We start from the raw sequence: 56687 nt of genomic DNA, 5'->3' as shown, positions 1-56687 counted from the left end.
TCGCGCTGCTGATCGCGCCCTGTGGCAACTGGGCGCTGAAGTCTTCGTAGATCTCGCCGGGATGCAGGCGTTCGGCGACATTGCCGGCGAAGCGCAGCTTGGCGCCGGTGGCGGAGATATCCAGCAGTTGTCCGCTCAGCGGCGCGCGGAGTTTCTCCCCGGCGATTTCCGCGGCGATCGGCTGGCTCTGCTTGATGCTGGCGCGGTAGGCGTTGCGGCGCTGGTGGTAGAGCACTTCGGCGGGAAGGGCGGCCCAGTAGCAGGGGACGCCGTCGTGTTCGCCGAACTGCACCGGGCGCTCGCATTCCCAGGCGATACGCACGCCTTCGTGGAAGGCTTCGACGCGAAACGCCTCGCCGTTCTGCAGGAAACGTTCGCCGGTGTTGGGGATGAGTTCGTCCAGCGCGACCATCCCGCGGTCGCGGTCGATGTCCACCAGGAAGCTCTGGAAGCGCTGGTTGCGATCGGCAAAGGTGATCAGCAGGGAGTCGCGGCTATCCTGCAGCAGGCGCAGGTTGGCCTGGATTTCCACGGGGGCCTTGAGCACCTTCGGGGGTTGCGGCCCCGCTTCTTCGACGAACGGGTTGGGCACCTTCAATGCTCTCCTGGGGCACGAATGCCTCAATGATAGCACTGTGCCTTGATACGTGTGCTGGTCGGGTTCAGGCCTGGCTGAGCGGGCGTTGCCGGCTGCTCGAGGCGGTGCCGCCGCGGCTGTCGTACAGGCTAGGGGCGTCCTGGCCGCGGAGGATGTTCAGCAGGCTGCCGGTGGAAGCCTGGTTGGCGCGGATGATCCGCCCGTTGCGCAGGTTGGCCTGCTGGCAACGCTCCAGCAGTTCGCCCAGTTCGTCGCCGCGCGCCAGCAGCTCGGCGCCATCCGCGCGCTCGCGGGCGTAGCGGGCAAGGCCTTCGCGGTCGAGGGAAACGCCGGCTTCGCGGAGGATTTCCGCGCGGGCCCGGCCATTTCGCTCCAGTTGCTGCATCAGTGGCTGCTTGGCCCCGAGAAGCTGTTGCAGGACCGGCAGCTCGCGCCGTTCCAGGGCCTGGAATTCTTCGTCGACCAACTGCAGGAGTTGGCTGGCGTGGCCGATATCCTCGGCGAACAGATCGAGCAGGGTAGGGGAGTCAGGCATCTCGGGCTCGGGAGTTCATTCGGCGTCCAATGTCCTCCAGCGCGTCCTTCGAGGTCAGCGCTGGGATTCGAAGTCGAGCAGCTTGCTGGCAACACGCTCGCTGTCGACCTGATAAGTGCCATCGGCGATCGCTTGCTTGATCCGGGCAACCTTATCGTTGTCGACCACCGGCAGGGTCTGCAGCTGGTCCGTGACTTTCTGCATGTTCTGGGCGGTTTCGCTGATCTGCACCGACTCGCCGCTCTTCGGAGCGGAAGTCGCGGCCGGGCCTGCCTTGTCGGCGCCAGTGGCGTCGGGACGCCCCGCGGCGGTGCTGCCGGTACGGCCGGTGGTGGCTGGCGTGCTGCCGGGATTCAGCCGGTTGAAGTCGATGACCATGGTTGTAAACCTCGAAGGTATTGGACGCTTGCCTAGCTTTTCGGCGAAGGCTTGAAAAACTTTAGGACTTATTTTCGTGCGTCGTTTCCCAGTTTAGAGAAACCCGCCGGGGTAGCGCCAGCGCTACCGGCCACGGCTTTCCCTCTACATATTCACCTCGACCGTGCCGGGCTCTATCACGCGGGCCTTGATCACCCGCTGCGAGCGCAGGTTGCGCACGCGGATCTGCTGGCCCGGGGCGCCATCGGACAGCGCCTCGCCGGGCATCTTGACGTTGATGGTGGCGGTGCGCGCGAGAATCACCACCTGGTCGCCCTTGCGCACGGCCTCGGCCTGCTCGAGGAAGACCGGCGCCAGCACCTGGTCGTTGACCACCGGTCGGCGCAGCTTCTGCCCGACGACGCGGGCCGGATCGGTCAGGTAGCCCTGGGTCAGCAGGCCGACGTCGCGCTCGACCAGGGCGATGTCGGCATCCTCCAGCACGTGCGCGCGCTTGAGAGGCTGCACTGCGACCACCACCTGGCGGAACAGCTTCACCTGCGCCGGCATGAAGATGGTCCAGGGCGCACTGCCTTCGCAACCGATGCGTACGGTGACCCTGCCGATCGGTTGTGCCGGACTTTCCTGGCTGAGCGTCAAGTCCCTGTCGCATTCGGCCAGGCGCAAGCGCGGGTCGACGCGATTGACCTGAATCTGGTAGCGCCCGTCGAGTCCGCTATTCTGCAGATATTCTTCTACCTTGAATTCAAGAAACCCCTGGGTGGAGCCGATAAGTACCTCGGGAGCGGTAAAACCCTGGGCCTGGCTGTTGTTAGCCGCGCACAGGTAGCCGAGCCCGAGCAAAACGGGTAAAAACCGTAGAGAAGTATGGCTACGGGCCATTATTCGTCGAAAAACTGTCATTGCCTGTTTCATGCAACGGGTTAAGCAATGGTCGTGCCGGAGTCCGGTACGACCGTCTGAGGGGAGCGCCAATGGCCGGTGTTTTGGATTCAGTCAACCAGCGCACGCAGTTGGTCGGACAGAACCGTCTGGAGCTGCTTCTGTTCCGTCTGGACGGTAACCAGCTCTACGGCATCAACGTGTTCAAGGTGAAAGAGGTGTTGCAATGCCCGCGCCTGACGGTGATGCCCAAGTCCAGCCCGGTGGTGCGCGGGGTGGCGAACATCCGCGGAGGCACCATTCCGATCCTTGACCTGGCGCTGGCCACCGGCCGCCGCGGGTTGCAGGACCTGACCAACAGCTTCGCGATCATCACCGAGTACAACACCAAGGTGCAGGGCTTCCTGGTGCGCTCGGTGGAGCGCATCGTCAACATGAACTGGGAAGAGATCCATCCGCCACCCAAGGGCGCCGGCCGCGAGCATTACCTGACCGCGGTGACCCGGGTGGACAAGCAGTTGGTGGAAATCATCGACGTGGAAAAAGTGCTCGCGGAGGTCGCACCGACGTCCGAGGAAGTGTCCCACGGAGTGGTGGACGCCGAGACCCAGAGCCGCGCGGTGACCAAGCGGGTGCTGGTGGTGGACGATTCGTCGGTGGCGCGCAAGCAGGTGACCCGTTGCCTGGAGGCGGTCGGCGTGGAAATGACCGCGCTCAACGACGGGCGCCAGGCCCTGGAGTACCTGCAGAACATGCTCGCCGAGGGACGGCGTCCGGAAGACGAGCTGCTGATGCTGATCTCCGACATCGAAATGCCGGAAATGGACGGTTATACCCTGACGGCGGAAATCCGTAGCGATCCCCGCCTGCAGAAACTGCACATTCTCTTGCATACTTCGTTGTCCGGGGTCTTCAACCAGGCGATGGTGAAGAAGGTCGGTGCGGACGACTTCCTCGCCAAGTTCCGTCCGGACGATCTGGCGGCGCGGGTGGTGGAGCGGATCAAGGCGGTGGACGCGGGCTGAGCGATCGGCCCTCGACAACAATGTGAATACGGGCGACCGGCTGCGTTCCGGTCGCCCAGGGCGAAGAGGCTTATGCGTGTCGGCAGCTAATGCGGATTTCGAGTTGTTCAGGGTCTTCCTCGAGAAGACCTGCGGCATTGTGCTGGGCAGCAACAAGCAGTACCTGGTCTCGAGCCGGCTGAACAAGCTGATGGAGCAGCAGGGCATCAAGAGCCTGGGAGAGCTGGTGCAACGCATCCAGACCCAGCGCGGCGGCCTGCGCGAGATGGTGGTGGACGCGATGACCACCAACGAGACCCTGTGGTTTCGCGATACCTACCCGTTCGAGGTGCTCAAGCAGCGGGTTCTTCCCGAACTGATCAAGGCCAACGGCGGGCAGCGCCTGCGGATCTGGTCGGCGGCCTGTTCGTCCGGCCAGGAGCCGTACTCGCTGTCGATGGCCATCGACGAGTTCGAGAAGACCAACCTGGGGCAGTTGAAGGCGGGCGTGCAGATCGTCGCCACCGACCTGTCGGGGTCGATGCTCACCGCCGCCAAGGCCGGTGAATACGACACCCTGGCGATGGGTCGCGGCCTGTCCCCGGAGCGTCTGCAACGCTATTTCGACGCCAAGGGGCCGGGGCGCTGGGCGGTCAAGCCGGCGATCCGCAGCCGCGTCGAGTTCCGCGCCCTGAACCTGCTGGACAGCTACGCCAGCCTCGGCAAGTTCGACATGGTGTTCTGCCGCAACGTGCTGATCTATTTCTCCGCCGAGGTGAAGCGCGACATCCTGCTGCGCATCCATGGCACGCTCAAGCCTGGCGGCTACCTGTTCCTCGGCGCCTCGGAGGCGTTGAACAACCTGCCCGACCACTACCAGATGGTGCAGTGCAGCCCGGGCATCATCTACCGGGCCAAGTAGCGCAAGGAAGCGGACCCGCGCCAGGTTGCGCCGGGGGTGACCTGGCAGCCTGGCGCGGGTCCGCTTGGGACGGGCAGGTGGGACGAGACTTTCGCCCACTGCCCAGGCTCCGAGCGCCACGCGCGGCGGCGCCGTCGCAGCCCGCTCGGCACAGGACGGCTGGCTCGGAGCGGGGCAGTTTAGGACTGCGCGATCTAGTTGTATTGACAGATATTTCTGATAGTCAGGTGATCTGGCAAGTTGCCGCTTTGCCGGGGAACTGCTTACATGATTCAAGCGTTCCCTCGATCCGCCACGCCTACCAGGAGACTTCCATGGCCATCACTGCGCTGCCCTCGGCCGATGGGCAAGAGTTGACCATCCAGATCCAGGGGCGCTTCGACTTCGGGGCCCATCAGGATTTCCGCGACGCCTACGAGCGCGTCGCGATCACTCCGCGACGCTATGTCGTCGACCTGCGCAACGCCACCTACCTGGACAGCTCGGCCCTCGGCATGCTCCTGCTGCTGCGCGACCACGCCGGCGGCGAGAACGCGCAGATCAGCCTGGCGAACTGCAGCCCGGAAGTGCGCAAGATCCTCGCCATCTCCAACTTCGAGCAGTTGTTCAAGATCAGCTGAGATGAATCCCCCGGCGGCGCGGATCGAGAGCCTGACGATTCTCATCGCCGAGGACAACGCGGCCGACCGCCTGCTGCTGTCGACCATCGTCAGCCGCCAGGGGCACCGCGTGCTGACCGCCGGCAACGGCCTGGAGGCGGTGGCGCTGTTCGAGACCGAGCGGCCGCAACTGGTCCTGATGGACGTGATGATGCCGGTGATGGACGGCTTCGAGGCGGCCCGGCGGATCAAGCAGCAGGCTGGCGAAGAGCTGGTGCCGATCATCTTCCTCACCTCCCTCAGCGAAACCGAGGCACTGGTGCAGAGCCTGGAGGCGGGCGGCGACGATTTCCTCTCCAAGCCGTACAACCGGGTGATCCTCGAAGCCAAGATCAACGCCATGGGACGCCTGCACCTGCTGCAACGAACGGTGCTGGAGCAGCGCGACCTGATCGTCCGGCACAACGAGCACCTGCTCAACGAACAGCGGGTGGCCAAGGCGGTGTTCGACAAGGTGGCCCATTCCGGCTGCCTGAACGCCAGCAACGTGCGCTACCTGCAATCGCCCCTCGCGCTGTTCAACGGCGACCTGCTGCTGGCCGCCTACAAGCCGTCCGGCGGCATGCACGTGCTGCTCGGCGACTTCACCGGCCACGGCCTGCCGGCGGCGATCGGCGCGATGCCGCTGGCCGAGGTGTTCTACGGGATGACCGCCAAGGGCTATCCGATGGCCGACATCCTCCGCGAGATGAACGCCAAGCTGAAGCGCATCCTGCCGGTCGGCGTGTTCTGCTGCGCCACCTTGCTCAACCTGAGCTTCCAGCGCGAACTGGTGGAGGTCTGGAACGGCGGCTTGCCGGACGGCTACCTGCTGCGCGCCGCCAGCGGCGAGCGGGTCGCCCTGGTGTCCCGCCACCTGCCGCTGGGAATCCTCGAGCCGGCGGCGTTCAGCGACCGTTGCGAAACCTATCCGCTGGATATCGAAGATCGGATATTCCTGTTTTCCGACGGGGTCCTCGAGGCCAGCAACAAGGCTGGCGAGATGTTCGGCGAGGCGCGGCTGCTCCAGCTGTTCGAGCACAATCGCCAGCCGTCCGCGCTGTTCGACGAGATCCAGCGCAGCCTGGCGCAGTTCCGCGGCGCGGTGCAGGACGACGTGAGCATGCTCGAAGTGCGGCTGCAGCCGGATAGCGGCCTGCAATGCCCGCCGCTGGCGTTTTCCGATAGCGGCGTGAGCAGTCCGCTGGACTGGTCGGTGAGCTTCGAATTCCGCGCCGAAACCCTCAAGCATTTCAACCCGCTGCCCCATGTGCTGCAACTGCTGCTCGAGGTCCACGACCTGCGCGCGCGTGGCGGTGCGCTGTATACGGTACTCGCCGAACTCTATTCGAACGCCCTGGAACATGGCGTCATCGGCCTCGATTCGACGATGAAGAGCGACGCGGCGGGATTCGCCCGCTATTACCAGGAGCGGGTCAGCCGCCTGCAGGCCTTGCGCGACGGCTACGTGCGGCTGCACCTGGACCTGGCGCCGCATGGCGCGGGGGGGCGTCTGCTGGTGCGGGTCGAGGACAGCGGCGAAGGTTTCGACGTGGAGCGCGCGCTGAATGCCGTGGAGCGTCAGGAACGCCTCTGCGGCAGGGGTTTGCGCCTGATCCGCGAATTGTCCGATCGTTGCCAGTGGTCGGCCGACGGAAAGGTGGTGTCCGTGGAGTTTTTCTGGTCGCCTCAGGCATAATCGCGCTTTCGTCGCGGTGCTCCTAATGGGTAGGGCATCGGAAGTCGACTTCAGGGAGCGATCGAATGTCCGCGCCGCATCTCGATGATCGTGTTCTGGCTTCGTTGCAGGAGGTCATGGAGGACGAATATCCGGTCCTGCTGGATACCTTCGTGCTCGACTCCGAGGAGCGCCTGCGCAGCCTGCATGCCGCCCTCCAGGCCGGCGATGCCCAGGCTTTGCGGCATACCGCACACAGCTTCAAGGGAGGCAGCAGCAACATGGGCGCGGTACTCCTCGCCGGCTACTGCAAGGAGCTGGAAGAAAGCGCCAGGCGCGGTGACCTGCAACGGGCGCCGGCGCTGATCGAACAGATGGAGCGCGAATTCGCCATCGTCCGCATCCTTTTCAAACAGGAACGTCAGCGCTATCGCTGAGGTTTTCGTCCTTTCCGGCGACAAGGTACCGGCCCGATCGAGCCTCCCTGGCGTATAATGCGCCGCTCGATTTGGAGTCCTTCATGCGCGAGCAAGCCCTACGCATCCTCAAAGACGTTTTCGGTTACGACGCCTTCCGTGGCAACCAGGCACGGATCATCGAGCGGGTGGCCGAGGGTGGCGATGCGCTGGTACTGATGCCCACCGGCGGTGGCAAGTCCCTGTGTTTCCAGGTCCCGGCGCTGCTGCGCGAAGGCCTGACGGTGGTGGTGTCGCCGCTGATCGCGCTGATGGAGGACCAGGTCGCCACCCTGGACGAACTCGGCGTGCCGGCGGTGGCGCTGAACTCCACCCTCAACCCCGAGCAGCAGCGGGACATCGCCGAGCGCCTGCAGCGCGGCGAGATCAAGCTGCTCTACCTGGCACCGGAACGGTTGGTCCAGCCGCGCATGCTGGCCTTCCTGCAACGACTGCCGGTCGGCCTGTTCGCCATCGACGAAGCGCACTGCGTGTCGCAATGGGGCCATGACTTCCGTCCCGAATACCTGCAGCTCGGCCAGCTTGCCGAGCTGTTCCCGCAGGTGCCGCGGATCGCCCTGACCGCCACCGCGGACATGCGTACCCGCGAGGAGATGATCCAGCGCCTGCACCTGCAGAACGCCGAGCAGTTCCTCTCCAGCTTCGACCGGCCGAACATCTTCTACCGCATCGTGCCCAAGGAGCAGCCGCGCAAGCAGTTGCTCGGCTTCCTCTCCGAGCGGCGCGGCGATGCCGGCATCGTCTACTGCCTGTCGCGGAAGAAGGTCGAGGAGGTCGCGGAATTCCTCGGCAACCAGGGCTTCCCCGCGCTGCCGTATCACGCCGGACTGTCCAACGAACTGCGTGCCCACCACCAGAAGCGCTTCCTCAACGAGGAAGGCTTGATCATGGTGGCGACCATCGCCTTCGGCATGGGCATCGACAAGCCCAACGTGCGATTCGTCGCCCACCTCGACCTGCCCAAGAGCCTCGAGGCCTATTACCAGGAAACCGGCCGCGCCGGCCGCGACGGCCTGCCGGCCGACGCCTGGATGGCCTACGGCCTGCAGGACGTCCTGCTGCTGCGGCAGATGATGCAGAGTTCCGAGGGCGACGAGCGGCACAAGCGCGTCGAGCGGCACAAGCTGGAAGCCATGCTGGCGCTCTGCGAGGAAACCCGCTGCCGGCGCCAGGCGCTGCTGGCCTATTTCGACGAGGAGATGCCGCAGCCCTGCGGGCATTGCGACAACTGCGTGGACGGCGTGGAAACCTGGGATGCCACCGAATCCGCGCGCCAGGCGCTGTCGGCGATCTACCGCAGCGGCCAGCGCTACGGCGTCGGCCATCTGGTGGATATCCTGCTCGGCCGCGAGACCGAGAAGATCCGCAGTCTCGGCCACCAGCACCTGGCGGTGTTCGGGATCGGCAAGGGGCGCGGCGAAGACGAGTGGCGGACCCTGTTTCGCCAGTTGGTCGCGCGCGGCCTGGCCGACGTCGACCTAGACGGCTTCGGCGGCCTGCGCCTGACCGAGGCCTGTCGTCCGCTGTTGCGTGGCGAGGTGCGGCTGGAGCTGCGCCGCGACCTCAAGCCACAGCGCGCCAAGGGCTCCTCCAGCGGCGGCGCCAGCGCCGCCAGCCAACTGGTGCGCAGCGAAGAGCGGGAAATGTGGGAGGCCCTGCGCGCGCTGCGGCGCAAGCTGGCCGAAGAGCATTCGGTGCCGCCCTATGTGATCTTCCCCGACGCGACCCTGCTGGAAATGCTCCGCAGCCAGCCGCGCTCGCTATCCGACATGGCCCAGGTCAGCGGGGTCGGCGCGCGCAAGCTGGAGCGCTACGGCCAGGCCTTCCTCGATGTCCTCACCGACTCGCCGGCGGCGCCCGCCGCGCCGCCGCAGGACCTGCGCCACGAATTGGCCAGCCTGGCCTGTGCGGGGATGACCCCGGCGCAGATAGCCCGCCAGCTCAATTGCAGCGAGAAGAACGTCTACGCGATGCTCGCCGAGGCCATCGCCGGTCAGCAGGTGAGCCTGGAGCAGGCGCTGGATCTGCCCGAGGAACTCCTCGGCGAAATCCAGGACGCCTTCCTCGAGGAAGACGGCGAACTGCCGCCGGTGGCGGCGCTGGAGGAGCGTTTCGGCAAGCGGGTGCCGAGTGGCGTGCTGCACTGCGTGCGCGCCGCCCTGCAGGTGGAACTGGAGTCGTGATATGGCCATTTGCCGGTATTTTCTGACGCCAATCTTGTGACGTCCTTCGCAAGCGTCTACTGTGACGCCAAGCCCTCCAAGAGAAGAGGTGTGCGTGACACAGAAGGACCGGTTGGACGACTCCCGTTCCAACCTCTATGCGGACCAATTGAACCGCGGTTTCCGCGGCCTGCGTTTCCTTCCCGAACTGGAGCGTGACTACCGGCGCTACATGCTGGAGGACAGCTTCGCGCTGAAACGCATCGCCCTCAGCGTCGGCATGCTCGTCTGGCTGGCGTTCATCGGCATCGACCTGCTGATCCTCGCTGGTCCTCCGCTGTGGGGCGTACTGGCGGTGCGCCTTGGCGTGCTGGTCCTGCTACTGGTCTGCGGCTGCCTGATCATGCTGCGCCGGCACATCCAGCTGATGGTGCCGCTGAGCATCGCCTGCGTCCTCGCCCTTGGCGTCGGTGCGGCGGCGGTGGTCGGCCTGGCGCACCGGGCCGATCCCGGTTATCCCTACGAAGGCCTGCTGCTGGTCAGTTTCGCCGCCTATTTCCTCGCCGGCCTGCGTCTGTCGCAGGCATTGAGCTGCGCGCTGGTCGTGCTGCTCGCCTACCTGGGCTTCGAGTGGTGGGCGGGGGCCCAGGAACCGCTGGGCTACAACCTGTTGTTCCTGCTGTTCGGCAACCTGATCGGCGCGGTCGGCTGCTACCTGCTGGAGTTCAAGTCGCGCGAGCATTTCCTCATCAGCCGTCTGCTGCGGGTGATGGCGGATCACGACAGCCTGACCGGCCTGCACAACCGGCGCAGCTTCAACCAGCACCTGGACCGCCTCTGGCGCCAGGCCCAGCGCGAACAGAAGACCCTGGCGCTGCTGCTTTGCGATGTCGACCATTTCAAGGCCTATAACGACCGCTACGGCCACCAGGCCGGCGATGCGGTCCTGCAGCGTATCGGCGCGGTGTTCGAGGCGAATGCCAGGCGTCCGCTGGACATGGCGGTGCGCCTGGGCGGCGAGGAGTTTGCCCTGTTGCTGTACGGCGCCAACGAGCATGAGGCGAGGCTGCGCGCGGAAGCGCTGCGCGCGCAGGTGCAGGCGCTGCGCATGGAGCACGAGGCGTCGGACACGGCGCGCGAAGTGACCCTGTCGGTCGGCGTGTCCTGCCTGTGGCCGACCCCGGGCAACGACCTGAAGCGCCTCTACGATCTCTACGAGCATGCCGATCGCGCGCTTTACGAAGCCAAGGCGTTCGGCCGCAACCAGGTGGTGGCCTGAGTCCATGGCCGATTTTGTCCCTGTGGCTGGCGCCGCCGGTGACTGCGGGACGAAGCGGCGAATGCTAGGTTCGACAGGAAAAAATGGCAGGCACGGCCGCTCTTCGCAGAGCTGCCGGCCCCGCCGCGAGACGACTTCCGGACGGACCCCATGCAGCGCTTGATCCAGGCCAACGGCCAACCGCACTACGGCATCTTCCCGAGTGCCCCGCAGCACATCAATTACCGCGATTTCGACTTCCGTTCGCCGATGGGCCGGCGCGTGGGGGCCCTGGGCAAATGGCGACGCTTCCATCAGTTCCAGTACTTCGGCCTGATCAGCCCGGAGCTGATCGGCGGCTGCGCCCTGGCCCAGCTGAGCTTGCTTGGCGTCGGCTTCGTCTACCTCTACCAGCCTTCCAGCGGACGCATGCTGGAGCGGCGCTTCAAGCTGCCGCTGGGGTTCGGAACCCGGTTTTCCCAGACCCCGGACGACGGCGTCTGCGAACTGCGCCAGGGGCGCAACCTGCTACGCCTGGAGAACCGTACGGCTCCCCGGGAGAAACGCCTGCTGGTGGAACTCGACGATGGCACCCGCATCGACGCCTGCTTCAGCGAGGAGGCGCCGAGCTTCCAGCCTATGTGCCTGTGTACGCCGACCGCGGTGAACGGCTGGGTCTATGCGCAGAAGGTGGCCGGCGTGCGCTGTCGCGGCGACGTGCGCAGCGCCCTCGGCGACCACGACCTGCAGGCGCTGGACGCCTTCGCCCATTACGACTGGTCGGCGGGCTACATGCGCCCGGAAACCTTCTGGAACTGGGCTTGCCTGTCCGGCGAGGCGGACGGCTTGCGGGTCGGCCTGAACCTGTCGTGCGGGGTCAACGAGACCAGCTTCACCGAGAACTGCTACTGGCTGGACGGCGAACTGCTGAAGGTCGACAGCGTGCGCTTCGACTTCGACCGCGACCAGCCGCTGCGGCCCTGGACCATCCGTTCATACGATGGCCAGGTAGAGCTGCGCTTCGAGGCCCACGGCATGCACCAGGAGCGGCTGAACCTCGGTCTGCTGGCGAGCAACTTCAAGCAGATCTTCGGTTGTTTCAGCGGTGTGCTGCGCCCGCGAGGTCGTGCCGAGGTGAGGATCGAGCGGCTCTGGGGCTTCGTCGAGGACCAGTACGCCAAGTGGTAGACAGGGCCTGGCCTGGGCATATCGTGCGACAATTTGTCATTGTACGGGGGGAAATTGGACGGGCATTATTAGCCGACTAATAATTAGTCAAATGAAATATCGGACCTCCTTTTTCCTATGGCTCAGACAGACAAGCACTATTTCGGCACCTTGCTAGCCCAGACTTCCCGTGCTTGGCGCGCTGAACTCGACCGCCGCCTCAGTCACCTCGGCCTGTCCCAGGCGCGCTGGTTGGTGTTGTTGCATCTGGCGCGCCATCGCGATTCGCCCACCCAGCGCGAGTTGGCCCAATCGGTGGGGGTCGAAGGCCCGACTCTGGCGCGACTGCTCGACGGCCTCGAGTCCCAGGGCCTGGTACGGCGCCTGGCGGTGGCGGAGGACCGGCGGGCCAAGCACATCGTGCTGACGCCCAAGGCCGATGTGCTGATCGCCGATATCGAGGCCATCGCCGCCAGCGTTCGCAACGACGTACTGACCGGCATCGACGAGTCCGAGCAGGCGCTGTGCCAGCAGGTGCTCTTGCGAATCCTGGCGAACCTGGAAAAGCGCTGAGCACTGCGTCACGAAATTCCGCTAGAATCGCCATTTTTATGGCATCACCTCCTGGGCTTTCGTCCGAAAGCCCTCTACAGAGGTTTTCGTCGGTTTTCTGACGAAAAATCTTGACCGTTTCCACGGCATTCCTCTATTCAGTGATGGCAAAAAGCCATGTCTTGCGCCATGTGGTGCGTTCAGCCCTGTACGGGGCGAAATTCGGGCTAACGTGAAATAGATGTAGCAGTCGACCGCTGGCCGGCTGTGTGCTCGAAGTGCGGAGAAAAGAACGGAATGCCCGGTAAAGCCTTGCGTGTCATGTTGTGTGCCTGGTCGTGCCTGTTGGCCGGGCAGGCGAGCGCCCTGGGAGTGGGAGACATCACCCTGCATTCGGCGCTCAACCAGCCGCTGGATGCGGATATCGAACTGCTCGACGTCGGCGATCTCGGCGCGGACGAGATCGAGGTCCGCCTGGCGGGCGCCGACGTCTTCGCCGCGGCCGGGGTGGAACGCTTGCAGTTCCTCAACGAGCTGCGTTTCAGTCTGGTGCTCCAGGGGCGCGGTGGCAATCGCATCCATGTGTCCTCGAGCCGACCGGTGCAGGAGCCCTACCTGAATTTCCTGGTGGAGGTGGCCCGCCCCAACGGCCGCATTGTCCGCGAATTCACCGTACTGCTCGATCCGCTCGGTTATACGCCGCGCATGCTTCCGGCCGCGCGCAGCGGGATCGAGCCGCAGCGGCAATCCTCGACGCCGGCGCCCGCGCCGCGTAGTGCCGCGGTCGTCGTAGACCCGGCACTGCTGGAGCCGGGCGACGACTACCTGACTCGCCCCAGCGACAACCTCTGGGCCATCAGCGGACGCCTGCGTGGTGCCGGCAACGCCGATCGCGCGCAACTCATGGAGGCCCTGTACCAGCTCAATCCGCAGGCCTTCGTCAATGCCGACCGGCACCGGCTCAAGGCCGGCGCGCGCCTGCGCCTGCCGGCCGGCTACCAGCCGGAGCGAGGCGCGCCCGGCGCCGTGAAGGAGGCGGCCGTGGAAGTCCTGCCGCCAGCCGATGCCGCCGTGGTGGAAAACGCTCCGGCGGCTCTCGTCGAGGCGCAGCGCCAGGCGGATGCCGAGGCCGAGGCGCTGGCCCGGCAACGGGAGGAACTGAGCCAGCGGATGGACGATCTGCAACGCCAGTTGCAGGCCTTGCAGGAACAACTGCAGCAGCGCGATCGCCAGGTCGCCGAACTGCAACAACAACTGGCCCGGCGCCAGGCGGTGCGGCCCGCGGCGCCGCCGCCCGCCGCGGCCGCGCCTTCGGTTGCGCAACCGGTTGAAACGCCGACGGACTCGCAGCACTGGCGCTGGATGATCGTCCTGCTGCTGGTCCTCGCCCTGCTCGGCGTATTGCTGTTGCGTCGCCGCCGTGAAGAGACTCCTGTCCCAGCGGTCGAACCGAAGCGCCGGGTTGCCCTGAACCTGCCGCTGCGCCGTGCGCCGCGCCCCCCGGCGGCCGCACCGGCGCCGGCAAAGGTCGAGGAACAGGCCAGGCCGCCGGTCGCCGTTCCCTCCAGCCCGCCGCCGTCTCCTCCGCCTGCCCCGGCCGCCGCTCCGCGCGCCGCCATGGCTGCGGCGGACAAGCTGGACGGCGCCGACATCTATATCGCCTACGGTCGCTACGGACAGGCCCGCGACCTGCTGCGTCAGGTACTCGCCGAGCAGCCGCAGCGCCTGAGCGCGCGGATGAAGCTGTTGCTGGTGCTGGCTGAGCTGGGCGATGCGGCCGGCTTCGACGCGCTGGCCGAGGAAACCCTGGCCACTGGCGGCAACCCGGAGGCCATCGACGAGTTGCGCGGACGCTACCCGGCGCTGCTACAGATGCCGGCGACCGAGACGCCGGCGGCAACAACCAAGGACGACGACTGGAGCGACCTGCCGCTGGCCGAGCCGCCCGCCGCGCAGCAACCGGATGCGACCTCGGGCGCCGACGGCTTCGGCGACCTCAACCTCGATCTCGATCTCGACTGGGGCGCCCTGGAGAATCCCCTGGACAACCCCGACCTGCCGCGCCGCGCCGCTGCCGGCAAGGCGGAACCGGCGGAGGAGGAGCCCCTGGCGTTCGAGAGCAATCTCCATGAACTGCCGGATGTCGCCGAGTACGAACACCTCGAACTCGACCAGCCAGAGCCGGCCACGGTGCCGCCGGAGGAGGCCTCGGCCAGCCTGGACCGGGCCCGCGCCTGCATCGACAGCGGCGATCTCGACCAGGCCAGCCGCATCCTGCGCCTGGTGGTGGCGCACGGCGACCCGTGGCAGAAGGCCGAGGCGCGCGAGTTGCTGGCGCTGATCGCCTGAACTCCGCTCAGAAGTTCTGTCCGAGGTTCAGGTAGAACGCCTTGAAGTTCTCGTCGTTGATCCCGTAGCTGAAGGTCAGCGGCCCCAGCGGCGTATCGAAGCCGATCATCAGGCTGGCGGCGTTGATGTAGCCGCTGTCGTATTCGTTGTCGTTGTTCCAGATGCGTCCGCGCTCGATGCTGCCGCCCAGGTACAGCGGGAAGTCCAGCGGCAGGAAGGAACGTTCGGTGAGGCGCCGGTAATAGACGATCCGTCCCAGGCTGTAGTTCTGCCCGGACAGCGCGTCGCGGCGGAAGCCCGACAGCTCGCGGGCGCCGCCGAGGGTGAAGCTGGAGGTGACCACCTCGGCGTCGTCCAGGGTGCGCCCGTAGCCGCCGCCGAACACCCAGGTGTCGGCGCCGAAGCTGAGCGCCTTGTTCAGCCGCAGGTCCCACTGCCGGTAGCTGTCGTCCGAGCCGAGGGACTTGTCGTAGCGGCGCATGGTCAGGCCGATCTCCTCGCCCTCGTGGGGGAAATTGACGTCGTCGACGGTATCGAACGAGTACTTCAGTTCGTAGTAGCCCTCGGTGAAGTCGATGTCCGGCAGGCTCGGGTCGCCGATGCGCACGTCGGCCTTGCCGTAGGCCTGCACCGCGCCCAGGCGGATTTCGCCGTTGTTGGCGATCTGCCGGCCGACGTTGAGGCCGTAGCCGTAGCGCTCCAGGCGATAGCGCAGCAGCGGGTCGTTGTTCTCGGTGACGTCGACGTTCTGTGCCTCGTGGAATAGGAAGGGCGCGACGAAGTAGCGTGAGCCGACGTCGAGCGGCTGGTAGAACTCGCTGTAGAGTTCCTGGCGGTCGCCGAGCTGGACCCGGGTCAGCCACTCGGCGCCGAGCCGGTTGAGGCCGTTCATGCGGTAGCTGCCGCCGAGGTTGAAGGTGCTTTCGCCGCGCATGTCGTCGGACAGGTTGAGGCCCAGGCGAAGGAAGTCGGTGCCGCCTTTCTTGCCGGTGGCGTGGATCACCAGGGTGTTGAGCTTCTTCTCCTTGACCACCCGGTACTGCACCTGGTCGAAGTAGTCGAGGCCGTAGAGGGTGCTCATGTCGTCCTGCAGGCGGCCGAGGTCGAGGCGCGTGCCGAGCGGCTGGCGGATGTAGTGGCGGATCACCTCGTCGCTGACCTTCGAGTTGTTCTCCACGCGGATCGCGTCGATCACCGGCTTGCGCTGGTTCGGCGTGCGCGCCACGTCGAGCGCTTCGCTGTTGAGGTCCTTCGGCTTGCGCAACTCGGCGAGGCGCGCGGCGAGCACCGTGGTGGCGCGGTAGCCGGCGTCGATCAGTTGCGGCACGCGGCCGAAGTCGGTGGTGCCGTAGCCGGACAGCGGCGGCTGGATCAGCACGTCGCCGGGCTTGAGCGTGGCCAGCTGGGCTTCGGAGTTCTTCCGGGTCATCAGGGTGATCGACTGGTTCATCACGTCGAGCACGGTGCTCAGGTCCTTGCGGTCGCGCAGCGGGTTGCCGATGTCGACCACGATCACCACGTCCACGCCCATGTCGCGCGCCACGTCCACCGGGATGTTGTCGACCATGCCGCCATCCACCAGCAGCCTGCCGTCGATCTCCACCGGGGCGAACACGGCGGGGATCGACATGCTGGCGCGGATCGCCTGGGGCAGGTGGCCCTTGCGGAACACCACTTTCTCGCCGGTTGCGATATCGGTGGAGACGGCGCGGAAGGGGATCGCCAGCTTGTCGAAGTCGCGGTTGTCGCTGGTGTGCACCAGCAGGCTTTCCAGCACCATCGCCAGGTTCTGGCCCTGGATCACCCCCAGCGGCAGGCCGAGGGTGCCGTCGTCGCGGAAGCTGATCTTCTGCTTGACCAGGAAGTCGCGGTCGTCCTGCTTGCGGCGGAACGGCACGTCCTTGCGCGGCGGTGCGTCGGACAGTGCCTGCTGCCAGTCCATCTCCAGGGCGATGCGCTCCAGTTCGGCGGGGGTGTAGCCGGAGGCGTACAGGCCGCCGACCACCGCGCCCATGCTGGTGCCGGCGATGGCGTCGATCTGGATGCCCTGTTCGTCGAGGGCCTTGAGCACGCCGATATGGGCCAGGCCACGGGCGGCACCTCCGGAGAGGACCAGGCCGATCTTCGGCCGGGCCTCCGTGGCTAGGGCGGACAGGGGAAGCAGGAGCAGCAGTACGAGCAGCAGGCGGCGCATGAGAACGATCCGGAGCCGGGTGAAAAGGCGGCTATTATAGGCGCGACCGTTTCCCCTGAGCCGCCGACATGCCCACCGCCAAGCCCGAAATCGTCATCACCTATTGCACCCAGTGCCAGTGGCTACTGCGTGCCGCCTGGCTGGCCCAGGAACTGCTCAGCACCTTCGCCGACGATCTCGGAAAAGTCTGCCTGGAGCCCGGAACCGGTGGCGTCTTCCGTATCACCTGCGACGGCGTGCAGGTCTGGGAACGCAAGGCCGACGGCGGCTTCCCCGAGGCCAAGGCGCTCAAACAGCGGGTTCGCGACCGCATCGACCCGCAACGCGACCTCGGTCACAACGATCGTCCTTCCCGCTGAACCGCTGCCGTCCGCCCATGGCTTGTTGCAGGTCAACGGGCGGCACGGCGCATAGGCATAGCCTGGGGGCATTCATCCTGTCGAAGGGAGTGCCCATGAGCATCATCGTCACCGGCGCCGCCGGCTTCATCGGCAGCAATCTGCTGCAGGCGCTGAACCGGCGCGGCGAGACCGACATCATCGCGGTGGACGATCTCACCGACGGCGAGCAGTTCCGCAACCTGGCGGACGCCGATATCGCCGACTACCTGGACCAGAACGACTTCCTCGAGCGCTACGCCCGCGGCGACTTCGGCACGGTCCGCGCGCTGTTCCACCAGGGCGCCTGCGCCAGCACCCTGGAAAGCAATGGCCGCTACATGATGGAGAACAACTACCGCTACAGTTGCCGCCTGCTGGAAAGCAGCCTGGAACTCGGCGTGCCGTTCCTCTACGCCTCGTCGGCGGCGGTCTACGGCGCCGGCCGGACCTTCCGCGAGGCGCGCCAGTACGAGCGGCCGCTGAACGTCTACGGCTATTCCAAGTTCCTCTTCGACCAGCGTGTGCGGCGGGCGCTGCCGCAGGCGCGCAGCCAGGTGGTCGGCCTGCGTTACTTCAACGTCTACGGGCCGCGCGAGGAACACAAGGGGCGGATGGCCTCGGTGGCCTACCACTGCTACCAGCAATTGCGCCGCGACGGGCGGGTCGAACTGTTCGGCGAACACGGTGGCTTCCCGCCCGGCGGCCACCTGCGCGACTTCGTCGCGGTGGAGGACGTGGCGCGGGTCAACCTGCATTTCTTCGATCATCCGCAGCGTTCGGGAATCTTCAACCTCGGCAGCGGCCAGGCGCGGACCTTCAACGAGGTCGCCCTGGCGGTGATCAATAGCGTCCGCGCCAACGCCGACCAGCCGCCCCTGTCGCTGCAACAGGCCGTGGAAAGCGGCCTGCTCGGCTACCGCGAGTTCCCCGAGTCGCTGCGGGCGCGCTACCAGAGCCATACCTGCGCCGACCTGGAGCTGCTGCGCGAGGCGGGCTACCGCGACGATTTCCAGAGCCTGGAAGAGGGCGTCTCCGGCTACTGCCGCTGGCTGGCGCGCAGTGCCTGAGGGATCCTGCTCAGCGGCCCAGCGCCCCGCCTACCGGGGTGCGGGCGAAGCGCAGCTCCGGCAGCAGGGTCAGCAGCGCCAGCACCCCGAGGGCCGCGCCGACCCAGAGCGCGCCCTGCAGGCCGAATCCGCCGGCGATGCCCAGGCCGCCGATCCAGGAACCGGCCATCACGCCGAGCATGATGCAGGCGGTGTGCACCGAGTTGACCAGCATGTTGTTATGGCCGACCCGTGCGCCGCGGGTCACCAGCGCTGGGTTCATCGACACCCCGGTCAGGCCGATCACCACCAGCGCCGCCACCGCCACCGCCGGAACCTGTCCGAACAGGGCGAAGGCCACCATCGCGGCGATGGCCGCCAGCAGGCCGAAGGCCAGGACCGCGATGGTATGGCGGTCGGCCAGGCGGCCGACGATGTTGTTGCCCACCAGCGTCGCCAGGCCGTAGACCACCAGCAGCAGCGGTACGGTCGAGGCGGAGAAGCCGCTGACCTCGGTGAGGATCGGCACGAAATAGGTGAAGCCGGCGAAGGTGGCGCCGATCAGCAGCAGGCTGGTGGCGTAGACCCACCATAGATGGGCGTTCCTGAACACCTTCAGTTCCTCGCGCAGCGAACCGCTGCCCGCCGACCCCGGGATCGCCGGCATCAGCTGCAACACCAGCAGGCCGACCAGCACCGCCACCAGCGCCACCGCGAAGAAGCTCGCGCGCCAGCCGTACCATTCGCCCAGCCAGGTGGCGACGGGCAGGCCGAGCACGGTGCCGACCATCAGGCCACCGAGCACCAGCGACGACGCGCGGCCGAACTGGTTGCCTTCGACCAGTTCGGCGCAGGCGGTCAGCGCCACGCCGAAGAAGGCCGCGGCGGCGACCGCGGTGACCAGTCGCGCCGCGACCATCACCGCATAGCCCGGCGCCAGGGCGCCGATGACCTGGCCGACCACGAACAGCGCGATCAGGCCGAGCAGGGCGTTCTTGCGCGGCACCCGGAGCAGGGCGGTGGTCAACAACGGGCCGCCGACGGCCATCGCGCCGGCGTAGAAGGTGACCAGGTAGCCGATCGCGGCGAAGGACACGCCGAATTCGGCGGCCAGCGCCGGCATCAGCCCGGCGACCATGTATTCGCTGGTGGTCAGGGCGAAGATCGCGGCACCGAGCACGTAGACAATCAAAGGCATGTTTCCAGCTCCCGAGCGGTTCAGACGACGATGAAGCGAGCCACGGCGAGCTGCCCGTGCCGTGGCCGCGCGATGAATGCACGACGGCGATTCATGCCGCCGACGAACCGAAGCCCTGGTCGGCGCCTTCGGGCAGCACCGTCACGCAGTGGGCGAACAGGTTCGAAGCGCTGCGCACCACGGTCAGCCCGCACTCGGCGAGCAGGGCGTGGAGGCAGGCGCGCGAATACGAGCGCGAGTAGAAGCCGTCGCTGCCGGTGAACACGGTGCCGTCGTCCCGCGCGTGCAGCTCCAGGCCCTGCACCCCGCAACGGCGGTAGTAGCTCTGGCGGACGCGGGTGGCCTCGGCGCTGTCGCCGAACACCGAAACCACCGCCGCCACGCTGCGCTCGGCGAGGGAGTCGAGCAGCCGTTTCGGCTCGCGGAAGTTGCCCAGCAGGTTGAACGGCAGCAGGTAGAGTGCGCGCGAGCCGACCGAGGCACCGCGCCTGGTGTGGTTGAGGATGTCGTCGACCACCGTGTCCGCGCGATCGCTCATGCCCTCGCGCTCGATCCGCGTGCGCAGCGTCTCGATCGCCCGCTGGTCGAGGTCGACGCCGAGATAGCGGGCATTGAGCAGGCGCGCGATTTCCAGCGCCCGGCCGTCGTAGCAGCCTAGCTCGACCAGTGCGTCGCAGCGCAGGTAAGCCATCGCCTCGAAGGTCATCAGGCTTTCCATTTGCAACAACGGCAGCACGTCGTCCGGAAAGTTGGCCAGGGTCATTATCGTCCTCGGTCCGAACTCCAGCTCGTAGAAAGCCGACTCCCGATGCGTCCCGATCGTGAGATCCATGTTCTGACTCACCTCTTCCTCCAGCGAATCTCGCTCTGGTGTTGGTTGATCGAAGGCGATGCGCGTTCCCGTGTCCCGGCACCGCCTTCGCCTGGCAGAGAAGCGACGGAACGCCGGCGTTCGCTGGCCTCAGGCGGCGCGGTGTTTCTCGACCAGTTGGAACAGTTCGTCCACCGTTTCCAGCAGGTCGAGTTCGTCGTCGATCCCGGTGACGCCGAACTCCTTGCGCAACTTCAGCGACAGCTCGCTGACCACCAGCGAATCGAAAGCCAGGTCTTCCATCCTGCTGTCCCGGCTGATTTCCTCCTTCGGCACGCCGCTGGCGACGCTGAGCACGGTGAGGAGATGGTCTTCCATGTCGTTGGGCATTGTTCTTCCCTCTTCAGTCCATTGTCGGAACGATCTTCGGCCAGCGCAGGGCGACCGAACCCCAGGTCAGTCCGGCACCGAAACCGGTGAGGACCATGTTGCCGCCGTCGCGCAGGATGCCTTGGCGCAGGCCGTGGGCCAGGGCCAGGGGAATCGAGGCGGCGACGGTGTTGCCCACCTCGGCGATGTTGCTCACCACTCGCTCGACGGGAAGGTCGAGCTGGTCGGCGACCGCCGCGAGGATGCGTGTGTTGGCCTGGTGCGGGACCAGGTGATGGAGGTCCGAAGCTTGCCAGCCGACCCGGTCGAGCACCCGCCGCACCGAGTCGCTCATCTGCGTCACCGCCTGGCCGAACACTGCCTTGCCGTCCATCCGGAAGTAGTTGGAGGCCTGTCCGGAACTGCGTTCGGCGCGACTGACGGCGGGGGTCATCAGCAGGTCGAACTGGTGGCCGTCGCTGCCGAGGTCGAAGGCCAGCAGCGCGCCTTCTTCCTCGGCATCGCCGGCACGCAGCACCACCGCTCCGGCGCCGTCGCCGAACAGTGCGCGGGTCGAGCGATCGGCGGGGTCGAGGGTATGGCTGAAAGTGTCCACCCCGACCAGCAGAGCGCTGTCCGCCAGCCCGGCGCTGATCAGCGAGCCGACGCTGGCCAGGCCGTAGACGAAGCCGGTGCAGGCGGCGGACAGGTCGAACGCGAGCGCGCCGACCAACCCCAGGCGCGCCGCGACCCTGGGCGCGGTGGCCGGGCAGCAGAAGTCGCCGGTGCTGGTTGCCAGCACCACCGCATCGACTCGCTCCAGCCCCGCCGAGGCGAGCGCGGCGGAGGCCGCCCGCAGGGCCAGGTCGCCGCTGCCGAGGTCGCCGGCGATATGCCGCTGGCGCACGCCGGTGCGGCTGCTGATCCAGGCGTCGGAAGTGTCCAGCTCGGCGGCGAGCATGTCGTTGCTGAGCACGGCCTCGGGCAGGTAGCTGCCCAGGCCGCAGACCACGGCGGCGCGCGGCATGGCTCAGGCTCCCTGGACGATCTTGGCGGCGGCCTCGACCCCGCCCAGGGCCTCGAGGTGCCGCAGCGGATTCCAGAAGTCGCGGTAGAGCAGGATCTGTCCGTCGCGGGTGCGTAGCACCGAGATGTAGTCCTGCGCCAGCTTGCCGCCGGAAACGGTGGCCACGCCGTCGCCATGGAATTCGCCGATGGCCAGGTCGGGGTCGGCGGTCTCGTAGAACTGCACGTCGGTGAAGCGCACGGTCAGGTGCTCGGGAAACAGGCGCATGTGCGCCCAGATGGTTTCGCGGCCCTCGAAGCGGGTCTTCCAGCCCGGTGGGGCGTAGGGGAATTCGAGTACGCCTTCCGGATGGAACAGGTCGCACCAGCCACGGGCATCGCCGTTTTCCAGGAGGCGCAGGCTGTGGACGAGAATTTCCTTGGCATTCATTGGGCGATCCTCTCGATCGGGTTGGCGTGGGAGGCGGTGTTCGCCGGGGCGCTGCATCCGGTGCGCACCGGCACGCTGATCAGGGCGCGGAGGAAGGTGATCGGCAGCCACTGCAGCTCCGCGTGGGGCACCGCCAACTGGAGGTCGGGGAAGCGCGCGAGCAGGCGCTGGATGGCGATCCGCCCCTCCAGCCGGGCCAGCGAGGCGCCGACGCAGTAGTGCACGCCGAAGCCGTAGCCGAGATGGCCATCGGTGTTGCGGGTGAGGTCGAGGCGGTCGGGATCGTCGAAGCGCTCGGCATCGTGGTTGGCGGTCAGGTTGGAGACCAGGATGTATTCGCCGGCGGGAATGGTGACCCCGTCCAGTTCCACGTCTTCCACGGTGAAGCGCAACATCGAGGCGCGCACCGGACTGTCGTGGCGGACCAGTTCTTCCATGGCGTTGGGCAGGAGTTCCGGCTGCGCCCGCAGCAACGCCAGTTGCTCCGGGTTGACCAGCAGGGTGACCAGCGCGTTGCCGATCATGTTCATGGTGGTCTCGAAGCCGCTCATCATCAGCAGGTGGGCCATGGAGACGAGTTCCGCTTCGCTCAACTGGCCGCTCTCGTCGGCGGCCTGCACCAGCCCGCTGTAGACGTCGTCGGCCGGCTGCCGGCGCTTGGCCTCGAGCAGCACGCGCAGGTAGTCGACCTGCGCATCGGCCAGGGCCTGGGCCTCCTCCGGCGACAGCAGTTCCGCCTGGCGCTCCCAGGACTGGCGGGCGTGTTCGCGCTCGGCCTCGGGAATGCCCAGCAGCTCGAAGATCACTGCGATGGTCAGCGGGATCGCGAAGTCGGCCATCAGGTCGGCCTGTTCGCGGCCGGCCATGGCGTCCAGCAATTCCTCGGTGATCCGTTCTATATGCGGTTGCAGGCGCTCCACCTGGCGCGGGGTGAACGCGCGGCCAACCAGCGAGCGCAGGCGGGTATGGTCCGGCGGGTCGAGGTTGAGCATGTGGTGGCTGAGTCCCTCGCCGATCCCCGCGCGCGGGCTGCCGGTACGCTTCGCGTAGAGTTCGGCGGCCTGCCGGGCGTCGCGGCGGACGCCCGGATGGTTGAGGACCTTGCGCGCGTCGCGGTAGCGCGTCACCACCCACACCGGATGCTCGGCGGCGCGATGCGCGGGACGCGGCGCGCCGTCCACCTGCAGGCCGTCGTAGAGCGCGTGCAGTGGCGAGATCAGTTCCTCGCCCAGTCTCAGTTTGCGATCAGGCACGTTGCTCCTCCTTCGCCGCCGGGGCGGCGGTGACGATGGGGCGGAACATCCCGTCGATCACGCTATCGGGCAGCAGCCGCGCCAGCAGGGTGCCGCGGCGCACGTCGGCGCCGACCCGGTAGCGGGTCCGCGGCTTGGCCGCGGTGAGCGCGGCATGCACCGCGGCGGCGACGTCGGCGGGCTTGGTCGCGCTGTTGCGCGCGCCGTCCTCGTTGGCCTGGAGGAAGCGCAGGTAGGTATCGCGATAGAGGTCGGCGACGGCGTCGGGGGCGTCGGCCAGGGCGCGCTCGCCCTCGCTGGCGATCTTGCCCCAGATCGGCGTCCAGATCGCCCCGGGGCTGACCACCGAGACCTGGATGCCCATGGGCGCCAGCTCGCGGCGCAGGGCGTCGCTCACTCCCTCCTTGGCGAACTGCGCGGCGGAGTAGGCGCCCAGGTAGGGAATGGCGACCGAGCCGAGGCCCGAGGTGACGTTCACCAGGCGCGCCGCGCCGCCACGGCGCAGCAGCGGCAGGATTGCCCGGGTCACCGCGAGCTGGCCGATCAGGTTGACTTCCAGCTGGCGCCGCAGCAGGTCGCTGGAGACGCATTCCAGCGGCGCGGAAATGCAGATCCCGGCGTTGTTCACCAGGCCCCAGAGCCCGGTATCGCCGACTTTCTCCGCCACCTGCGCGGCGGCCCGGCCAATGGATTCCTCGTCGGTGACATCGATCAGCAGCGTGCTGATCCGGCCGGACGGGCAGGCGTTCGCCAGGCGCTCGCCATCCTCCTGGCGGCGCACCCCGGCGATCACCTGGAAACCCTGTTCGGCCAGGTGCAGCGCGGTTTCCCGGCCGAGGCCGCTGGAGGCGCCGGTGATCAGTACGTGGCGGCCCTGGGGCGAGAGAGGTTTGCTGGTGAATAACATGTCATTGCTCCTCGAGGGCGGATCGTTGGGGGGCGTGGATCGCCGACAGCAGGGTGCCCAGGCAATCTTCGGCCAGGCGTTCGGCGCGTTCGCCGGGGACCGCTTCGTCGATATAGGTGAAGTTCCAGAACAGCCGGCCATGGCTGGAGTTGATGGCGGCCACGAAGTAGCCGTTCACCGAGATGCCGGTGAGGAACTGCGCGTCGGAGAGGCGCAAGGCGCCGATCCGCTCGGGGAACGGATAGCGACCGATGTTGGAGGAGCACAGGTTGATCGGCCCTTCGGCTTCCATGAAGGCCATGAATGGCCGCGCGTCGGCCATGCAGCGCGGCGCAGCGCTGGCGACCAGGGTGACCAGGTTGAAATGATGGCCCTGGCGACGGCGTTCGCCGAGGTCGTCGGTGAGCGCGCGGGCGACCTCCCAGAACGGTCGGGCGATGTCCAGCACCACCGGTACCGTGGCGACGTAGGTGCCTACTTCGTCGGGGCGCACCGGCGGCTCCAGTTCGTCGCGGAAGTCGATCGGCGAGCCGATGGCGATGTGGCTCGGGCGGCGCTGGTGGTCGTGGCCGGCGGCGATGGCCAGCGCCGCGGTCAGCGCGCCGTGTACCGTGGTGCCGTGTTCGCGGGCGCGTCGTTGCAGCTGTTCCAGCTGCGCGCCGTCCAGCTCCCGGTGCAGCAGGCGGGTACGCCGCGCTTCCAGCGGCACCGGGTTGCTCGGCTCGATCCGGCCCGGGCGGTGGCGGCCGACCAGCGCTTCGTCCCGGGCGGTCTGCTCGGCCAGGCGCGCCGCGCCTTCGTCGCCGGTGAAGCGGCGCGGACGCAGATCCTCCGCCGGCGGCAGGGCGCTGGCGGTCCAGGGTTGCGCGGCGGGGTCGGCGGCCAGGGTCAGCCATTGTTCGGCGAGGGTCAGCACGGTAGTGCCGTCGGCGATGATGTGCGGTACCACGACCAGCAGGTCGTGGGCACCGGCGTCGGTGGTGATCGCCACGGTACGGATCAGTGGCCCGCTGTCCGGATCGATGCGTTCCGGCAATTCGCGCTCGTTGATTTCCCGCAGCCATTGCTCCTCGCCACCACCGCGCACCTCGCGCAGCGGGATGGGCCGCTCGCAGGGCACCCAGCGCGGGTCGAGCCCGGCATCGTGCTCGATCCGCGCGCGCAGCAGCGGATGCCGCGCCTGCAGCGCGTCGAGGCCGCGGCGCAGGTCGTCGATGGACAACTGGCCATGGACCCGCACCCGGGAAATCACGTTTAGCGCGGAGAACTGGTCGCTGAGCCAGTACCAGCGTTCCACCGCGGACAGCGGGCGTCGTATCTCGGCCATCATTCGACTCCTGGGAAGGTCAGTGCCAGTTCGTTCTGCCGGGCGAAGGTTCGCTCCGGAGCGAAGCGGAAGTAGAGATCGCGGGCGACGGTGCGCAGCGGATGCTCCAACTGCTCGATGCGGCTCAGCGCCCGCGAGGTCTCGACCATCGCCCTGGCGCGGTCGCGACGGCGGTTCTCGTAGGCGCGCAGGGCGGCTTGCGGGTCGTCGATGGTGGCCAGGCAGTGGGCCAGCACCGCGGCGTCTTCGATGGCGATGGCGGCGCCCTGGCCGAGGCTGGTCAGCATCGGATGCGCGGCATCGCCGAGCAGGGTCACCGGGCCGTCGCCCCAGCGCTCCAGGAACGGTCGGTCCTGGGCCGGCAGGCTGCTGATGTCGGCCTCCGGGGTCGCCTCGATGACCGCCTGCACTTCGTCGGCCCAGCCGGCGTAGAGGCGCTGGATGCCCGCCTTGCCGCCGCGCCAGTCCTTCGCCTGTTCGGCCGGCATGTTGCGGGTGCCCCACCAATAGACGTTGCCTTCGCCGATGTCGGCGAGACCGAAGCGCTGCCCACGGCCCCAGTAATGGGCGACGTAGCCCGGCGTCACCTTCGGATGGCGGAACGCCGGCGTGGCGCGCCAGATCACGTAGTGCCAGTCGGTGGGACGCTCCGGGCCGGTCATGGTGGCGCGGATCGCCGAGTTGAAGCCGTCGGCGCCGATCAGCACGTCGGCGTGCACTTCGCGGCCGTCGCTGCAGAGCACGGTGACGCCTTCGCCGTCGGCGTGGCGCAGGTAGCCGGTGGCGCTCACGCCCAGTTCGATGCGGCAGTCGCGGGCCTGTTCCAGCAGCGCCTGCTGCAGGCTCGCGCGGTGGATCGCCAGGCTCGGCTGGCCGAGCTGGCGGGCCAGGCCGCCGAAGTCGATGGCGCGGATCGGTCGCCCGCGCCGGGTGAGGAACCGTAGCGAGTCGAAGGCCTGGGCGCGGGTAAGGTCAGGGCGCACGCCGACCCTCTCCAGGGCGGTCAGCGCGTTGGGCATCAGCGACAGCGCCGAGCCGACCGCGCGCAGCTCCCTGGCCCGCTCGTAGAGTTCGACCTCGAAGCCGGCGGCCTTCAGGCAGGCGGCCGCGGCGAGCCCGCCGATGCCGGCGCCGGCGATGACGATCTTCAGGGGGTGTCTGCTCATGGGCGGGTCCGTTCGCTGGAGGTGGAGGGTTCGAGCAACGCGGCGATCTCTGCCGCGACCGTCTCGACATAGGGTTCTTTCATCAGCACCAGGTGGTCGCCGGGTACGTCGATCACATCGAGGCGGCCGCTGGTCCAGTGCTGCCAGCCGTTCTTCGGGTCGCCGTAGTGGGTGCCGGCGGCGTCGTGCATCGGCTTCAGCGCCAGCGGCAGCGGGCCGTCCGCGCGCAGCAGGGTCATGTCCTGGTCGCTGACTTCCGGGCGATAGCCGATGAGTGCCTGCCAGCTCGCCCGGAACAGCTCGTAGAGCCGCTGCACGGTGGCGCGCGGGGTGCCGGCGGGAAGTACGCCGGCCTCGATGGCGCGTTCGACGATGTGGTCGAGTTTCTGCTCCAGGCTCGCGCCTTCAGGCAGCGGCTCGACTTCCTCGTCGCTGCGCTCGAACCAGACCAGTTCCCAGTAGAAGAACAGCAGCAGGGCTTCGTCGCTGGCGCTGCCGGCGTGGTTGCGGTCGACGGTGATGGAGTCGAGCACGATCAGTTGGGCGACTGCCTGCGGGTCGAGCGCGCGCAGTTGCCGGGCCATCTCGTAGGCGACGAAGCCGCCGAACGACCAGCCGCCGAGGTAATAGGGGCCTTCCGGCTGCACACGGCGGATCGCCGCGAGGTAACTGGCGGCGATGTCCTCGAGGACCGCCAGCGGCGTACTGCCCTGGCCGGTGCCGGCCGCCTGCAGGGCATATACCGGCTGGTCCGGCGGCAGTGCGCGGACCAGCGGCAGGTAGCAGAGTACGTGGCCGCCGAGCGGGTGGACGAGGAACAGCGGCGGGCGGCTGCCGCCGGCACGGATCGGTACCAGCGGGTCGAAGGCGCGCACCGCCGAGCGTTCCCGCAGGCGTTCGGCCAGGCCCTCCACGGTCGGCGTCTCGATCAGCGCGGCCATCGGGAGGTCGACGCCATAGCGCTTCTCGATCAGCAGCATGAAGCGCATCGCGCTGAGCGAGGTGCCGCCGAGGTCGAAGAAGCTGTCGCGGATGCCTACCCGGGGACGATCCAGCAACTCGCCGAGGAGTCCGGCCAGGGTGCGCTCGTAGTCGTCGCGCGGGGCCAGGTACTCGATGTTCGACCCGTGCTCCAGCGGCAGCGCGCGCAGGGCGGCGTCGTCGCGCTTGCCGCTGGGAGTGAGGGCGAAGCCGTCGACCCAGGCGAAGTGCGCCGGCACCATGTGTTCCGGCAGTTCGCTGCGCAGCGCTTGCTTCAGTTCGGCGAGATCCACCGCCTCGGGCTCGCCGAGCAGGAAGGCAGCGAGGAATGCATCGTTGCCCTGGCGCTCGCGAGCCACCACCGCCGCGCCGCGCAGGCCCGGCTGGCGCTCGGCCTGGCGCATGATCGCCAGCTCGACCTCGGCCGGCTCGATGCGGAAGCCGCGGACCTTGACCTGGGTATCGGCGCGGCCGAGCCAGACGATCTCGCCGTTGCCGAGGATGCGACCGAGGTCGCCGGTGCGGTAGAGCCTGGCGCCGGGGCGCCAGGGATGTTCGACGAAGCGCTCGGCGGTGAGTTCGGGGGCGCGGTGGTAGCCGCGCGCGAGGCAGTCGCCGCCGAAGTACAGCTCGCCGGTAACGCCGACCGGTACCGGGCGCAGCGCGGCGTCGAGCACCTGCACCTCGACCCCGTCCAGCGGCCGGCCGATCGGCGGCAGGTCCGGGTAGTGCGCCGGGTCGCCGCTCAGCGAGTGGTAGGTGACCTGGTGCGTTTCGGTGGGACCGTACTGGTTCTCCAGCAGCAGCCCGGGCATCGCCGCGCAGAACGCGCGGACGTCTTCGGTGATGCGCAACTGCTCGCCGGAGGACACCACCACGCGCAGGGCGCCGGGGCGCACGCCCAGCGCGTTGGAGGCCTCGGCGAGGCGTTGCAGGGCGACGAAGGGCAACAGCACGCGCTGGACCTGGCGGCGTTCGAGGACATGCAGCAGCGCGGAGGGGTCCATCCGCTCGCGGTTGGAGATGAGTTGCAGTTCGCCGCCGCCGCACAGCGTGGAGAAGATCTCCTGGAAGGCCATGTCGAAGCTCAGCGGCGCGAACTGCAGGGTGCGCAGCCCCGGTACGCCGCTGGCGACGCGCAATTGCCACTGGGTGTAGTTGGCCCACATCCGGTGGCTAAGCTCGACGCCCTTCGGCCGCCCGGTGGAACCGGAGGTGAACAGCAGCATGGCCAGCTCGTCGAGCTGCGGCGCGGCGAAGGTCTCGGGCTCGATGTCGGCGACCAGTTCCTCTACCGGCAGCACCCGTTCCGCCGCGGCGACATGGGCGTGCTCGGGATGCGCGACCACCCGGAACGGCTGTGCGGTCTCCAGGATCAGCGTCAGGCGCTGCGCGGGATAGCTGACGTCCAGCGGCACGCAGACCAGGCCGGCGCGCAGGATGCCCCAGATCGTCGCGATCATCTCCGGCGAACGGTTCAGCGCCACTCCGATCGCATCGCCGCGGCGCGCGCCGGCGCGGACCAGGCGGGTGGCCACGCAGCGCGCCACATGGTCGAGGTCGCGATAGGTCCAGCGTTGCTCCTCGAAGGCCAGCGCGGCGCTGCCTGGCAGCGCCTCGACCTGGCGTTCGAACAGGCTGAAGACGTCGACCAGCGGCTCGGGCTGGGAAGCGGCGTCGCGGCGAGGGGCGAGGAAGGCGAAGTCGGCGGCTTCGTCGGGATGCTCGGCGAGGCGCCACAGGAGTTCGACGAAGGTCGCGCCGATCAGCGCGGCCTGGCTGCGGCTGATGCCGCGGCCGTCGCTGTCGATGCGCAGGTACATGCCGTCGCTGGGCGTGGCGATCACGTTGACCAGCAGGGCGAAGTTGGTTTCTTCCCAGACGCGGAAGTCGCGCAATTGCCACAGCGGTTCGAGGACATGCAGGTTGACGTAGTTGAAGGCGCTGCTCAGTTCGTCGCCGACGATCTGCTGGATGGCGCTGAGCGGATAGCGGCGGTGGGCGTGTCCGTCGCGCTCCTGGCGGAACAGCGCATCGGCTACCTCGATCCAGCTATGCCCGGCAATCTCCGAGCGGACCGGCACGGTATTCAGGAACAGGCCGACCATGCGGTCGGCGTCGGGCAGTTCGGGGCGGCCGTTGCTGATCGCGCCGGTGACCACGCTGTCGCTGCGGGAGAACAGATGCAGGGTCAGGCAATGGGCGGCGAGCAGCAGCGACTTCAACGGCAGTCCGCGTTGCGCCGCAGTGGCCTTGAGTCGTTCGAGCAGCCCGTCCGGCAGCGCTTCGCGATGGCTGGCCGGACCTTGCGCGGCTTGCGGCTCGTGGGCGCCGAAGCCGTCGAGGCGGGTCATCCTCGCGCCCTCCAGCAGCCCGGTCCAGTACCCCACGGCGGCCGGCGAAGCCAGCGCGGCCAACTCCTCGCGGACATGGCAGGCCAGCGCCGGCGCGGGGCTCGGCAGCGGCTCGCCACGGTAGGCGGCGACCAGCGCGACGATCAGGTTGGCCACGCTCCAGCCGTCGAGGATCGCATGGTGGAAGCTGAACACCAGGTCCAGGCCGTCCTCGCGGACGAACGCGGCGAACAGGAACAGCCCGGGCTGTTGCAGCGAATAGCGATGGAAGCGGCGTTGGCGGATGTGCTCGTCGAGCACCGTCCCGGCCTCCGGGTTGCCGCGCAGGTCCAGGATCAGCGGTTCGCTGCGCGCCTGGGTATGCACGAGTTGCAGCGGTTCGGATGCACCGCTGAGGTCGAACGACGAACGCAGCGCGGGATAGGCGGCGACCACCCGGTCCAGCGCGTGGCGGAACGCGGCTTCGTCCCAGGCCAGGTCGAAGCGGTAGTGGAACACGTCGTGGTAGACCGACGAGCCGGGGCGCTGGCGGCTATGGAAGAGCAGGCCGAGACTCAGCCGGCTGGTCGGGAAGGCGTCCTCCAGCCCTTCCAGGCGCGGCTTGTCGACTTCGGAAACCAGTTCGAACGGCTGGTAGCTTCGCTCCGCGAGCGGACGCACCAGGCGCTCGGCAAGACCCGCCACCGTCGGGTTGCGCATCAGGTCGGCGAGTTCGAAGCCCAGGCCGCGCCGCTGTGCGGCGGCGCGGATGCGCAGCATCAGGATCGAGTCGCCGCCGAGGGCGTAGAAGTCGTCGTGCACGCCGACCTCCGCCACGCCGAGGACATCGGCCCACACCGCCGCCAGTTCGGCCTCGGTCGCCGTGCGCGGCGCAACCGCCGCCACCTGTTCCGGCGGTGCCGGCAGTTGCCGGCGGTCGAGCTTGCCGTTGGCGCTGAGCGGGAGGCTGTCGATGCGCACGAAGAAGGCTGGCAGCATGAAGTCCGGCAGCGTCGCCGAAAGTCCGGCGCGCAATTGACCGGCGTCGAGTTCCGCCGCAGCCACGTAGTAGCCGACCAGGTGCGTGCCGCGTACCGCCGAATCGCGTGCCACGACCGCGGCGTCGCGTACGCCGGGAAGCGCGGCGAGGCGGTCGCGTACTTCGTCGGGTTCGACCCGGTTGCCGCGGATCTTCACCTGGTCGTCGGCGCGGCCGAGGTATTCGAGGTTGCCGTCGGCCAGCCAGCGGGCCAGGTCGCCGGTACGGTAGAGACGGCCGCCGGCGACGAAGGGGGCGGCGAGGAAGCGCTCGGCGTTCAGCTCCGGCCGGTTCAGGTAGCCGCGGGCGACGCCGACGCCTCCTATATATAGCTCGCCGACGGCGCCGAGGGGCTGCGGCCTGAGCGCGCGGTCGAGGACGTACAGGCGCAGGTTGTCGATCGGCCGGCCGATCGGGACCCGCGTGGGGTTGTCGCTGGCGCATTCATGGTCGGACACGTCGACGGTGGCCTCGGTCGGTCCGTACAGGTTGACCAGTCGCACGGCGTCGCCGAACAGCCGGCGGAAGCGCGCGACCTGCAACGGCGCGAGGGCTTCGCCGCTGCAGAACACCAGGCGCAGCGAGCTTGCCGCCGTGCGGGCGGTCGGGTCGCCGTCGAGCAGGTCGAGGAACGGCGTCAGCATCGACGGCACGAAGTGGATGACCGTGACCGCGTCGCGCTGGATGCTTCGCAGCATTTCCCGCGGGTCCTTCTCGGCGCCGGGCGGCAACAGCGACAGGCGGGCGCCGGTGAAGCTCCACCAGAACAGTTCCCAGACGGATACGTCGAACGTCACCGGAGTCTTTTGCAGAAGCACGTCGCGTTCGCCGATCGGATAACGACGCTGCATCCAGTTCAGGCGGTTGACCACCGAGCGGTGTTCGACCATCACGCCCTTGGGCACGCCGGTCGAGCCGGAGGTATAGATGACATAGGCCAGGTCGCTGGGCGCGACGTTGGCCGCCGGCAGGTCGCCGGTGCTCTGCGGCAGGCGTTCGAGGTGCAGCACGCGCGTCTCGCCCAGGCTCTCGCCGAGTGTCGCTGCGCGCTCGTCCACCAGCACCACGCGGGCGCCGCAGTCTTCCAGCAGCAGGCGGACGCGCTCCAGGGGATGGTCGGGATTGATCGGCACATAGGCGCCGCCGGCGCGCTGCACGCCGAGGATCGCCGGCAGCAGGTGGGGACCGCGGGCGACCAGTAGCGCTACCCGCTCGTCGGCGCTAACACCCGCTGCGCGCAAGGCGTCGGCCACGGCCTGGACCTTGGCGTCCAGCTCGGCATAGCTGAGCGTGCCGCCGTCGGCTTCCAGCAGCGCGGTGCGTTGCGGGGTGCGCGCCACCTGCTCGGCGAACAACGTGGGCAGGGTAGCCTGCTCGGGGAATGCCTGGTCGGTGGCGTTGCGGGTGTGGATCAGTTCCTCGCGCTCGGCGGCCGACAGCGGATCGAGTTCGCCGAGGCGGCGCTCGCCGCCCTCCACCAGGGCGCGCAGGAAGGTTTCGATATGCCGCGCCGCGGCGTCCATGGGGAAGTCGGCGTCGAACACATCGCAGGCGTATTCGAAATCCACCTGCGCGTCGCTGTGCCCGTCGAACTCGGAGACCCAGATGGCCAACGCGTCCGGGTCATGGGCGTGGGTCTGCGCCACGGTCTCGACGCTGGCGTTCGGGATCGCCTGGGCGGCGGGCCAGCGCATGTAGGAAAGGGTGGTGTCGAACAGTGGCGAGGCGCCGCGCAACAGGTCGCCGAGGGGCATCTTCTGGTGGCGCAGCAGCGTCCGGGTCGCCTCGCGCAACTGCGCCAGGAATTCGTCGACGGTCTGTTCCGGCGCGGTGCGGATGCGTAGCGGCAGGGTATTGGCGAAGTGCCCGACCACTTGCTTGGCCGCGCGGTCGGCGCGGTTCAGCACCGGTACGCCGAGGACCACGTCGTCGTTCTGGTGGATCCGCGCCAGGTACAGCGCCACGGCGGCGGAGAGGAACAGGAAGGGCGATTCGCCGCGATCGCGGATCGCGTCGAGCAGCGCGCGTTCCAGCGTCAGCCTGTGGCGCGCGGTGCGGCGCAGCCCGGCCGGGCGCCTGCGGGTGAAGAGGGCCGGCTCCAGGCCCTCCAGGGCCTCGGCGAAATAGGCGCGGTCGCCGCGGTACTGTTCCGAACCGGAGTAGTCGTCGGTCTCGAGCTGCGCCAGGAGGGAAGCCGTCGGCATCTGCGCCTGCGGCTCGCCTAGCTCGCCCAGGTAGCCGGCGCGCACCCGGCTGAGGAATAGCTGCAGGCCCCAGGCGTCGCTGACGATATGGTGGGTGCGCACGTAGACGTAGAGCGCCTGGTCGCTATGCAGCAGGGCCAGGTCCACCAGGCTGCGGCCGTCCAGCGGGTAGGCGTGACGGAAGGCGTCGCGCAGCCAGGATCGCACGGCGGCCTCGGGGTCGCGGTCGGCGCGCAGGTCGACGTGGCGCGCCTCGAACTCGGCATCCGCGTCCAGCCACTGGTACGGCGTACCGTCCGTCTCGCCGAGGCGCAGGCGGAACGCCTCGGTGTCTCGCGCCGCCTGCAGCAGCGCCCGTTCCAGGGCCTGGGTATCGACCTCGCCGGTGAAGCGGTCGTAGCTGAAGATGGTGTACTGGTCGAGTTCCGGAAACTGCGCGGCGGCGACCCAGATGTCCCGTTGGTAGGGTGATAGCGGCAAGCGAGCGAAACGAACCATCCCTGCGTCCTCTTCAACAATCCATCGATTCGGCGAACACGGGCACCGCACGCCTCGCCGGACAGGTTCCACCCGTCGACGGTTCAGCGCGCCGTAGCCAGCGTGGTTGGCAGGGAAGCGGCGGCACCCGAAGCAAGAGCGGGGTGTACTATTACTTTTGGCAGGCTCGAAGAAATAGCTGTTAATTCTTGCAGGGTAATCGCGTTGTTAACTGTTAATTCTGGTAGGTATTTACGAGGCAACTTACAAATCTGTTAGGTTCCGGGAAACGTGCGTCGCCGCCCTGCATGGCTATGCTTCACGAGATTACCTTCGCCGGTCTTTTCGAAGTTGAAGCAAGCCTTTCGAAAGTGTCTGGCTGATGCATAATGGGCCGCTCGGAAGAGGCGCATTAACGGATATATATCCGCGCCCTGGCGAACAACGAACGCATGCCCTGAAAGGTTTGCCGGATGGATTACCAACAGTTCCAGGAGGTTGCATGAAAACCGATGACAAGGACCGCGAAGGCGGCGACTCCCACGGCGCTATCGGCGCCAAGCTGATGGAGTACGCGCTCAAGGTCAGGAAGGTGTTCGTCACCGGCGGGGTCGACGAGAAGATGGCCAAGGACGTTGTCCAGCAGCTGCATATCCTCGCCTCGATCAGCGACGATCCGATCTACATGTTCGTCAATTCCCCGGGTGGCCACGTCGAGTCCGGCGACATGATCTTCGACGCGATCCGCTTCATCACACCGAAGGTCATCATGATCGGTTCCGGCAGCGTAGCCAGCGCCGGCGCGCTGATCTACGCCGCGGCGGACAAGGAAAACCGCTATTCGCTGCCCAATACCCGCTTCCTTCTGCACCAGCCGTCGGGCGGCATCCAGGGGCCGGCGAGCAACATCGAGATCTACCGCCGCGAGATCGTGCGGATGAAGGAACGCCTCGACCGGATCTTCGCCGAAGCCACCGGGCAGACGCCGGAGAAGATCAGCGCCGACACCGAGCGCGACTTCTGGCTGAACGCGGAAGAAGCCGTGCAGTACGGCCTGGTCAACAAGATCATCGTTTCGGAACGGGAGATCACGCTGCCTGGCCAGTGAGTCACCGCAGGTCGGACAAATACGAAGGCGGGCGCGAAGAGCGTATTTCTCGATTCTCTTCTCGCTCGCTTTTCTTTCTTTAATTTCCGATCGATAGGGTAACTTTTCTTACTTTTATTTTGCTTGCTTTCAAAGTGCCATCGGCAAGAGTGGCTGGCTTTTGCAAAGTCTCACGTCGCGCGCCCGTTATTTTCAATCATTCTATCGAGCGCCATTTTTCAGGCTTATGGAAATTACCTTCCGTCTGCCGGCTTGTTTGACTCGACCTGACGTAACAATGGACAAGCGCCGGGAAAGTTCCAGCTTCCGCGGCGCTTGCCGGTATTTCCAGTGAATTGTTTTCAGGCGTTCGCCGCGCGCCGGGCCGCCGGCGAGTTGGCCAGGTATTCCAGGGCTTCCTGGGTATTCGCCTCGTGCTCGGGGTGGTACCAGGGATTGAAGTAGCGGGCGACGTCGCGGAAGGTGTGAGCGAGGTTCGGCAGCAGGCCCTGCTTGCCGAGCCGCCACCAGGTTCGTAGGAATCCCTGGCGCTTGGCGCCACGCAGGCTCGGGTCCTGGTCGAGGAGGGTGCGGGTGCCGTCGGCGAGCAGGTAGACCAGTATCGCGATGACCAACAGCATGGTCAGTTGCCGGGTGACGAAGCTGCCGCCCAGGTGCACGTGCAGGTCGTGGGCGACGCTGCGGTGCTCGACTTCCTCGGCGCCGTGCCAGCGCAGCAGGTCGAGCATCACCGGGTCGCTGCCGCGGCGATCCAGCTCCCGGGCCTCCAGCACCCACTTGCCGAGCACGCAGGTGAAATGCTCCACCGCGGCGATGATCGCGCAGCGCTGGCGCAGCCACCAGCCGTCGAGGGCGCGGGTCAGGCGGTTCTGCCCCAGCGGGTAGTCGCAGAGCAGGCGTTCGAAAAGGAAATCCATCTTGTCGGTGAACGGCTTGGAGTCGATGTCGAACCTGCTCAGGTAGCGCTGGATCGCGCCGTCGTGGGCCCGCGAATGCATCGCTTCCTGGCGGATGAAACCCTGCACGTCGTCGCGCAGGCGGGCGTCGCTAACCAACGGCAGGGCCTTGTTGTAGAGGCGGCAGAACCACAGTTCGCCCGAAGGCAGGAGCATGTGCAGGACGTTCATCACCTGGGACGCTTCCGCTTCGCCGGGAACCCAGTGCAGGGGGGTATCGCTGAAGTCGAAGCGGACCTTGCGCTGGACCAGCTTGTGGTGGAATTCGCTCATGGCAGGCTCTCAGGAAGTCAGGTCGAAGCGCGCGAGAAACCGCGTGGCCCAGGGCGCGAAGCGCCATTGCAGGGCGCCGAGGTGCACCTCGCTGCCCACCGAGACCACCGCCTTGTTGCGCTCCACGGCGCGCACCAGCTTTTCCCCGACGGTGTCCGGGCTGAGCCGGCGTCGCTTGTAGAAGCGCTGGATCTTCGCCTGGCGCCGCGCCTGGCGTTCGGCGTCCATGCCGACGAAGCGGGTGGCCTGGACGATGCCGGTATCGACGAAGCCCGGGCACACCGCGGTGACTCCGATCGAACGTCCGGCCAGTTCCGCCCGCAGGCATTCGCTGAGCATCAGTACCGCGGCCTTGCTGGTGGCGTAGGCGGGGTAGTTGCGCGACGGCGCGAAGGCCACGCCGGAGGCGACATTGACCAGGTGCCCCGGCTTGTTCGCCGCGACCATCTGCCGGCCGAACAGGCGGCAGCCGTCGATCACGCTCCACAGGTTGACCCGCAGCAGGCGCTCCCATTCCGCGGGCGAGGTGTCGAGCATCGGTCCGGCCATGCCGATGCCGGCATTGCTGACCACCACATCCGGGACTCCGAGGGTGTCGCGGACCCACTCGGCGAAGCGCTCCATGGCCTGGGTATCGCCGACGTCGACCTGGTAGGCATGGGCCGTGGCGCCAAGGGCGCGGGCCAGTTCGGCGCTGCGTTCGGCGGCTTCCAGGTCGAGATCGGCGGCGAGCAGGCTGGCGCCGCGCTCGGCGAAGCTGAGCAGGGTCGAACGGCCGATGCCGCCGCCGGCGCCGGTGACCACCACCAGCTTGCCGCTCATCGAGCGCGCGTCGGGGCGGACCTGGGCGCGTTGCAGGGCCGGCGGCGACTCGCCGGTTTCCTGGGCGTCGATGAACTCGCCGAGCCAGCCGGCCAGTTGCTCCGGCTCGGCCAGCAGTTGCCAATGGCCGACGCTCGCCTCGCGCCGCCACAGGCGTGGCGCCCACAGGCTGAGGTGCTGAAACAGCTGGGCGCCGACGTAACGGTCGCGGGTCGGTACGATCAGTTGCACCGGCACTTCGGTGTGGCGCTTGCGCGGACGGAACAGGCTGCGGATGAAGTTGCCGCGGTACAGCTTGACCCCGTGCCGGCCGTCGCTGGCCTGGGTCGGGTTGACCTGTGGATGGCGGACGCCTTCGGCGCGCTTCAGGAACTGCGGCCAGAGCCGGGCCAGGCCGGCGCTCCAGAGCAGCTCGGGTACGACGGGGGTATGGAAGAAGGCGATGTACCAGGAGTGGAGCAACTGGCCGAATAGCGCTTTCAGGGCCTTCGGACTGCGCTGCCTGAGGTGTTCGCGCATCCAGAAGCCGACATGGTCCAGGCAGGGCCCGGAGATCGAGGTATAGGACGCGATCAGCGGGCGGCACTGCGGATCGGTGACGCTTTCCCAGGTCTGGATCGAGCCCCAGTCATGGGCCAGCAGGTGTACCGGGCGGACCGGGCTGGTGGCGCGGATCACCGCCTGCAGGTCTTCGCTGAGCCGCTGCAGGTGGTAGTCGCGGCTCCAGCGTGGCTTGTCCGAAGCGCCGGCACCACGCACGTCGTAGGCGACGATGCGGTAGCGCCCAGCCAGTTGGCGGATCAGCGGCAGCCAGGTCTCGTGGTTGTCCGGGTAGCCATGCACCATCAGCAGCGTCGGCTTGTCGTTGTCCGGCGCGCCCCAGCAATGAACCGCCAGGCGCACGTCGCCGGACTGCACGAACAGCCGTTCCGGCTGCAGGTCGGGGAGGGCGAGGAGCGCGTTCATGCGGCCTCCCGTGCTTGCGGCAGCAGGCCGCGCGCCTGCCAGCGGCGGACGTGCGGCAGGTCGTCGTCGAGCCAGTAGGCGTCGTCTTCGGTGACCACCAGCAGTTCCTCGAACTTGGCGCCCACCCCGCGTAGCCCCAGGTGCGGTTCCACCGCCCAGAGACCGGGCGTCGGCGGGTGCTCGGAGCGCTTGCCGCTGGACCACAGCGGCGACCAGCCTTCGCGCTTGCCGGTGACCAGCGCGTTGCGCGTCAGGGTGTACAGGTTGCGCACGCCGAAGCGCGCCACCGAGGGACCGCGGCGGTTGCCGAGCTTTTCCACGCGATGGGCGAGCACTTCGAAGGGATAGGCCTTGTGCCGTGGCAGGGTGCCCTGGATCACGCAGAGCCGGTCGACCGCCTGGCTGACTTCGGCCAGGGGGCGCCGTTCGCGGACCAGGTCGAGGATGGTGCGTCGGTGTATCAGCAGGTCGTCCATCAGCCGCTCCTGCAACAGGTTGTGGCCGAGCGCGCCGGAGTAGCCGACATCGGCGGTATAGGCGCCGAGGGTCGGCGCGCAGTCGAGGATGAACGGCATGCCTTCCTCCAGGCGCTGCTTGCCGGGGTAGAAGGCCAGGTTGAAGCCACCGAGATGACGCAGGCCGTCGAAGCCCTTGAACGAGGTGCGGCTGCCGAACCAGGCGAAGGGCTGGTGGAACCAGTCGTCGACGCCGTGATCCTGCAGCCAGGTCTTCATCAGCGCCGCGGCTTCCCTCTCGCTGATGCCGGCGCGCAGTTCGCCGTGGATGGTTTCGCAGCAGGTATAGGCCAGTCGCTGGACCTGGCGGAAGTGATCGAGATCGTCGGGAGTGGGTACCCAGGCGCCTTGGGACATGGCTCTCTCCAGGCTGGCTTGTCGTTATTGTGACATTGATCGATGGCATGGTTGATGCTGGCCCATAAGCAGGCGTTGCGCCAGCCCTGGGAAGTCCCTTCACGCCGGTGTTACGGCACTTGCTACCGGCGCCGGAAGGCCCGGGGCAGAAGGCTCGAGACGTTTCCCCCGGGTTTTGGCGGCGGTGCCGGAGAAGCGGCTGACCGACGAGTCCAGTCTTTGGTTGGCGCCCGCGCATCCGGACGCCGGCAAAGAGCGTTGCGCCCCCGGAGGTTGTGGCCGTTCGGCGGGCCTCGTTATGATCCGCCTCCATGAGCACACCCCTGACCCTCCTGCAGCGCCTGCTGCAACGTGGCGAGCAGCCGTCCGCCGAGGATGCCCGCGAATACAGCGTCGACGAACTGGCGCGCGCGGCCGGCAGCAGCGTGCGCAACGTACGTGCCTACCAGGACCGCGGCCTGCTGCCGCCGCCGGAGCGGCGCGGCCGGGTCGGCGTGTATTTCGACAGCCATCTCAAGCGCCTGCGGCTGATCAACCAGTTGCTCGAGCGCGGCTATTCCAGCGCCAACATCAAGGAACTGCTGGAGGCCTGGGAACAGGGCCGCGACCTCGACCACGTGCTCGGCCTGGACCAGGCGATCATCGGCGAGTGGAACCTGGAGACGCCCGGCAGCATCGGCTTCGACGAACTCCGGGCGATCTTCGGCGACGAACTGAACGACCGGGTGATCGACAAGGCCCAGGCGCTGGGCCTGCTGCTGTTCGACGGCGAGTGCATGAAGATCCCCAGTCCGCGGCTGTTCCAGGCCGGGCTGGAGCTGTACCGCAGCGGCATCCCGCTGGAGGCGCTGCTCGATCACCTCGGCGAGTTGCGTAGCGACACCGAGCACCTGGCGGCGGGGATCGTCCGCCTGATCGTCACCCACCTGGTGGACGGCCGCGGCACCGACCTGCTGCCCGGGGCGCCGGACCTGCAGGAGTTGGCCAAGGTGTTCCTGCGCCTGCGTCCGCTGGCGGAACACGTGGTCCAGGTGGAACTGGCGCGCGGCCTCAAGCTGTCGGCCAACGAAATGCTCGGCGAGCGTGTCGGCGAGATGCTGCGCAAGCTGGAAAAGCCTTCCTGACTCTTCTTCAGATCTTCCGCGCCGCCGCCTGGATCTGTTCCCGCAGCCAGGCGCCGGCCGCTTCGCGCTCGGCGTCGCCGCGCCAGATCTGCACGTAGTCGAAGCGCGGGATCGCCAGCGGCGGCTCGCAGACCGCCAGTTCCTCGGGTAACCGCAGGCGTTCGAGGATGCGCTCGGCGATGGTCAGTACCAGGTCGGTGCCGGCCAGCAGCGCCGGGGCCACGGTGAAGTGCGGCAGGGTCAGCGCTACCTGCCGGCGCAGGCCGCGCTTTTCCAGGGCGCTGTCGACTTCCTCGGCCGGGTTGTCCTGTAGCGAGACGCGCACGTGGCGGGCCGCCAGGTAGCGGTCGAGGGACAGGCCGTCGGGGCGGTCGAACAGGCTGCGCCGACAGACGCAGACGAAACGCTCCTCGAACAGGCGCCTGGCGCGCACGCCCTCCGGAAGCAGGGGGAATACCCCCAGCGCGCAGTCCAGTTGTCCTTCGGCGACCTGCCGGGCGGTTTCCAGGCGCGGTTCCTGGACTATCCCGAAGCTCACCCCGGGCGCCAGCGCCTGTTGCTGGCGCAGCAGCGCCGGCAGCACCACCCAGGCGCCGTAGTCGGACATGCCCAGGCGGAAGTGGCGCCGGCTGCGCTCCGGCTCGAAGGCTGGCCCGCCGATCACCCCGCGCACCTGGTCGAGGCTGGCCTGGAGCTTCGGCGCCAGCTCCAGCGCCAGGCTGGTCAACTGCATGCGGCTTTTCACCCGCACCAGCAGCGGATCGCCGAACAGTTCGCGGAGACGCCCGAGGGCGTGGCTGACCGCCGGCTGCGACATGGCCAGGCGCTGCGCCGCGCGGGACACGTGGCGCTCGCTGAGGAGCGCGTCGAGCACCACCAGCAGGTTGAGGTCGATACGGCGTAGGTCATGAATCTGCTGCATGGAGGATGTACCAACTATCGATTTCCATTCGCGAAGTGGATAGCAAAAACTCCGCTCCAGAGGCAATGGCCGGAGGAGGAGAATCAGCATGCCCAATTATCTGATGGTACTGATGGCAGTTTCGGTGGGCGGCATGGTGGTGCTGCAGGCCGGCAGCAACGCCTTGCTCGGGCGCCTGCTCGGCCATCCGCTGAGCGCCAGCCTGACTTCGCTGGGCGTCAGCCTCGGGGTGGTCAGCCTGGGCCTGCTGCTGGTGCGGGTGCCGCTGCCGGCTACCGCCAGCCTCGGCGGCGCGCCCTGGTGGAGCTGGCTCGGCGGGCTGTTCGGCGCGGCCTACCTGACGGTGGCGATCCTGGTCGCGCCGCGCCTGGGCGCCGCCACTTTCATCGCGTGCGTGGTGGCCGGGCAGATGCTGGTCTCGGCGCTCTGCGACCAGTTCGGCTGGGCCGGTTTCCCGGTGCGCCGTTTGTCCTGGGAGGGCTATCTCGGCCTGGCGCTGGTGGTGGCGGGGGTATTGCTCCTGCAATGGCGGGGGAGAGCGTGAGGAGAGTGCCGGCGAAGGCTGTCAAGTGGAATCTGGCCTAGACCAAAATCTTGATCTGAAATTGTGACGAAGTTGGCATGAATAGTTGTTGCAAAGCGTGTTGAAACCAAAGCGTCTTTTTCCCTCACTAGCGTCGTCGGGGTTCGAACAGCTTGCTGCCGAGTGAGCCTGCGGGCGTCATGGATGCGCTCGGCAGCCCTGTGCCACACCCTGACCTGGTGAGTCCCCCGATGATTTCGAAAAGCAGAAGAAGCTTCATCCGCCTGGCCGCCGGTACGGTCGGCGCCACCGTCGCCACCAGCATGCTGCCGTCGAGCATCCAGGCGGCCCTGGCGATTCCCGCGCACCGCCGGCATGGCAACCTCAAGGACGTCGAGCACGTGGTGATCCTGATGCAGGAGAACCGCTCCTTCGACCACTATTTCGGCACCCTCAAGGGCGTCCGCGGCTTCGGCGACCGCATGGCGATCCCGCTGCCCGACGGCCAGCGGGTCTGGCACCAGAAGGGCAGCAAGGGCGAGATCCTGCCCTACCACTTCGACACCAGCACCACCAGCGCCCAGCGCGTCGACGGTACCCCGCACACCTGGCCGGACGCCCAGCAGGCCTGGAACGAAGGGCGCATGGACAAGTGGCTGCCGGCCAAGACCGAGCGTTCCCTGGGCTACTACAAGGAGCAGGACATCGCCTTCCAGTTCGCGATGGCCAACGCCTTCACCATCTGCGACGCCTATCACTGCTCGTTTCAGGGCGGCACCAACCCCAACCGGCTGTTCCTCTGGACCGGCACCAACGACCCGCTCGGCCAGCATGGCGGCCCGGTAACCACCAACGACCACGACAGCAACGGCCCGGTGGAGCAGGGCTACACCTGGACCACCTATCCCGAGCGCCTGCAGGCCGCCGGCATCACCTGGCGGGTCTACCAGGACATGGCCGACAACTTCTCCGACAACCCGCTGATCGGCTTCCGCCAGTACCGCGCCGCGGCGCCTGACTCGCCGCTGATCGTCAACGGCCTGAGCACCTGGAAGCTCGATGCGCTGAAGCGCGACGTGCTGGCCAACAGCCTGCCGCAGGTGTCCTGGATCGTCGCCCCGGCCAAGTACTCCGAACACCCCGGCCCGTCCAGCCCGATCTGGGGGGCCGAGTACACTTCCTGGGTACTCGACGCGCTGACCGCCAACCCGGAGGTCTGGAGCAAGACCGCGCTGCTGGTGATGTTCGACGAGAACGACGGCTTCTTCGACCACATCGCCCCGCCGGCCGCGCCGAGCCTGAACAAGGACGGCACGCTGCGCGGCAAGACCACCGCCGACGCCACCCTCGAATGGCACACCAAGGGCGATATCCGTTATCGCAACCAGCCCTACGGCCTCGGCCCGCGGGTGCCGATGTACGTGATCTCGCCGTGGAGCAAGGGCGGCTGGGTCAATTCCCAGGTGTTCGACCACACTTCGGTGATCCGCTTCCTGGAGCAGCGCTTCGGGGTCATGGAGCCGAATATCAGTCCCTGGCGTCGTGCCGTCTGCGGCGACCTGACCTCGGCGTTCAACTTCGCCAACCCGAACAACGAGCCGTTCCCCGAACTGCCCGACACCAGCCAGGCCGACGCCATCGTCGCCAGCCAGATCAAGCTGCCGAAGCCGAAGCCGCCGGCGGTGGCCGCCATGCCCAAGCAGGAAATGGGCATCCGTCCGGCCCGCGCCTTGCCCTACGAGCTGGGCGTGCATGCGCGCTACCGCAGCGGCGGAGACGCGCTGAGCCTGACCTTCGCCAACACCGGCAAGGCCGGCGCGGTGTTCCAGGTGTTCGACCTGCTCGACAGCGAGAACCCGCCGAAACGCTACACCGTTGGCGCGCGCAAGCGCCTGCACGACAGCTTCCAGGGCGACGCCAGCGGCGACTACCACCTGGAAGTGCACGGTCCGAACGGTTTCCTCCGGGTCTTTCGCGGCAACCTGCGGCGCGATCTGGCGGAGCGCAAGGCGCCGCTGCCGGAAGTGCGGATCGACTACGAGCCGCTGTTCGGCAACCTGCGCGTGCAACTGATCAACCGTGGCCGCCATCCGGTCAAGCTGACGGTCAAGGACAACGTCTATCGCCAGGGCGAGCGGCGTACCGTCAACGTGCCGCCGGGACAGCGTCGGGAAGTCCGCTATTCGCTGCGCAGCAGCGGCAACTGGTACGATTTCAGCGTCAGCGCGCAGGGGGCGGACAGCTTCCTGCGGCGTTTCAGCGGTCGCATGGAAGATGGTCGCTCCGGCTTCAGCGACCCGGGCATGGGCCTGGGCACGCTGACCTTCTGACCCGGACGGCCGCGCCGGCTCCCTGCAATGGGGCGGCCGGCGCGGACGGCCTGCGCCCTAGTCGAGGGGAACCGGGTAGAGGGTATTGAGGATCCACTTGCCGTCTTTCAGGACGAAACCGTACGAAATCTCCTTGGCCATGTACGTATCCCAGCGCGTGCAGACGCCCTGGCCGTCGGCCTGCTTGCAGGAGTAGGCATCGATCTTGCCCATGTGCAGCTTCTCCAGGGAAACCACCTGGAACTTGCTGTTGCCGCTGCAGGCCACCGGATTGTCGATGTATCCGTACTGGCGCCAGGCCGCGTCGTAGTTGCCTCTCGACTTGAACAGGGTCTTGTCTTTCTGCGACGAGCCGGACGGCGGCGTCATCCCGTAGATGTGCTGCGTCACGTGGCCGCCCATCGAGGTATTGCGCGTGGCGTCGGCGCTTTGCTGCACGCTGGTGATGTCGCGGCAGGCGGCGGCGTTGGCCGAGGAGGCCAGCAGCAGAAGGGCGGAGAAACCCAGGCCGGCGACGCACTGGCGTGCGTCGGGGCGGGGCAGTGAAAAGCGGTTCATCGGCGGCTCCTGTGAGATGGATTGCTTATGAAGGAACGCCGCCGCGCAGTTTTCGTGAAGATGCCTCAGTCGCGATAGCGCGGCGGCGGCGCGTAGCCGCCGCCGTTCCGGGCGTCGGCGGGAAATGCCAGCGGTCCGTCGGCCGGCGCCTCGCGACCGCTGGCCGGAGCGTCCAGCTCGAACAGGGCCACGCCGATCACGCCGAGGTTGCGGCTGTCGCCGGCCGCGCTGTTGCTGGCGTAGGCATCGTCGGGACTGGCGAAGCGGAACGCCGCGACTTCCCGTTCGTTCTTGCGGAAGCCCTCGATTACCAGGCTCTCGCCCGGTTCCAGCACATAGCCGCGGTTCTTCAGGCTGCCCGGCTGGCCGTTGAGCACGTCCAGGCCGTCTACCGTGGCGACCACCTCGTAGGTCGCGCCGCCGAGGTTGTGCAGCCACAGGCGGTAGCGCTGGCCTTCTCGGCCCTGCAGTTGCAGGGTGCTGCGGTGCTGCACGAGGTCGAACTTGCCGCCATCCTCGTCGAGTACGGCGAAGCCCACCCGGCCCTTGGCCAGGGGCAGTTCCTTGATGGCACGTCCATCGAAGCGGCTCGCGCTGTAGAACACCTGGCGGCGATCGACCGGTTGCTCCGATAGACGTCGCAGGGCCACCGAGGTGACCGGCGAGGCGACGCCTTCGCCCCATTGGGTGCCGAGCCGCTGCTCGGTCGGCGCGCCGGCCTGCTGTTGGGGCAGGCTGCAGCCGCCGAGGGCCAGCAGGCCCAGCAGTAATGCGGATAGCAGTGGTTTGCGCATGGTTCCTTCCTCTCCCTGGACACCTGGAGGCGGGGTGCCTCCCTGATGGCTCCGAGCACCGATGATGCCCGATCTTCGGCGGGCTTCGTAAATTTCCTCGAACGGACGCGGCGGCGCGTTTTCCTATTGGCTGACCCAGCGCTGCCGCGCCCAGGCGCTCAGGCTGTCGACCCCGAGCACCAGGACCAGCATGGCCAGGATCACCGTGGCGGCCTGGGCCTGCTGGAACAGGCTCAGGCTGAAATAGAGCATCTGCCCGAGCCCGCCGGCACCGACGAAGCCGAGCACGCTGGCCATGCGGATATTGTTCTCCCAGCGGTACAGGGTATAGGCCACCAGTTGCGGCCAGACCCCCGGCAGGGTGCCATAGGCGAATGCCGCGAGGCGTCCGCTGCCGGCCAGGCGCAAGGCCTCGGCGGGCTGCGCCGGGGTGTTCTCCAGGGCTTCGGCGAACAGCCGGCCGAGCACGCCGCCGGTGTGCAGCGCCAGGGCGAGGGTCCCGGCGTTCGGCCCGAGCCCGGCCGCCAGCACCATCAGCGCGCCCCAGACCAGCTCCGGCACCGCGCGCAGCGCATTGAGCAGGAGTCGCGCCAGGCTCTGCGCCGGCACGCCGAAGCGACCTGCCGCCGGCAGCGCGAAGAGCAGGCCGAGCAGCGCCGCCAGCAGGGTGCCGATGGCCGACATGGCCAGGGTTTCCAGCAGCCCCCGGCCAATCGCCCGCAGGTGCGGAGCGGACAGGTCGGGCGGGAAGAACTCGCTGGCGTAGGCGGCCATCTGGCCCAGTCCCTTGCCGCTGAAAAGACCTGCGGTGTCCATGTCCAGATAGGCGAACGAGGCGCCCACCGCGGCCACCACCAGCAGCGGCCAGAGCAGCAGGCGCCAGGTCCGGCTCATGCCAGCCTCCCGCGCAGGAAGCGGCTCAGCAGGTCGGCGAGGAGGACCAGCAGGAGGAAGGTCAGCAGGATGCTGGCAACCTCGCCGCCGGCGAACATCCGCAGCGACAGGTCGATCTGCTGGCCGAGGCCGCCGGCGCCGACGAAGCCCATCACCACCGAAGCACGGATCGCGCACTCCCAGCGATAGACAGTGTAGGAAATCATTTCCCCGGCGGCGTTCGGCAGCACCCCGTAGGCGAACGCCGCCAGCCGCGATCCGCCGCCCAGCAGCAGGGCGCGGGTGGGGCGCGGATCCACCGACTCGAAGATTTCCGCGTAGACCTTGCCGAGCATGCCGGCATAGGTAATGGCGATGGCCAGCACCCCGGCGGTGGGCCCCAGGCCCACGGCGCGGACGAACAGCAGCGCCCAGACGATTTCCGGCACGCTGCGCAGGAGGATCAGCAGGCCGCGCACCGGCCAGCGCAGTGCCCGTGCCCACCAGGCCGGCAGGCCGCCGCGCGGCAGTGCCGAGAGCGACAGGGCGCGGGTCGCCAGCAGTGCGGCGGGAAACGCCAGGAGCCAGGCCAGGGCCATGCCGGCGGTGGCGATGGCGAGGGTTTCCAGGGTCGCGCGGCCGAGCAGGGCGAGGAACTCGGGATCGTGCGCCAGCGGCCAGAAGCCGGCGAGGAAACCGCCCATGGTGCGCGCGTTGTCGCCGCTGAACAGGCCGGGGATATCCAGTTCGCTGAGGCGCAGCCCCGGCCAGAGCAGCAGTAACGCGGCCAGGGTCAGCAGCAGGCGCGGCAGGGCGGCGGGGTCGCGCGGCGGAGAAGCGGCGTTCAGCATCGTGGGATGTGCACCACGGTGGGTTCGCCGGCCGGGCTGGCGCGCTCGGCCTGCAGTTGTTCGTTGGCGTAGAGGGCGTCCAGCGCGGCGCGGTCGACTTCGCCGGCGGGCAGGTCGAAGGCGATGCGTCCGGCGCGCAGCCCGATCACCCGGGGGAAGTGTTGCAGCGCCAGGTCCACCGCGTGCAGGCTGGCCAGCAGGGTGCTGCCGCGCGCGGCGGCCTCGCGGTTGAGCAGGGCCAGGGTATGGCCGGCGAGCACCGGGTCCATGGCCGAGACCGGTTCGTCGGCGAGGATCAGCTCGGCGCGCTGGTAGAGCACCCGGGCGATGCCGACCCGCTGCAACTGGCCGCCGGAAAGCTGGTCGCAGCGCTGGAACAGCTTGTCGCCGAGATCCAGGCGTTGCAGCGCGTCGTGGGCGCCGGCGCGGTCCAGCGGATAGACCAGGCTGGCCAGGCTCTTCCACAGCGGCCACTGGCCGAGGCGTCCGGCCAGTACCGCGCTGGCCACCCGCTGCCGTGGCGGCAGCGGCGGCGCCTGGTGGACCAGGCCGATGCGCGCGCGCAGGCGTTGGCGGGCGGCGGCGGATAGCGCCCAGGGTTCCTCGCCGAGCAGTTCGACACGGCCGGCGCTGGGCTGCCATTGGCTGGCGAGCACCCGCAGCAGGCTGGTCTTGCCGGCGCCGGAAGGTCCGATCAGGGCCACCCGTTCGCCGGCGGCCAGGCGCAGGCGGATGTCGGCGAGGGCGCGTTGGCCGTCGGCGTGGACCAGGTCCACGCCGTCGAGGCTCAGGCTCACTTCAGCAGGCCGGCGGCGCGTGCGGACTCCTCGATGCCCTTGTAGTTGTCCGGATTGGTCTCGATGAAGCGGCTGGCGGCCTGCAGGTCGAGGATCTCCTTGTCGGCCGGTTTCGCCGGGTCGAGGGCGAGGAAGGCCTGCTTGATCTTCTCGGCCAGGGCCGGGTCGAGGTTGCCGCGCACGGTCCAGTTGTAGTCGTAGTAGGTCGGCGTGGTGGCGAAGACCTTGACCTTGGCGGTATCGACCTTGCCGCTGTCCACCAGCTTCTGCCAGACCGAGGCGTTCAGCACGCCGGCGTCGACCTTGCCGGCCTGGACCCAGGCCGCGGTGGCGTCGTGGGCGCCGGAGTAGGCGACGCGGGAGAAGAACTGCTCGGGGACGATGCCGTCCTTCTGCATGAAGTAGCGCGGCATCAGGCTGCCCGAGGTGGAGGAGACCGAGCCGAAGGCGAAGGTCTTGCCCTTCAGGTCCTGCAGGGATTTCACCTGGGGATCGGCCGTGATGAATTTGCTGGTGAACTGCTGGTCCTGCTCGCGCTGCACCAGGGGGATGGCGTTGCCGGTCTTCAGCCGCGCCTGGACGAAGGTGAAGCCACCCAGCCAGGCCATGTCCAGGCGGTCGGCGGCCAGCGCCTCGACCACCCCGGCGTAGTCGGCCACTGGGACGAACTTCACCGGCATGCCGAGTTGCTTCTCCAGATAGGCGCCGAGCGGTTTGAACTTGCGCAGCAGTTCGGTGGGCGCTTCGTCGGGGATCGCCGAGACCTTGAGTTCTTTCAGGGCTTCGGCGTGGGCGAGCGCGGCGGACAGGGACAGGGCGATGCCGGCGGCGAGCGCCAGGGAGCGTTTCAACATGGGAGAGTTCTCCGGTTCAATGGCGGAAAAAACCCGGGGAGTATAGTGGTGCGCGGCCCGCTTGGGCAGCCGTCGCGGCGTTGCTCGCCGGCGCCTCGCGGGTAATATGGCGCTCCCCGTGCCCATTCGTTGCGTATTGGAGTCCGCCATGTCCGCTTCCCTGCCTTCCCTTGCCTTCGCCGGTCTCGGCCTGATGGGCGTGCCCATGTGCCGCCGGCTGCTGGCCGCCGGCTATCCGCTGGCGGTGTGGAACCGTTCGCCGGGCAAACGCGAGTTGCTCGCGGCCGAGGGCGCGAAAGCCGTCGAGGTCCCGGCCGAACTGGCCGCCGACGCGGAAATCCTGATGCTTTGCCTGGCCGATACCGCGGCGGTGCGCGAAGTGGTGTTCGGCGCCGGCGGCATCGTCGAGAACGCCAGGCCCGGGCAGTTGCTGGTGGATTTCTCCAGCGCCGAGCCGGCCGCCACCCGCGAGATGGCCGCCGAGCTGGAGGCGCGCTGCGGCGTGCGCTGGGTCGACGCGCCGGTCTCCGGCGGCACGCCGGGCGCGGAAAGCGGCAGCCTGGCGATCATGGCCGGCGGACGCGCAGCGGATATCGAGCGCCTGCGGCCGGTCCTCTCCCAGCTCGGCCAGCGCCTGACGCGCATGGGCGAGGTGGGCGCCGGGCAGGTGACCAAGGTCTGCAACCAGATGATCGTTGCCTGCAACGCCCTGGTGATCGCCGAAGTGGTGGCGCTGGCGGAGCGGGCCGGGGTCGACGCCAGCCTGGTCGCTCCGGCGCTGGCGGGCGGCTTCGCCGACTCGAAGCCGTTGCAGATCCTCGCCCCGCAAATGGCCGAGAGCCGTTACGAGCCGGTCAAGTGGCACGTACGGACCCTGCTCAAGGATCTCGATACCGCGGTGAAGCTGTCCCGCGAGCAAGGCGCGGCCACCCCGATGAGCGGGTTGGCCGCGCAGTTGATGCGTCTGCACGGCAGCCAGGGCAATCTCGAACGCGATCCGGCGACCCTGGTGGAGCAATACCGGACCGCCGTCGAGTGAACCTCAGGCCTGGTTCAGGCTGCGCAGCGGCGGCGCGGCGTCGAAGCGGTAGGCGCGGAGGAACTCTTCCAGGGCCGCCAGCGGCAGTGGCCGGCTGAACAGGTAGCCCTGTACCAGCTCGCAATGGTTCTCCCGCAGGAACGCCAGTTGCTGCGGGGTTTCCACGCCCTCGGCGACGACTTTCAGATGGAGCTTCTGGGCCATCGCGATGATCGCCTGGGCGATTTCCATGTCCCGCTGCGAGGCGGGGATGTCCATGATGAACGAGCGATCCACCTTCAGCGCGTCCAGCGGCAGGCGCCGCAGGTAGGCGAGCGACGAATAGCCGGTGCCGAAGTCGTCGATCGACAGGCTGACGCCCAGCTCGCGGAGGCGTTCGAGCAGCGGGATGGTCTGGTCGATGTTGTACATCAGCGCGTCCTCGGTCACCTCCAGTTCGAGGAAGCGCGCCGCCAGCCCGGCCTGCTCCAGCGCATGACGGACTTCGTCGACCAGGCTGGCCCGGCCGAGATTGCTGGCGCAGCAGTTGACCGCCACCCGCAGCCGTTCGTGGCCGGCCAGGTGCAGGCTGCGCAGGTCGCGGCAGGCGCGTCGCAGCACCCAGTCGTCGAGCTGGTCGATCATGCCGTTGGCTTCGGCCAGGCCGATGAAGCGGTCCGGACCGAGCAGGCCCTGGGTCGGATGGCGCCAGCGCACCAATGCCTCCAACTGGTGTACCTCGCCGTCGGCGAGGGCGAGGATCGGCTGGTAGTGCAGCTCCAGTTGGTCGTCGCGCAGGGCCTGGCGCAGTTCCTCCTCCATCTGCAGTTCCTGGGTCGCCCGCACCAGCAGTTGCCGGCTGAAGAACTGCGCGTTGTTGCGCCCGCAGGCCTTGGACTGGTGCAGGGCCAGGCCGGCGTTCTTCAGCAGCTCCTCGCACTGCTCGCCGTCGTTCGGGTAGAGGCTGACGCCGACGCTGGCGGTCATCACCAGGGTGCGCCCGTCCAGGGCGATGGGTTCCTTCATCTTCTGCATCAGGCGTTGCGAGAGGATGTGCGCCTCGTGGTCCTGGGTGAGGTCGGCGAGCACGCAGAACTCGTCGCCGGCGAAGCGCGCCACCACGTCGCTATCGCGCAACACGCTGCGGATGCGTTCGGAGACGATCTTCAGCAGCTCGTCGCCGGAGTCGTGGCCGAGGGAATCGTTGATCCGCTTGAAGTGATCGAGGTCGAGGAACATCACCGCCAGGCCCTTGCCTCTCAGGCGACAGTTCTCCAGGTGCTGGACGAACACTTCGTTGAATGCCGTGCGGTTCTGCAGGCCGGTCAGGCTGTCGTAGCGAGCCATCTGGCGCAGCGAGGCGTGGGCGTGGTCGAGCTGGTTGAGCAGGGCGTTGACCCGGCTGTTTTCGCTGAGCCGGCGCTCCCGTTGTTTCTCCGACCATGCGGCCCAGATGCCGCAGGCGGCGATGGCGCTGGCGAGCACTCCGGTGAGCCAGCCCAGGCGCAGCGAGTCGGCGCTGGCTTGCAGTTCCAGCGGCGTGCCGGCGGGTACGCTGAGCACCAGCGCGGCCATCCCGGTGAAATGCATGGCGGCGATGGCGCCGGCCAGCAGCAGGCTGGCGATCAGTTTCATGTAGCGGTAGCGCGCGCTGCGCCGGCCGCGCAGGTAGGGGACCGCGGCGAGGGCGGTGAAGGCGGCGGCGATGGCGATCAGTACCGAAAGGGCGAACAGCGATGGCTGGTAGTACTGGGTGGCCACCGAGCGCATCGCCGCCATCCCGGTGTAGTGCATGGCGGCGATGCCCAGGCCGATGCAGCAGGCGGCGAGCAGGCAGGGCAGCAGGCCGAAGCGCGGGCGGGCGGTCATGTACATCGCCAGGTACGAGGCGGCGACGGCGATCAGCAGCGACAGGCCGGTGATCGGCAGGTCGTAGCGCAGGGCGATCGGCGCGTGGAACGCGAGCATGGCGACGAAATGCGTGGCCCAGATGCCGCTGCCCAGGCAGAACGCCCCGACCCATTGCCAGCGGCGCGGGTGGCTCAGGCTGTTGCCGACCCGCTCGACCATGTCCAGCGCCGTGTACCCGGCGAGGCAGGCGACGAGGAAGGCGAGCGCCACCAGCGACGGAGAATAGGTGCAGTTCTGCAGCACGTAGCCGTCGACGGGAGACTCTCCGAGGAAGCGCAGGCCTTGCCAATCCATAGCGGTGTCCCCCTGGACACGGAAAACCCGCGGACGGCGCGGGCGCGGGCTGGGGATGGGGGTGGCATTGTGCTTCCAGTATAGATAGCGGGAGCCACCTGCAAGGTCGGCATGGAAGGAAGTCGCTGGCCGCCGACATACGGCCGGTTTCGGCATCTTCCCGGGGATAAAAGGCATAGCTGAGCTTGTTCCGGCTCCATCGCCACGGGCATGATCGCTGCGCCCGCGAGGGCTCGCGAGGCTTCACGAAATTTTGACCAGGCGCCCGATAGAGTTCGGGCGCCCCGCCACGGGGGTGGCGGCGGTCCGTTACGTTTCAGGAGTTGCTTCAATGGGTGGGGGTATCAAGCGTTTCTTGCCGGCTATCGGTTCGACCCGGCTGGTGATGCTGTTCGCGCTGGTTCTGGTGGTGTTCTACAACGCGGCGACCTGGAAGGCCCTGCATGGCCTGGTGCCGCTGCAAGGCTTGAAGGGCTTCGCGTTCTTCGCTTCGTTCGCGGCGTTCCTGTGGGCCGCCTTCACGCTCCTGCTGACCCTGGTTTCCTTCCGCCCGCTGCTCAAGCCGGCCTTGACCCTGGTCGCCCTGTGCTCGGCCGGCGCGACCTACTTCATGGGTAGCTACGGCATCAGCATCGACACGGTGATGGTGCAGAACGTCTTCGAGACCAACGCCACCGAGGCCGGCGACCTGGTCAACCCGACCCTGCTCGGCTACCTGCTGCTGCTCGGTGTCCTGCCTTCGCTGCTGATCTGGCTCTGGCCGGTACGCTACCGGCCGTTCTTCCGCGGCCTGCTGAACAAGATCCTGACGCTGCTCGGCTGCCTGCTGATCGTCGCGGTAATGGTAGGCAGCTTCTATTCCACCTACGCGCCGATCTTCCGCGAGGAAGACAAGCTGACCCACTTCATCAACCCGACCAACTACATCTACGCGGTGGGCAAGTACGCCAAGCAGCGCCTGGTGATCAAGGAGCACCTGGTGGTCGAGCCGATCGGCCTGGACGCCCGCCAGGCGCCGGCTGCGCTGCAGCGACAGAAGAAATCGCTGCTGGTGTTCGTGGTCGGCGAGACCGCCCGTGCCGATCATTTCTCGCTGAACGGCTACGCCCGCGAGACCAACCCGGAGCTGAGCAAGCAGGACATCGTCAACTTCACCCAGGTCCGTTCCTGCGGCACTTCCACCGCGGTCTCGGTGCCCTGCATGTTCTCCCAGTACCCGCGCGAGGACTACAGCGACAAGAAGGCCAAGACCCACGAAGGCCTGCTGGACATTCTCCAGCGTGCCGGCGTGCAGGTGTTGTGGCTGGAGAACAACAGCGACTGCAAGGGCACCTGCCTGCGGGTGCCCAACCGGGACATCCCGAAGACCCAGCCGAGTCCGTTCTGCGACGGCAAGAACTGCCTGGACGAGTCGCTGCTGGTAGGCCTGCAGGAGTACATCGACGGGTTGCAGGACGACGCCATCATCGTCCTGCACTCCGATGGCAGCCACGGTCCCGAGTACTACGAGCGCTACCCGAAGGAGATGGAGCGCTTCCAGCCGGTATGCCGGACCAACCAGCTCGGCAGTTGCAGCAAGGAAGAGCTGGTGAACGTCTACGACAACACCATCCTCTATACCGACCACTTCCTGACGAAGGTGATCGAATTGCTCAAGCGGAATGCCGACAAGCGCGATACGGCGATGATCTACGTGTCCGACCACGGCGAGTCGCTGGGCGAGAATGGCGTCTACCTGCACGCGGCGCCCTATTCGATCGCGCCCCAGGCGCAGATCCACGTGCCGATGGTCATGTGGTTCGCCCCGCAGGCGCTGGGCAACTGGGGCATCCAGCGCAGTTGCCTGGACGGCAAGCGCGACGACAAGGACCTGAGCCATGACAACCTGTTCCACTCGGTTCTCGGCCTGCTGGACGTACAGACTTCGTTGTACCAGCCGGCGCTGGACATCTTCGCCAGTTGCCGCGCGCCCAGGGCAGCCCAGTGAGCGACGGGGGCTGAAAGAAAAAAGGCCGTGGAGGATTCCCCCCACGGCCTTTTTCGTCGGCTTTCGCCTTATTTGTCGCGGACCAGCAGGACCGGACGCGAAGCCACGCGGATCAGGCCTTCCGCCACGCTGCCGAGCATCAGGCGGCGCATGCCGCGACGACCATGGGTGCCCATGACCACCACGTCGGCATCGCTGGCCTGGGCCTCGAGTTCGATGCGCTCGGCGATTTCCTCGCTGGCGCGCTCCTGGCAGACGCGATCGAAGGTGGCGCCTTCGACGTTGCTCGCCTCGACCTTCTCGCGGGCCTTGGCCAGGACGTCATCGGCGGCTTTCAGCGCGGCTTCGCGCAGCGGCTCGGGGTTGTAGTACACCGCGTAGTCGGGAAGGTGGCGCAGCGGGCTGTCGACGATGGTGATGACGCGCAGCTTGCCGCCGCTGAGGCCGGCCAGCTTGATGGCCTCTTCCAGGGCGCGGTCGGAGACCGGGCTGCCGTCCACGGCTACCAGAATGCGATCGTACATAAGGTGTCCCTCCAGAGTGAGTGTCCGCCCGCCGGGCGTTCTTGAAACTTCAAGGACACTGTAGACCCTCGCGGGCGGCGGACCTTTGCCGGAGGTCAATAAGTCGCAGGGCGACCGTCGCGATTCCGCTGCGACGCCCGGCTCGCGGCCCGGCGGGGGCCAGGGAACGGGGCGAACGGTCGCCGCGTGGCCATCCGCCGTTGCGGCCTTCGCTGGAAATGAAATGAAAGAAGCCATGGGGGAGGCCCATGGCTTCTCGTTTCGCGCAGCCGTTGCCGGGCGTCAGCCGGCGACCAGGATGCGGATCGCCTCGAGGCGCAGGGAGGCCTTGTCGAGCAGGGCCAGGCCTTCCTCGCGCTGGGTGCGCAGGCTGTCCAGCTCGCTGTCGCGGACGCTCGGGTTGACCGCCTTGAGCGCGGTCAGGCGCGCCAGTTCCTCGTCCATGGCGGCGGCGAACTGCTGCTTGGCCCTGGCCACGCGTTCCTCGTGGCGCGGGACGATCTTGCCCTCGGCCACGTCGAACTGCTTGGCCAGCACGTCGCGCTGGGCCTGGACGAACTTGTTGGCGCTGACCCGTGGCACGCTTTCCAGCTGGTCGTTGAGGGTTTCCAGGGACACCCGGCCGGCCAGGTCGTTGCCGTTGGCGTCGAGCAGGCAGCGCAGGGCTTGCGGCGGCAGCCAGCGGCCGAGCTGGAGGGCGCGCGGTGCCACGGCCTCGCTGACGAACAGGAGTTCGAGCAGCACGGTGCCGGGCTTCAGCGCCTTGTTCTTGATCAGCGCCACCGAGGTGTTGCCCATCGAGCCGGACAGCACCAGGTCCATGCCGCCCTGAACCATCGGATGTTCCCAGGTGAGGAACTGCATGTCCTCGCGGGCCAGCGCCTGGGCACGGTCGTAGGTGATGGTCACGCCTTCGTCGTCGCCGAGGGGGAAGCCGGCGTCGAGCATCTTCTCGCTCGGCTTGAGGATCAGGGCATTTTCCGAATGGTCTTCGCTGTGGATGCCGTAGGCGTCGAACAGGCGCTCCATGTAGATCGGCAGGGCGAAGTCGTCGTCCTGCTCCTCGATGGCCTCCACCAGCGCCTCGCCTTCGCCGGCGCCGCCGGAGTTCAGCTCGAGCAGGCGGTCGCGACCGCTGTGCAGTTCCGCTTCGAGGGCTTCGCGACGGGCGCGGCCTTCGGCGAGCAGCGCGTCCCAGGCCTTGTCCTCGCCGCCGTCGAGCAGCGGCAGCAGGCGCGGGCCGAACTCGTGTTGCAGGGCGTTGCCGGTGGGACAGGTATTGAGGAAGGCGTTCAGCGCCTGGTGGTACCACTGGAACAGACGCTGCTGGGCGCTGTTCTCCAGGTGCGGTACGTGCAGCTGGATGGTGTGTCGCTGGCCGATCCGGTCGAGGCGGCCGATGCGCTGCTCGAGCAGGTCCGGGTGGGCCGGCAGGTCGAACAGCACCAGGTGGTGGGCGAACTGGAAGTTGCGGCCTTCGCTGCCGATTTCCGAGCAGATCAGCACCTGGGCGCCGAACTCTTCGTCGGCGAAGTAGGCGGCGGCGCGGTCGCGCTCGAGAATGCTCATGCCTTCGTGGAACACCGTGGCGGAGATGCCCGAACGCAGGCGCAGGGCGTCTTCCAGGTCGAGGGCCGTCTCGGCGTGGGCACAGATGACCAGGACCTTGAACTGCTTGAGCATCTTCAGGGTATCGATCAGCCACTCGACGCGCGGGTCGAAGCGCCACCAGCGATTGTTGTCGTCGCCGTCTTCCCACTGTTGCTGGAAATTCACTTCCGGATACAGGTCCGGGTGTTCACCGGCCGGCAGTTCCTGGTACTGGCTCGGCATCGGCAACGGATAGGCGTGCAGCTCGCGCTGGGGGAAGCCCTGCACGGCGGCGCGGGTATTGCGGAACAGCACGCGGCCGGTGCCGTGGCGGTCGAGCAGTTCGCGGACCAGGCGCGAGCGGGCTTCTTCATCGCCGCCCTCGACGCTGGCCAGCAACTCGTCGCCCTCGCTGCCGAGGAAGCCGTGGATGGCCTTGCGCGCGCCGGCGGAAAGATTGCCGTGGTCGAGCAGTTCCTGCACCGCTTCGGCGACCGGGCGGTATTGCTCGCTCTCCCGGCGGAACGCTTCGAGGTCGTGGAAGCGGTTCGGATCGAGCAGGCGCAGGCGCGCGAAGTGGCTGTCCTGGCCGAGTTGCTCCGGGGTCGCGGTGAGCAACAGGACGCCTGGAATGATCTCCGCCAGTTGCTCGACCAGCGCGTATTCGGCGCTGACCTGGTCCTGGTGCCAGACCAGGTGGTGGGCTTCGTCGACCACCAGCAGGTCCCAGCCGGCGGCGAACAGGGCGTCCTGGGCGCGTTCGTCTTCCTTCAGCCACTCCAGGGCGACCAGGGCCAACTGGGTGTCCTCGAAGGGATTGCTGGCATCGCTTTCGGCGAAGCGCTCCTTGTCGAACAGGGCCACCTGCAGGTTGAAGCGCCGGCGCATCTCCACCAGCCACTGGTGCTGGAGGTTTTCCGGAACCAGGATCAGCACCCGCCCGGCGCGGCCGGAGAGCAACTGGCGATGGATGATCAGGCCGGCCTCGATGGTCTTGCCC

General features: G+C 67.8%; 46 protein-coding genes (2 of these 46 only partly in view). 18 read left to right on the top strand and 28 right to left on the bottom strand.

The window, feature by feature from the left end; all coding sequences use genetic code 11:
- The 4 genes from flgZ to flgA all read right to left on the bottom strand — a co-directional run.
- Positions 1–634 carry the 5' portion of a flagellar brake protein FlgZ gene (flgZ, locus tag VQ065_RS22875; RefSeq protein WP_003119635.1) on the bottom strand. Its footprint begins 158 nt before the window's first position, so the window shows 634 of its 792 coding nt (coding positions 1–634); its start codon is at positions 632–634; its stop codon lies off the left edge, out of view.
- Between the two features lie 28 nt (positions 635–662).
- Complete coding sequence (locus tag VQ065_RS22870; protein ID WP_003091733.1) at positions 663–1133, bottom strand: flagella synthesis protein FlgN; 471 nt, start codon at positions 1131–1133, stop codon at positions 663–665.
- Positions 1134–1187: 54 nt separating this feature from the next.
- Positions 1188–1511: a flagellar biosynthesis anti-sigma factor FlgM gene (flgM, locus tag VQ065_RS22865; protein WP_003091732.1), complete on the bottom strand. Its 324-nt coding sequence runs from the start codon at positions 1509–1511 to the stop codon at positions 1188–1190.
- A gap of 144 nt (positions 1512–1655) precedes the next feature.
- Positions 1656–2354: a flagellar basal body P-ring formation chaperone FlgA gene (gene flgA, locus VQ065_RS22860; RefSeq protein WP_003091731.1), complete on the bottom strand. Its 699-nt coding sequence runs from the start codon at positions 2352–2354 to the stop codon at positions 1656–1658.
- 131 nt (positions 2355–2485) lie between these two features.
- On the opposite strand from flgA, the gene VQ065_RS22855 reads away from it, so the two are divergent.
- From VQ065_RS22855 to VQ065_RS22810, 10 genes are all read left to right on the top strand, one after another.
- On the top strand, positions 2486–3418 hold the full coding sequence (locus VQ065_RS22855; RefSeq protein ID WP_003091730.1) for a chemotaxis protein CheV: 933 nt from the start codon (positions 2486–2488) through the stop codon (positions 3416–3418).
- A gap of 76 nt (positions 3419–3494) precedes the next feature.
- Positions 3495–4319: a protein-glutamate O-methyltransferase CheR gene (gene cheR, locus VQ065_RS22850; RefSeq protein ID WP_003091728.1), complete on the top strand. Its 825-nt coding sequence runs from the start codon at positions 3495–3497 to the stop codon at positions 4317–4319.
- A 314-nt stretch (positions 4320–4633) separates the two neighbouring features.
- Positions 4634–4939 carry an anti-anti sigma factor HsbA gene (gene hsbA / locus VQ065_RS22845; RefSeq protein WP_003091727.1) on the top strand — a complete coding sequence of 102 codons (306 nt, stop codon included), beginning with the start codon at positions 4634–4636 and terminating at the stop codon, positions 4937–4939.
- A 1-nt stretch (position 4940) separates the two neighbouring features.
- Positions 4941–6656: a two-component system response regulator HsbR gene (hsbR, locus tag VQ065_RS22840; RefSeq protein WP_003091726.1), complete on the top strand. Its 1716-nt coding sequence runs from the start codon at positions 4941–4943 to the stop codon at positions 6654–6656.
- A 65-nt stretch (positions 6657–6721) separates the two neighbouring features.
- Positions 6722–7072 carry a two-component system sensor histidine kinase HtpB gene (gene htpB / locus VQ065_RS22835; RefSeq protein WP_003091725.1) on the top strand — a complete coding sequence of 117 codons (351 nt, stop codon included), beginning with the start codon at positions 6722–6724 and terminating at the stop codon, positions 7070–7072.
- Positions 7073–7155: 83 nt separating this feature from the next.
- On the top strand, positions 7156–9294 hold the full coding sequence (gene recQ / locus VQ065_RS22830; RefSeq protein WP_003091724.1) for a DNA helicase RecQ: 2139 nt from the start codon (positions 7156–7158) through the stop codon (positions 9292–9294).
- An 88-nt stretch (positions 9295–9382) separates the two neighbouring features.
- The gene (locus VQ065_RS22825; protein WP_023443486.1) at positions 9383–10552 is read left to right on the top strand and encodes a GGDEF domain-containing protein; all 1170 of its coding nucleotides are present in this window, start codon (positions 9383–9385) and stop codon (positions 10550–10552) included.
- A 150-nt stretch (positions 10553–10702) separates the two neighbouring features.
- Positions 10703–11719, top strand: a complete 1017-nt coding sequence (locus tag VQ065_RS22820) for a DUF2804 domain-containing protein (RefSeq protein WP_003091722.1) — start codon at positions 10703–10705, stop codon at positions 11717–11719.
- Positions 11720–11836: 117 nt separating this feature from the next.
- Positions 11837–12271: a MarR family transcriptional regulator gene (locus VQ065_RS22815; protein WP_003091721.1), complete on the top strand. Its 435-nt coding sequence runs from the start codon at positions 11837–11839 to the stop codon at positions 12269–12271.
- A 276-nt stretch (positions 12272–12547) separates the two neighbouring features.
- On the top strand, positions 12548–14599 hold the full coding sequence (locus VQ065_RS22810; RefSeq protein WP_023103862.1) for a FimV/HubP family polar landmark protein: 2052 nt from the start codon (positions 12548–12550) through the stop codon (positions 14597–14599).
- A 7-nt stretch (positions 14600–14606) separates the two neighbouring features.
- Here the strand turns inward: VQ065_RS22810 and plpD are convergent, their stop codons facing one another.
- Entirely contained in the window at positions 14607–16793 is a 2187-nt protein-coding gene (gene plpD, locus VQ065_RS22805; protein ID WP_003091718.1) for a patatin-like phospholipase PlpD, read from the bottom strand.
- Positions 16794–16861: 68 nt separating this feature from the next.
- Here plpD and VQ065_RS22800 point away from each other — a divergent pair, with 68 nt between their 5' ends.
- A complete protein-coding gene (locus VQ065_RS22800; protein ID WP_003091717.1) occupies positions 16862–17152 on the top strand; it encodes a SelT/SelW/SelH family protein in 291 nt (96 codons plus the stop codon).
- Between the two features lie 95 nt (positions 17153–17247).
- Positions 17248–18240, top strand: coding sequence for an ADP-glyceromanno-heptose 6-epimerase (rfaD, locus tag VQ065_RS22795; RefSeq protein WP_003091716.1), 993 nt, complete (start codon positions 17248–17250; stop codon positions 18238–18240).
- A gap of 10 nt (positions 18241–18250) precedes the next feature.
- Here the strand turns inward: rfaD and VQ065_RS22790 are convergent, their stop codons facing one another.
- The 10 genes from VQ065_RS22790 to VQ065_RS22745 form a co-directional block, all read right to left on the bottom strand.
- Entirely contained in the window at positions 18251–19417 is a 1167-nt protein-coding gene (locus VQ065_RS22790; protein WP_014603947.1) for an MFS transporter, read from the bottom strand.
- A 91-nt stretch (positions 19418–19508) separates the two neighbouring features.
- Complete coding sequence (locus VQ065_RS22785) at positions 19509–20261, bottom strand: SAM-dependent methyltransferase (protein WP_003130295.1); 753 nt, start codon at positions 20259–20261, stop codon at positions 19509–19511.
- Between the two features lie 117 nt (positions 20262–20378).
- Positions 20379–20618 carry an acyl carrier protein gene (locus VQ065_RS22780; protein WP_003091713.1) on the bottom strand — a complete coding sequence of 80 codons (240 nt, stop codon included), beginning with the start codon at positions 20616–20618 and terminating at the stop codon, positions 20379–20381.
- Positions 20619–20631: 13 nt separating this feature from the next.
- Positions 20632–21624, bottom strand: coding sequence for a beta-ketoacyl-ACP synthase III (locus VQ065_RS22775; RefSeq protein ID WP_003091712.1), 993 nt, complete (start codon positions 21622–21624; stop codon positions 20632–20634).
- A 3-nt stretch (positions 21625–21627) separates the two neighbouring features.
- Complete coding sequence (locus tag VQ065_RS22770; RefSeq protein WP_003091711.1) at positions 21628–22053, bottom strand: nuclear transport factor 2 family protein; 426 nt, start codon at positions 22051–22053, stop codon at positions 21628–21630.
- A complete protein-coding gene (locus VQ065_RS22765) occupies positions 22050–23306 on the bottom strand; it encodes a cytochrome P450 family protein (protein ID WP_003091710.1) in 1257 nt (418 codons plus the stop codon). Before VQ065_RS22765 ends, VQ065_RS22770 begins: the two co-directional genes overlap by 4 nt.
- Positions 23299–24213 carry an SDR family NAD(P)-dependent oxidoreductase gene (locus tag VQ065_RS22760; RefSeq protein WP_003106196.1) on the bottom strand — a complete coding sequence of 305 codons (915 nt, stop codon included), beginning with the start codon at positions 24211–24213 and terminating at the stop codon, positions 23299–23301. Before VQ065_RS22760 ends, VQ065_RS22765 begins: the two co-directional genes overlap by 8 nt.
- A gap of 1 nt (position 24214) precedes the next feature.
- Positions 24215–25543, bottom strand: coding sequence for a condensation domain-containing protein (locus VQ065_RS22755; RefSeq protein ID WP_014603946.1), 1329 nt, complete (start codon positions 25541–25543; stop codon positions 24215–24217).
- On the bottom strand, positions 25540–26706 hold the full coding sequence (locus tag VQ065_RS22750) for an FAD-dependent oxidoreductase (RefSeq protein WP_003091709.1): 1167 nt from the start codon (positions 26704–26706) through the stop codon (positions 25540–25542). The genes VQ065_RS22755 and VQ065_RS22750 overlap by 4 nt, the downstream gene beginning before the upstream one ends.
- A complete protein-coding gene (locus VQ065_RS22745; RefSeq protein ID WP_003091708.1) occupies positions 26703–33761 on the bottom strand; it encodes an amino acid adenylation domain-containing protein in 7059 nt (2352 codons plus the stop codon). Before VQ065_RS22745 ends, VQ065_RS22750 begins: the two co-directional genes overlap by 4 nt.
- A 481-nt stretch (positions 33762–34242) precedes the next feature.
- On the opposite strand from VQ065_RS22745, the gene VQ065_RS22740 reads away from it, so the two are divergent.
- Entirely contained in the window at positions 34243–34848 is a 606-nt protein-coding gene (locus VQ065_RS22740) for an ATP-dependent Clp protease proteolytic subunit (RefSeq protein ID WP_003091706.1), read from the top strand.
- A gap of 341 nt (positions 34849–35189) precedes the next feature.
- On the opposite strand, the gene VQ065_RS22735 is transcribed toward VQ065_RS22740, so the two are convergent.
- From VQ065_RS22735 to VQ065_RS22725, 3 genes are read right to left on the bottom strand one after another with little or no spacing between them, the layout of a single operon-like run.
- Positions 35190–36077, bottom strand: a complete 888-nt coding sequence (locus VQ065_RS22735; protein WP_003091705.1) for a metal-dependent hydrolase — start codon at positions 36075–36077, stop codon at positions 35190–35192.
- A gap of 9 nt (positions 36078–36086) precedes the next feature.
- Entirely contained in the window at positions 36087–37865 is a 1779-nt protein-coding gene (locus VQ065_RS22730) for an SDR family oxidoreductase (RefSeq protein WP_003091704.1), read from the bottom strand.
- On the bottom strand, positions 37862–38737 hold the full coding sequence (locus tag VQ065_RS22725) for a M24 family metallopeptidase (protein ID WP_003091703.1): 876 nt from the start codon (positions 38735–38737) through the stop codon (positions 37862–37864). The genes VQ065_RS22730 and VQ065_RS22725 overlap by 4 nt, the downstream gene beginning before the upstream one ends.
- A 311-nt stretch (positions 38738–39048) precedes the next feature.
- Here VQ065_RS22725 and VQ065_RS22720 point away from each other — a divergent pair, with 311 nt between their 5' ends.
- Entirely contained in the window at positions 39049–39861 is an 813-nt protein-coding gene (locus tag VQ065_RS22720) for a MerR family transcriptional regulator (protein WP_003091701.1), read from the top strand.
- Between the two features lie 7 nt (positions 39862–39868).
- Here VQ065_RS22720 and VQ065_RS22715 read toward each other — a convergent pair whose 3' ends face one another.
- Positions 39869–40783: a LysR substrate-binding domain-containing protein gene (locus tag VQ065_RS22715; RefSeq protein WP_003110953.1), complete on the bottom strand. Its 915-nt coding sequence runs from the start codon at positions 40781–40783 to the stop codon at positions 39869–39871.
- Positions 40784–40871: 88 nt separating this feature from the next.
- On the opposite strand from VQ065_RS22715, the gene VQ065_RS22710 reads away from it, so the two are divergent.
- Positions 40872–41327, top strand: a complete 456-nt coding sequence (locus tag VQ065_RS22710; protein ID WP_003091697.1) for a DMT family transporter — start codon at positions 40872–40874, stop codon at positions 41325–41327.
- 230 nt (positions 41328–41557) lie between these two features.
- Entirely contained in the window at positions 41558–43636 is a 2079-nt protein-coding gene (locus tag VQ065_RS22705) for a phosphocholine-specific phospholipase C (RefSeq protein ID WP_003091692.1), read from the top strand.
- A gap of 57 nt (positions 43637–43693) precedes the next feature.
- Here the strand turns inward: VQ065_RS22705 and VQ065_RS22700 are convergent, their stop codons facing one another.
- The 6 genes from VQ065_RS22700 to VQ065_RS22675 all read right to left on the bottom strand — a co-directional run bounded on the left by VQ065_RS22700 (position 43694) and on the right by VQ065_RS22675 (position 48363).
- Positions 43694–44194, bottom strand: coding sequence for a hypothetical protein (locus tag VQ065_RS22700; RefSeq protein WP_003091690.1), 501 nt, complete (start codon positions 44192–44194; stop codon positions 43694–43696).
- 65 nt (positions 44195–44259) lie between these two features.
- Positions 44260–44988, bottom strand: coding sequence for a hypothetical protein (locus tag VQ065_RS22695; RefSeq protein WP_003091687.1), 729 nt, complete (start codon positions 44986–44988; stop codon positions 44260–44262).
- A gap of 123 nt (positions 44989–45111) precedes the next feature.
- Positions 45112–45882 (bottom strand): phosphonate ABC transporter, permease protein PhnE, encoded by a 771-nt coding sequence (gene phnE / locus VQ065_RS22690; RefSeq protein ID WP_003091685.1) that lies wholly within the window; start codon positions 45880–45882, stop codon positions 45112–45114.
- Positions 45879–46712, bottom strand: coding sequence for a PhnE/PtxC family ABC transporter permease (locus VQ065_RS22685; RefSeq protein ID WP_003091683.1), 834 nt, complete (start codon positions 46710–46712; stop codon positions 45879–45881). The genes phnE and VQ065_RS22685 overlap by 4 nt, the downstream gene beginning before the upstream one ends.
- Positions 46706–47509 carry a phosphonate ABC transporter ATP-binding protein gene (locus tag VQ065_RS22680; protein WP_014603945.1) on the bottom strand — a complete coding sequence of 268 codons (804 nt, stop codon included), beginning with the start codon at positions 47507–47509 and terminating at the stop codon, positions 46706–46708. Before VQ065_RS22680 ends, VQ065_RS22685 begins: the two co-directional genes overlap by 7 nt.
- Positions 47506–48363 carry a putative selenate ABC transporter substrate-binding protein gene (locus VQ065_RS22675; RefSeq protein ID WP_003111582.1) on the bottom strand — a complete coding sequence of 286 codons (858 nt, stop codon included), beginning with the start codon at positions 48361–48363 and terminating at the stop codon, positions 47506–47508. The genes VQ065_RS22680 and VQ065_RS22675 overlap by 4 nt, the downstream gene beginning before the upstream one ends.
- A gap of 148 nt (positions 48364–48511) precedes the next feature.
- On the opposite strand from VQ065_RS22675, the gene VQ065_RS22670 reads away from it, so the two are divergent.
- On the top strand, positions 48512–49402 hold the full coding sequence (locus VQ065_RS22670; protein ID WP_014603944.1) for an NAD(P)-dependent oxidoreductase: 891 nt from the start codon (positions 48512–48514) through the stop codon (positions 49400–49402).
- A 3-nt stretch (positions 49403–49405) separates the two neighbouring features.
- On the opposite strand, the gene VQ065_RS22665 is transcribed toward VQ065_RS22670, so the two are convergent.
- Entirely contained in the window at positions 49406–51586 is a 2181-nt protein-coding gene (locus VQ065_RS22665) for a putative bifunctional diguanylate cyclase/phosphodiesterase (protein WP_003091677.1), read from the bottom strand.
- Between the two features lie 331 nt (positions 51587–51917).
- Between VQ065_RS22665 and VQ065_RS22660 the strand changes: the two genes are divergently transcribed.
- Positions 51918–53573 carry a phosphoethanolamine transferase gene (locus tag VQ065_RS22660; RefSeq protein ID WP_003091675.1) on the top strand — a complete coding sequence of 552 codons (1656 nt, stop codon included), beginning with the start codon at positions 51918–51920 and terminating at the stop codon, positions 53571–53573.
- A 68-nt stretch (positions 53574–53641) separates the two neighbouring features.
- Here the strand turns inward: VQ065_RS22660 and VQ065_RS22655 are convergent, their stop codons facing one another.
- Both VQ065_RS22655 and rapA read right to left on the bottom strand, forming a co-directional pair.
- On the bottom strand, positions 53642–54097 hold the full coding sequence (locus VQ065_RS22655) for a universal stress protein (RefSeq protein WP_003091672.1): 456 nt from the start codon (positions 54095–54097) through the stop codon (positions 53642–53644).
- 282 nt (positions 54098–54379) lie between these two features.
- Positions 54380–56687, bottom strand: the 3' portion of a protein-coding gene (gene rapA, locus VQ065_RS22650) for an RNA polymerase-associated protein RapA (protein ID WP_023434747.1). Its footprint extends 545 nt past the window's final position; only the last 2308 of its 2853 coding nucleotides appear in the window; the start codon falls outside the window, past its right edge; the stop codon is at positions 54380–54382.

Origin of the sequence: Pseudomonas sp. KBN10P06128 (assembly GCF_037574945.1) — a bacterium.
GTDB classification, from domain to species: domain Bacteria; phylum Pseudomonadota; class Gammaproteobacteria; order Pseudomonadales; family Pseudomonadaceae; genus Pseudomonas; species Pseudomonas aeruginosa.
This window is presented reverse-complemented; position numbering and strand designations above follow the sequence as displayed.

Excerpts from the sequence above, each read along its gene's own strand:
- VQ065_RS22705 (WP_003091692.1), top strand. The coding sequence starts at position 41,558 with ATGATTTCGAAAAGCAGAAGAAGCTTCATCCGCCTGGCCGCCGGTACG.
- plpD (WP_003091718.1), bottom strand. The coding sequence starts at position 16,793 with ATGCGCCGCCTGCTGCTCGTACTGCTGCTCCTGCTTCCCCTGTCCGCC.
- VQ065_RS22855 (WP_003091730.1), top strand. The coding sequence starts at position 2,486 with ATGGCCGGTGTTTTGGATTCAGTCAACCAGCGCACGCAGTTGGTCGGA.
- VQ065_RS22790 (WP_014603947.1), bottom strand. The coding sequence starts at position 19,417 with ATGCCTTTGATTGTCTACGTGCTCGGTGCCGCGATCTTCGCCCTGACC.
- VQ065_RS22800 (WP_003091717.1), top strand. The coding sequence starts at position 16,862 with ATGCCCACCGCCAAGCCCGAAATCGTCATCACCTATTGCACCCAGTGC.
- VQ065_RS22720 (WP_003091701.1), top strand. The coding sequence starts at position 39,049 with ATGAGCACACCCCTGACCCTCCTGCAGCGCCTGCTGCAACGTGGCGAG.
- recQ (WP_003091724.1), top strand. The coding sequence starts at position 7,156 with ATGCGCGAGCAAGCCCTACGCATCCTCAAAGACGTTTTCGGTTACGAC.
- VQ065_RS22780 (WP_003091713.1), bottom strand. The coding sequence starts at position 20,618 with ATGCCCAACGACATGGAAGACCATCTCCTCACCGTGCTCAGCGTCGCC.
- VQ065_RS22670 (WP_014603944.1), top strand. The coding sequence starts at position 48,512 with ATGTCCGCTTCCCTGCCTTCCCTTGCCTTCGCCGGTCTCGGCCTGATG.
- VQ065_RS22685 (WP_003091683.1), bottom strand. The coding sequence starts at position 46,712 with ATGCTGAACGCCGCTTCTCCGCCGCGCGACCCCGCCGCCCTGCCGCGC.
- VQ065_RS22660 (WP_003091675.1), top strand. The coding sequence starts at position 51,918 with ATGGGTGGGGGTATCAAGCGTTTCTTGCCGGCTATCGGTTCGACCCGG.
- VQ065_RS22745 (WP_003091708.1), bottom strand. The coding sequence starts at position 33,761 with ATGGTTCGTTTCGCTCGCTTGCCGCTATCACCCTACCAACGGGACATC.
- VQ065_RS22760 (WP_003106196.1), bottom strand. The coding sequence starts at position 24,213 with ATGTTATTCACCAGCAAACCTCTCTCGCCCCAGGGCCGCCACGTACTG.
- hsbR (WP_003091726.1), top strand. The coding sequence starts at position 4,941 with ATGAATCCCCCGGCGGCGCGGATCGAGAGCCTGACGATTCTCATCGCC.
- VQ065_RS22725 (WP_003091703.1), bottom strand. The coding sequence starts at position 38,737 with ATGTCCCAAGGCGCCTGGGTACCCACTCCCGACGATCTCGATCACTTC.
- VQ065_RS22655 (WP_003091672.1), bottom strand. The coding sequence starts at position 54,097 with ATGTACGATCGCATTCTGGTAGCCGTGGACGGCAGCCCGGTCTCCGAC.
- VQ065_RS22750 (WP_003091709.1), bottom strand. The coding sequence starts at position 26,706 with ATGAGCAGACACCCCCTGAAGATCGTCATCGCCGGCGCCGGCATCGGC.
- VQ065_RS22770 (WP_003091711.1), bottom strand. The coding sequence starts at position 22,053 with ATGAATGCCAAGGAAATTCTCGTCCACAGCCTGCGCCTCCTGGAAAAC.
- rfaD (WP_003091716.1), top strand. The coding sequence starts at position 17,248 with ATGAGCATCATCGTCACCGGCGCCGCCGGCTTCATCGGCAGCAATCTG.
- VQ065_RS22870 (WP_003091733.1), bottom strand. The coding sequence starts at position 1,133 with ATGCCTGACTCCCCTACCCTGCTCGATCTGTTCGCCGAGGATATCGGC.
- VQ065_RS22815 (WP_003091721.1), top strand. The coding sequence starts at position 11,837 with ATGGCTCAGACAGACAAGCACTATTTCGGCACCTTGCTAGCCCAGACT.
- phnE (WP_003091685.1), bottom strand. The coding sequence starts at position 45,882 with ATGAGCCGGACCTGGCGCCTGCTGCTCTGGCCGCTGCTGGTGGTGGCC.
- VQ065_RS22755 (WP_014603946.1), bottom strand. The coding sequence starts at position 25,543 with ATGATGGCCGAGATACGACGCCCGCTGTCCGCGGTGGAACGCTGGTAC.
- VQ065_RS22730 (WP_003091704.1), bottom strand. The coding sequence starts at position 37,865 with ATGAACGCGCTCCTCGCCCTCCCCGACCTGCAGCCGGAACGGCTGTTC.
- VQ065_RS22665 (WP_003091677.1), bottom strand. The coding sequence starts at position 51,586 with ATGGATTGGCAAGGCCTGCGCTTCCTCGGAGAGTCTCCCGTCGACGGC.
- VQ065_RS22775 (WP_003091712.1), bottom strand. The coding sequence starts at position 21,624 with ATGCCGCGCGCCGCCGTGGTCTGCGGCCTGGGCAGCTACCTGCCCGAG.
- VQ065_RS22740 (WP_003091706.1), top strand. The coding sequence starts at position 34,243 with ATGAAAACCGATGACAAGGACCGCGAAGGCGGCGACTCCCACGGCGCT.
- VQ065_RS22820 (WP_003091722.1), top strand. The coding sequence starts at position 10,703 with ATGCAGCGCTTGATCCAGGCCAACGGCCAACCGCACTACGGCATCTTC.
- hsbA (WP_003091727.1), top strand. The coding sequence starts at position 4,634 with ATGGCCATCACTGCGCTGCCCTCGGCCGATGGGCAAGAGTTGACCATC.
- VQ065_RS22710 (WP_003091697.1), top strand. The coding sequence starts at position 40,872 with ATGCCCAATTATCTGATGGTACTGATGGCAGTTTCGGTGGGCGGCATG.
- VQ065_RS22700 (WP_003091690.1), bottom strand. The coding sequence starts at position 44,194 with ATGAACCGCTTTTCACTGCCCCGCCCCGACGCACGCCAGTGCGTCGCC.
- htpB (WP_003091725.1), top strand. The coding sequence starts at position 6,722 with ATGTCCGCGCCGCATCTCGATGATCGTGTTCTGGCTTCGTTGCAGGAG.
- flgM (WP_003091732.1), bottom strand. The coding sequence starts at position 1,511 with ATGGTCATCGACTTCAACCGGCTGAATCCCGGCAGCACGCCAGCCACC.
- VQ065_RS22695 (WP_003091687.1), bottom strand. The coding sequence starts at position 44,988 with ATGCGCAAACCACTGCTATCCGCATTACTGCTGGGCCTGCTGGCCCTC.
- VQ065_RS22810 (WP_023103862.1), top strand. The coding sequence starts at position 12,548 with ATGCCCGGTAAAGCCTTGCGTGTCATGTTGTGTGCCTGGTCGTGCCTG.
- VQ065_RS22715 (WP_003110953.1), bottom strand. The coding sequence starts at position 40,783 with ATGCAGCAGATTCATGACCTACGCCGTATCGACCTCAACCTGCTGGTG.
- VQ065_RS22735 (WP_003091705.1), bottom strand. The coding sequence starts at position 36,077 with ATGAGCGAATTCCACCACAAGCTGGTCCAGCGCAAGGTCCGCTTCGAC.
- VQ065_RS22675 (WP_003111582.1), bottom strand. The coding sequence starts at position 48,363 with ATGTTGAAACGCTCCCTGGCGCTCGCCGCCGGCATCGCCCTGTCCCTG.